This is a genomic window from Corynebacterium sp. MSK004, assembly GCF_030232515.1.
Taxonomy (GTDB): Bacteria; Actinomycetota; Actinomycetes; order Mycobacteriales; family Mycobacteriaceae; genus Corynebacterium; species Corynebacterium hesseae.
The window spans coordinates 57,045-113,970 of the sequence record NZ_JASPKB010000003.1 but is presented as its reverse complement, the minus strand read 5'-3'; the positions used below and the strand labels follow the sequence as shown (position 1 = coordinate 113,970).

Sequence of the window (56,926 nt, the reverse complement as noted above, 5' to 3'; positions counted from 1 at the left end):
CCAGTTAGAGCTGTTTCTTTATCTGCGCCACGATGTCGGCCTTGGAACGCAGGCCGACGAACTCGTCGACCTTCTCACCATTCTTGAAAATCAGCACGGATGGGATCGACATGATCTGGAACATGGCACCCAGGGTGCGCTCCTCGTCCACGTTGACCTTGACCACGGAGACGTCATCATCGAGTTCTTCGGCGACCTCTTCGAGAATCGGGGACAACTTCTTGCACGGCCCACACCATTCAGCCCAGAAGTCCACGACGACGGGCTTGCCTGCCTCCACGACGTCCGCGCGGAAGGAATCAGTAGTGACGTTCTTAATGTTGCTCATGTGACTACTAACGGTTATCGGCGAGGAAATGTTCCGCATCAATGGCCGCGCGGCAGCCGGAGCCAGCCGCGGTGATGGCCTGCTGGTAGTGGTCATCCACCAAGTCACCGCAGGCAAAGACACCAGGCAGCGAGGTCTTGGTCGAAGGCTGTTCCACTACGACGTAGCCAGCCTCATTGGTGGCCACCTGGCCCTCGAGGAAGCCGGAGCGCGGGTCATGGCCAATCGCCACAAACATGGCGGTGACATCGAGTTCGCTGGTTTCGCCGGTTAGGGAGTTCTTGACCTCCAGGCCGCCAACCTTGCCGTCCTTATCCAGGACGCGCTCAACGGTGGTATTGGTCAGCCACTTGATCTGTGGGTTCTCCTTGGCGCGCTCCAGCATGATCTTGGAGGCGCGGAAGTTCTCGGAGCGGTGGATGATCGTTACGGTTTCGGCGAACTTGGTGAGGAAGGTGGCCTCCTCCATGGCGGAATCGCCGCCGCCGACGACGGCGATGTTGTGGCCCTTGAAGAAGAAGCCATCGCAGGTGGCGCAGGCGGACACGCCGCGCCCAGCGAGCTCGGATTCACCCGGAATGCCCAGGTAGCGCGGCGCTGCACCGGTGGCGAGGATGACGGTGCGGGCCTCAAAGACCTCGTCACCGACGTGCAGCTTCTTCACCTCGCCCTCGAGCTCGACGGAATCGACAACCTCCATGCGCAGGTCCGCACCGAAGCGGATGGCCTGGGCGCGCATTTCTTCCATGAGCTCGGGGCCCATGATGCCCTTCTGGAAGCCCGGGTAGTTCTCCACCTCGGTGGTGTTCATGAGTTCGCCGCCGTATTCAAAGCCCTCGAAGACGATGGGATTGAGCTCGGCACGTGCTGCGTAGAGTGCTGCGGTGTAGCCGGCGGGGCCGGAGCCGACGATGGCGACATCGTGGATGGTCACAAAAAACTCCCTTGAGACGACAATTCTTGGACAGAATCTGATTCATGTTCGCGCACATCGCGCGAAAGATAGTGTGATTCTACTCGGCCTCAGTCTATCGCCGCACGCAGCACTTGCCGAGCCCGGGCTCGCCGCGACTTCACCGTGCCTGGCGCAACGCCCTGCACTTTGGCCACCGCATCGATGGGATAGCCAGCAACATCGGTCAGGTACAACGCTTCTCGCTGGTCCTGGCGCAACGTCTCCATCGCTTGGGCCACCGTGATGCGTTCCGCCAAGTTCTCACTGGGATTGTGCGCGAGTGCGTAGTTGCGGTCATCCTCAATGATCTCTGCATCGAGGGAGGCGTTCTCTCGGTTCGAGCGGTGGTTGAGGAAGTCATAGCCGGAGTTCATCACCAGCCTGTGCAGCCATGTGCTCAGCGTGGCATCGTGCCGGTAGGAGGCCATGTTGCAGCTGGCCTTGAGCAGTGCCTCCTGCACGATGTCCTGCGCATCATCATCGTTGCGCGTGTAGCGCCGCGCCATGGCCGTCAGGCGCGCACGGTGCTTCTCGACGATTGCCGAAAAGGCCTTAGTATCTCCGCCAATGAAGGCGTCGACGAGTTCACGATCGGTCGGCTGAGCTGACAAGAAGAATCCCCCCGGAAACTTGAGCAATGACACATGGGTCAACACAGTCCCTTGGCCGAAGCCGATGGTGTGTGATTGTCCCCCGTTAATGTGTCTGCGAGTTTACGGGAAGATTCTTCTGTCCGCTACGCGCCGCGTCTACTGCGCCGCACGCACGCGTTGCGCACGACGCAGCGCATCCTGGCATTCCAGCAGCACGCGGCGCAGCGCCCGAGGGCGCTCGCTGCTCAGGAACTCGCTGGTGGCGGCGTCGGCCATCGCGAGATCCGGGTAGAGCCCGCGCACGAGGCGGTTAGCAATCTCGATGGGGTGCTCCTCCCAGAGCTTCGCCAGAGAGTCGAAATACTCCTGGGCAAAGGCCTCGGTGAGGTGGGCCGAGCGCGGGGCGTTAAACGCCGCGAGTAGGGAATCCACTTCCGCGTTGGAGTACTTGCCCGGCGTGCGCACGAGGTCGAAGACCTCTCGCTTGAGCTCGGCCGACGGGAAGGCGTGGGAGGCGCCCAGGTAGGCGGCGGCACCGGTGAGCGTGTTGTCGCGCTCCTTCTCAGCCTTCAGCTCCTCGGCGCTGACGGCATCGCAGGCGGCCAGCGCGCGGAGGATGGCCCAGCGGATGTCCGGGTCGAGGGCGAGGCCGTCGAGGGAGCCGTCGTACAGCGCGCGCAGGCGCTGCGTGCCGGATTCCTCCGGCGTGGCCGCGAGTGCCTGGATGGCGGCGCGTGCGACGGTGAGCTGGGCGTCGGAGCCAGCAGGGGCGGCCTGCAGCACCTCCCAGAGGCGCTCAGCGTAGTCGGCGCGGATCTCCTCGCGAACATCCTCGCTCACGAAGTGGTCGATGGCATAGCGGGCATTGGCAAAGGCTGTGGTCAGAAGCGTGGGGTTGGACTCCGCCGGGGCGTGGTTGAGCACCGTGTCCAGGTAAGAGCGTACCGGCCACTCGCCATCGCGGGTGAGATTCCACAGGGAAGTCCAGATGACCGCGCGGGAAAGCTCATCCGGAACTTCAGACAGGCGCGTGCGGATGGTGTCCAGGGAGGTCTCGTCGAAGCGGACCTTGGCGTAGGTGTGGTCGGCGTCGTTAAGCAGCAGCAACGCAGGTGCCTGAAGTCCCGATGCCTCATCGAGGATGGTGCGCTCGCCCTCCAGATCGACGTCGAGGGTGGCGTACTTGTTCAGGGAGTCATCGAAGAGTGCCACGTTGAGGCGGTGCGGGCGCGTGGTGTCCTCGGCCTCCACCGCGATGGCGAGCTCGTGGATCTTATCGCCGTCCGTGTGCAGCTCCGGGGTGAGCGTATCCGGGCCCCACGTGCGAAGCCAAGATGTGGACCAGGCGTCCAGGTCGCGGTCGGTGTGCTTCTTCAGGGCCTTGAGGAGGTCGTCGAAGGTGGCGGCAGCAAAGGCGTGCTTCTGGAAGTAGTCGCGCGCGCCGGCGTAGAAGTTCTCCCGGCCCACGTAGTGCACCAGCTGCTTGAGCACCGCCGCACCCTTGGCATACGTAATGCCGTCGAAGTTCTGGCGCGCGGCATCCACGTCCGGGATCTCGGCCTTGATCGGGTGCGTGGTGGGCAGCTGATCCTGCAGGTACGCCCAGTTCTTGCGCTGGCCGGCGAAGTTGACCCACGCCTCGGTGTATTCGGTGGCGTGCACCGAGGAATCCGCGCCCATGAACTCCGCGAAGGACTCCTTGAGCCACAGGTCATCCCACCACTGTGGGGTGACTAGGTCACCGAACCACATGTGCGACATCTCGTGCAGGATGGTATTCGTGCGGCCGGCATGCTGCGCGCGGGTGGCGGCGGAACGGAAGAGGTAGTGCTCCGTAAAGGTCACGAGGCCGGGGTTCTCCATGGCGCCCAGGTTGTATTCCGGAACGAAGATGGAATCATACTTGCCCCACGGGTACGGGTAGCCATAGTTGCTGTGGAAGAAGTCCATGCCTTGTGCTGTGACCTGCAGGATTTCATCATCCAGATACTCCGCCATGGAGGCGCGGGCAAAGGCGCGCAGCTCCACTTCCAAGGAGCCATCGGGTGCGGTCCAGGTGCTGTGCTTCTCGACGTACGGCCCCGCCGCAAACGCCGTCAGATACGTCGACAGCAGAGGGGTCGGCGCGAAGTGCGCTACTTCCCCGCTATCCGTCTTCTCGCGGCCGACCTCCGGCTGGTTGCTGAGCAGCTGCCAGCCCTGCGGGCCGGTGAGGTGCACTTCGTAGCTTGCCTTGAGATCCGGCTGGTCAAAGCAGGGGAAGATGCGGCGGGCATCGGATGGCTCGAGGTGTGAGTAGAGGTACGTAGTGTCATCGGCCTGGTCGTGCATGCGGTGCAGGCCCTGGCCGGTGCGGGAGTAATAGGAGGAGCCGGTGATCTCCACGGTGAGTTCCTCCCCCACTGGAAGGTTGCTCAGGTAGACCCGTCCACCGTCGAAGGTGTTCTCCACCTCCTTGCCGTTGACGCGCACTGCGTGCACGGCCTTGCCCAAGTAATCCACGAAGGTCTCAGGCTCGGCGGTGGTGAAGCTAATGCGCGAGGTGACCTCGTAGGAGTCGGCGTCGGTTGGCGCGCTCGTGACGTCGAGGTGCAGCTCGTAGGTGCTCAAACGCAGCGCGGCGCTGCGGGCGGTGGCTTCTGCATGAGTGAGGTTTGCGGTAGTCATGCGCTACATCTTAAACGTCGCTGCGGTGCGTATCACAGGGCGGTCAAGATAGAACCCACCGCGTGTTGGGCCCGCGCTGTGGGCCATCAGGATCGATGCGCGCTTGGCCTATAGTCCGCAGGTGGCGCAGTATTCCCGTGACAGTTGCCCGGTCTACTCCCAGTTCTTCGGCGACTTCACGCGTAGTCAGTGCAGCTCCTTCTTTGAGTTGAGCCAGGATCCAGTCCTGAACGGAGGTCGCTGCGATGTGTCCTTCTATGTGAAGCCCCATCAGCGATCGGGCCTTGGTGGTAAGTATCCACTCTCGCGCTTCCCGTAGTTGTTCTACGAAACCGAGGCTCTCATACCACCGAAGGGTATCCGCAGCCTGATCTTCGCTGACTTGCATGAGTTGGGCAGCAGTGTGGCACAGCAGGATCTGGTTGTCCATAAGGTGACGGGCAATGATGAGACCATTGACGCTGTCGAAAGGCTCAGCGCCGAAAGCACCTTTGAGTTCGGTCAAGGCCTTAACAAACGCGGTGTCAACGCGGCCAGAGGACAAAATAACTTCGACGAAGGATTCCTCGGCGCGAAGTTCCGGAATATGGCGACCACTCGACAGCATCGATGCCCACATGCGGTCGAATCCACGGGAGGATTCCTCTGCTAACCCCAGCATCCTTAACGCCGTCATAAGGCGGGGATTTCGGGGAATTGATTGTGTTGTGAGAACTCGATTGCGTTGTACACCTGTGGGAAGACCACCGGGTGACCATACAGAGAAGGCTATGGGAGATTGGTCGATGACTACTGCAGCCGATGCGTCCCAGTCGCGATGGGCTAAGGCGTTGGAGACGAGTTCGTCGACAGCGGTGTCTGGGAAAGCCTTGATCGATACTTCTTGACCTGTGGCAAGTGCGATGCGCTCCACTTCTTGCTGGGCATTGACTCGAATTAGCTCTTTCAACCGCAAGTATGCGGTGATGAGGGGTGCAGAGATTTCCGTTGTTCTCGGCTCACCACCAGGGACAAGACGGAGGAGGTGCCGAACTGTAACCTGCTGGGATACCGGAGGCATGAAGAGGATTTCGGCCGCGTATGTGGGGTTTTGTGAGCCATCCAGCAGCCCTAGTTCTCCCAAAAGTTCGCGGGTCGTCGCGGGAACAGGCTCCTGGGAACCGGACATCGCTCTAGCTTGAGCTAGTAGGTGCCGCGCCTGATCGACGGCCGTCATATCGAGTTCCTCAAGTCCTCGCCGGGAGGGGTGAGCGGTGTAATCCGGGTTAGCGCGTTCAAAAAAGAGTGCGCGGCGTTGGTGCTCGGTGAGGGGTACGCAGCGAGTACCAACCCGCTTGCTTGCCTGTCCCTTCGGGCGCTGATACAGCGTGATACCACGGGGAACTCGCAAGACGATGAGCCGGGCTCCGCACCACTCCAGCTCCTCTGCTTCGACGTGGATGTTGGGCTGTGTTCCTTCGAAGATTTTTCTTATGAGCCAGTCCAGTTCCCTCTGGGTGCCTGTAAATGCCTCTGGTCCTGATTTCTTGTCTGCGACTCCAAGCACGATGAAAGCGTTCCCGTTATCGGCATTGGAAAAGCACACGGCTTCATCGATGAGGAATTCAACAAGGGTTGCGTCTGGATTGCGATTTCCTGGGTGGACTGCAGGGTCCTCTTTGAAATCGAGAATCTCGGATTCCAGGCTATCGGCGGTTGCGCCGGTTTCAATCGAGCGCAGTGCCTGGATGATGAAGTCGAGTTCGTCCTCTCTCATGGCCTGTAGTATAGCGGAGTTGTTTCAAACAACTCCGCAACAACTAATAAACAACTATTGACTAATATGACAGCCTCTGACGCAGATTTGTTCTTAAAAGTGCAAGCCACAGCGTTGCGCGAGTTGTTGAGGGGTTGTTTTAGAGTTGTTTATTACTCGGTTGTGGTGCCTTTAATTGTTAAAAAGTTGTTGCCCGCAGTACCGAAATGGGCACTACGGGCAACAACTAAAAACTACTTCTCAAGGTGAGGTATCGCGCTTGATGGCTTACTGCTTGATGGCAGAGATCTCGAGCTCGATCTTGATCTCCTCGGAGACGAGCACGCCGCCGGTCTTCAGCGGAGCGTTGAAGTCGATGCCGAAGTCGGTGCGGTTAATGGAGGTCTTAGCCTCGAAGCCAAGGCGGGTGTTGCCGAAGGGATCCTCGGCCACGCCGGTCTCTTCTACCTTGAAATCGACGGACTTGGTGGTGCCCTTGATGGTGAGGTCACCGGTGACGGTGCCCTCACCCTTGTCGTTAACGTCGAACTTGGTCGCGGTGAAGGTCATCTCTGGGAACTTCTCAACATCGAAGAAGTCCTCATTCTTCACGTGTGCATCGCGGTCGGCGTTCTTGGTATCGATGGATGCCGTCTTTACCGTGGCGGTGGCGGCGGAGTCAGTAATGTTCTCCCCTACGGTCAGGGTGCCTTCGAACTCGTTGAAATTGCCGCGCACCTTGGTGATCATGGCGTGGCGAGCTACAAAGCCGATAGTGGTGTGTGCCGGGTCCAGTGCGTACGTTCCTGCGGTGATAGTCATGGTTTCCTCGTTTCTTCTAGGTTTCTCTAGGTTGTTGATGTGACAACAATAATTATACGCTCCTTCACTCAGCTGTCAAGGGAAGAAATCGCAAGAACACTAAAGCCCCAGACCTGCTACCCGAAACCTGCAGGTGGGCGTCGTCATGCGCGTGGTGTGTCTGAGTCAGCGAGCAGTTTCGGGATCGAGGTCTGGGGAAATGCGTGAGGTGTTGGGTTAGTTGGTCGGGATGCCCACCAGGGTGGCCTCCTTCAGTGTCACGGAGCCGGATTTGGGCATGTCGGTGAAGACGATGAGGGCGCCGTCGAAGGCCACGGGCTTCTCCTTGAGCTCGATGTCTTGGCGCGCGTTGGTTAGCGTGCCGTGTGCGAGCTCGGTGAGCTTGCCGGAGTCAGGATCCGTGGGGTCAAAATCCTTGGTATTAACGCCATAGACTTCGTACTTGGCGCCGGTGGACTTGCTCTGCTGAAGCGGAAGCGCTCGGAGTTGCGTGGGCTTGTCAATGCTGAGCAGGAGTCCAGTGTCTGCCTTCTTCGTGGACCATGAACCTGATACTTCCTTGCCCTCCGGAACGGAGGTGGTCTTGACGTCCTTCAGGAGCACCGGCGGCACGTTGGGGAATGAGGTTTCAGTCGTCGATTCGCTCTTCGTCACCACTGGGGAAGTCTTTTCATTACCCACATGGGACAGGATCCACACGCTGAGCGCGGCCATCGCCACGACGAAGAGGGTGGCCAGCGCGCCTAGGACGATGATGCCGGAGCCAGAATAGCCGCGGCCGCCGAAGCCCGGTGCGGGGCTCGGGTCCTCCTTGCGCGGGGTCTCCTCGACTGGAATCTGGAGGGTCTCCTCGCCGTCGTCGCCATCGCCGGCGAAGGCCGCCAAGCGGTTGGCGATGTCCTCGAGATCGGAGTCTTGGCCCTCCTCGGCGTCGGCAGCAATCTCCTGTAGCACCTCCGGTGCCGGACTGGTGGATTCCACGAGGAGCGAGATGGCGGAGGCCAGCGCCGAGCGGTCAGTCTCCTCATCGTTGCTGTGCAACACCGCGGGGAAGGCCAGGGTGGCAATGCCCTCAGTGGAAATGCGGATGCGGTTGCGGTTCTCAATTCCCAGCACGAGGCCCGCCGCATGGGCGGCAGCCGTGGTGCGCACCAGCGGGACCAAGGCGTGGGCGACGGCGCGCGGATCGAGGTCTTCATCCTCCGACACCGTCTTCAGGGAGGTGCCCTCCACCCAGTCCGCCACGACGAGGCAGCCCTGGCGGTAAGACAGGATGTCGATGTTCTCCGCCATGGCATTCAGTTCCATCTCAGCCAGGCGGCGCGTGGCGCGGGAGACCTCCGCGGAGCGGCGGGCGGCTACCGCCGGGGTGGCCGGTGCCATCGGAGCCTCGCCCGTGGTGTCCACGAATGTCAGCGATACAAGGCGGCCGGTGGCCTGCTCGCGCGCCTTCCAGAAGCGGGTACCCGCGGCGGAGCCGTAGTCCTTGAGGAGGCGGAAGCGGCCATCGGAGACCGGGGCGCCCGGCACCAGGCGTGGACCGCGGACGATACCGGCAGACATCGGCGGCGGTACCGGCGAGGAGTTGAAGGCATCCACGCTGAAGATCGGCTGGATCTCCAGCTGCTCTGGGGCCTCGACCTCGATGGCCTCGGCATGCTCGATCTTGATGATGCGGGACATGCCGGGGATGCGCTGCAGCTGGCGGCCAAGGTTGATGACTTCCGGCAAGCCCGAGCGCGAAAGCACGATGCCGGTGACAGCCACGAAGATGAGGCCCGCCACGGCAAGCTTCAGCAGGTACACGAACGGCGGCACTTGCTCCGGGAGCACGAGGTTGATGACGTAATTGATGACGAAGGCCACCACGAGGCCCACGAGGGAGGCCAGCACTGACCAGATAGTCGTCGCGATAACCGCGCGACCGCCCAGGCTGCCCAGCTTTCGCTTGAGCAGGAAGCCGCCGATCACCGCGCCGGCCACGAAGCCGAAGCCATTGGCAGTGCCCAGAAGGACGACCACGCGGTCGGGGGAATCCGCCACGTGTGGGGCAAGCAGGGAGAGCACCGACTTGGTGAGCGTGATGCCGGCGATGATAAACGTCGGCGTCCACGCTTCTTCGCGGGCGTAGAAGACGCGCAGGTGCAGCAGCACGAGGGCGTATGGGATGAGGGTAAAGGCAGAGAAGCTCAGCGTGAGGCCGAGTACCTCGGCCGCCTTGGCGTTGAAGGCGCCGTATTGGAAAAGGCCGCGGGCGATCGGGATGCCGAATCCCGTCATGAAGATGACGATGGGAATCAGGGCGATAAACGTCAGCTTCGTGCCCAGCGTGAGATCCCGGACCACGGCCTTGACGTCACCGTCCGCGGCGTTGCGGGACAAGCGCGGCATAATTGCGGTGAGCAGCGTGACGCCAATGACGCCATAGGGTACCTGCAGGAGAAGCCATGCCTGCTGGTAGATAAACGGCGCTTCTTTGTCCGCATGGGCCGCCACGCGGGAAGTGATGACGTAACCCAGCTGGGAAACCGCCACGTAGGCCACGATGGCCATGGCCATGCCGCCGAACTGCTTGAGGCGGTCATCTAGGCCCCACAGCGGCTTGAGGTTAATGCCCGCCTTCTTGAGATAAGGGAAAAGGATGAGGCATTGCACCACCACACCGGCCGTGGTGCCTAGGGCTAGGAGCAGCACGTGCCGGTCCGTGATCGGCGAAGGCGCATCGGGATGCAAGCTGCCCGGCAGCAGCTGGTAGGCCACGAGCACCGTAATCGAGATGATGTTATTGACCACCGGTGCCCACGCGCCTGGCCCAAAGATGCTCTTGGTGTTGAGCACCGCTTGGAAGAGCGCGAAAAGCCCGTAGAAGAAGATCTGCGGCAGCAGCAAGTAGGCAAAGGAGGTGGCCTGCACGGCATTGACCTCGCCGTCCTCCGGCAACATCATGCGCGTTAACTGCGGGGCAAAGATGCAGGAAAGCACCGTGATCGTGGCCAGCAGGGAGAAGGCCAGCGTGAAGAGGCGCCGGACAAAGTCCTCGCCACGGTCAGCGTCTTCCTTTTCCGCGCGCACCAACACGGGCACGACGAGCGAAGTCAGCACCGCGCCCAGCACGATCTCCGTGATGAGGTTGGGCAGCTGGTTCGCCGTGGTGAAGGCGGAGGAAATAGCCGGGCCGAGCGACGAGCCGATGAGCACGTTGCGGATGAATCCCGTGATGCGGGAAATCATCGTCGCAATGGCCATGGAGCCGGTTGCGCGAACGACGGCGCCGTCGGAGTTCTTTTCGCCGGAGGGCTCACTCGAGGCAGCGGCTGCCTTGCCCTTCAGTCCCGAGCGGTCCTCGAGTTCGTCGTCGACAGCAACGACGCCACTCGGCGCGCGCTTTTCCGGTACCGGCGCCGGCGGCGAAGGCGTGACAATGCGTCGGCGGGCACCAGACTTAGGTTCATGTGTCATTGAGAAAACTATCCGTGAGACTTCTTTTTCTTCCGCTTACCCAGACGGAACAGGGCAGCTAGGATGAGGGCGAGCGCGGCGATTGCGCCGACTCCATAGACGCTAACGATACCGGCACGCGTCTGCACCGTGATATCGATTGGATCCGATATGAGGTGCTCAGATGGTGTTGCAAGCCATAGGCGCAACGACATCTGGTCAACGTTGCTGGGCAGGTCAGCGGTCATGGACACGGTAATAGATCCCTTGGCTGGGATGTGAATCAAGTCCTGCGTGTTCAACGTGGCGCCGTCGGGGGCGTCGTAGGCTAGGTGGGCGTCGACAGGCAGCGGCAGGCCGTTCTCCGCCACGATGAGCAGCGGTGATGACTCCGAAACGCGGGTAAAGACGTTGCCCGGCGGGATGAGCGCCACGGAGGCGCGAAGCTCGCGGAGCATATCCGCGTTTTTCTCCAGCCGGGCGCGGCTCTGCTCCACCGAGGATGGAAAACCGTGGAGGCTGGAGCGGTCGGTAGCGCTGAGCGCCGTGAGGAGATCGCGGCGCAGGGGTGCCGTGAAGTTATAGCGCGTCATGGCGATACCGGGATCATTGACCATGATGGACATCAGCTCATCGGTATAGCGCGCCTGCTGCGTCACCTGTGTGATCTCGGCGTCGTGGAAGGCTGCGGGATCTGGGTAGGGACTTCCGGGGTTGCCGCTGCCGGGCTCGATGGGCAGCGCGGCAACGGGACGGGGCTCGAGGCGCCCGGAATTGAGCAGGCGCTGCGCTGCTTCCATCACCGCGCGCGCGGCGGCGGGGTCCTGGAAGTTCGGCAGCTTGGCCACGGTCTCCTCTTGCGCGGACGCCACGCTTATCGACGCCCCCGCCGTCAACGCCCTCGCCTGCTCCGAATCCATCGAAAAGTCGTAGCGCAGCTCCGGGTTGGAGTACCCAGTGGTCTGCGGCTTGGAACCGGTCTGGGCCAACAGTGCTCCGAGGGAGGCATCAAAGGTGGCGGCCTTGCCGGCCCACTCGGAATTATCCGCCACCAGCAGCGGGACGGGCATCGCGTGCTCGCTTGTCCCTGAGGCCGGTGCGGTCAGTGGCGTGCTGAGCGGGGCGCCGAGGACGCGCTCGATGGTGTCAGCGCCCTGCTCGACGGCCTCGTGGGTGAGCCACTCGTTTCCTACCTGGGCCACGGCATCGGTGTCTGCGTTAGCCCACGGCATGAGCATGCGGCAGTCCACCTTCTTCAGTTTCTCCAGCCACGCGGCGGCGTCTTGGGCGCCCGCGCCCGGCTTGCCGCGATCGGAATCGGCGCTGCTAAACCAGGAATCGCGCAGGCGCGTGGGGTGTTTGGCAGTAGAGGGGCGGGTCTCGTTGACGGTGTAGCCGGCGGACATGCGGTCAGCGGCGTCGACAAGCGCGGGGTCCAGGGCCACGCAGCCTGAACCGTGCAGATCATGCTGCAGGTAGGCGTCGAGCAGCTGATCGAGGCGCCCGCCCGGTGAGAGCTGTTCAGCGAGCTGCTCGCTTTCTAAGATGAGCTCCTCGCCGCCGGTATCTCCCGGCACGACGTCGACCTGGGCGGTCACGGGATAGATCAGTGAGAACTCGTGTTTGCTGTCGTCTTCTGCGTCGGGCGTCGGATCCTGATTTTCGCCCCTGAAATCCAGGATTGTCCGCTCTTCCGCAAAGCTCGTGGCCTGACCGTCGCGGGTGCCGGTGAGCGTAAATAGCAGTGGGTAGGCGCCGGGATCGGTGATGGCCAGCGTGGAGTCATCTCCCAACGCGGTGGGGACCTCCACGGTTACGTCGCGGCTCTCCCCCGGCTCCACTGCTCCTGCGCCGAGCGAAGTCCCATAATAAGGAAAGGATCCCGCAGCGAGCTCTTGGCGGGCCTCCGTCGTGGAGTTCACAGCATTGCTGCGCCGGGAGGTTATCTGCAAGTCATCAACGGCGCTATCCGTCGGGTTGTGGATGCGCAGCTGGACTTTAAGCGTCTCCCCTACTCGCGCCTCCGTCGCGCTGAGCAAGCTGAGTTCGAGCTCATCGGGGCCGCGGGAGCCGAGCCAATAGTGGGAGTCGTTGCTCTCGGCGTCGGGAGTTTGTGCCTGGGCCACGGGGACGGCGCAGCCCACCGCCAGCGCCGTGATGGCAACCGCTGCGCGCCAACTCACCGCGGAGTCGCCTTTCCTGCGGCAGCTTCCTTTCGCGCGAGATCAGGGAGGAGGTCGTGGGCGATGCGGGCCAGCTTGCGCTCGTCCGCATAGGCAAGGTGCTCGATGAGCTCGGAGACCGGGATCCAGGAGACCTCGGTGACCTCCGGGTCCTCGTCATTCATGATGCCGTCCACGAAACGCAGCAGGTGGTGGTGCACGGTCTTGTGAATGCGCACGCCATCGGAGACGAACCAATAATCAATCATGCCCAGGTCCGCGAAGACCTTGCCGTGGATTCCGGTTTCCTCCCATACTTCGCGCTCGGCGGTGAGTTCCTTGGCCTCGCCGTTTTCCACATGGCCCTTCGGCATGGACCACAGCAGGCGCCCGCGGCGGTCCAACCTGCCGATGAGTGCCACATAGATCTGGGACAGGTCCACGTTGCCGTCTTCGTCGACGGCCTCCGCCAATCCGGACACGACGAGTCCGCCTGCGGACGTCTCATCCCGCGTGGTCATGCGGTTGGTGGACGTGCGCTGGGGGCGTCCCGTGCGGTGGTTCCGGTGGCCCGCGCCCCGCCGGCGGCGGCGCTTGGACCCTGGCGTGTTCTTAGTCATCCCTGCTAATCGTAGTAGACTTCGATCCGTGAATTTTCAGGACACTCAGCTAATCGGCGTTCTTGCTCGCGCGGACGCCACCGTCGCCCAGCTCAGTGGCCTCCTCAGTGGCCTGGTGGAACGCTTCGCGCTTCACGACGCCCCCCTCTACCTCGTCGGCGGCTCCGTCCGCGATGCCCTGCTCGGCCGCCTGGGCAATGATCTCGACTTCACCACCCCGGCCCGGCCCGACGTGGTGTATTCGATTCTGGAGGAGTGGGCGGAAACCGTGTGGGATACCGGCATCGACTTCGGTACTGTCTCGGCGGCTTATAAGGGCCAGCAGATTGAGATCACCACCTTCCGCTCTGATAGCTACGACGGCGATTCCCGCAACCCCGAGGTGGTCTACGGCGACACGCTCGAGGGCGATCTCGTGCGCCGCGATTTCAAGGTCAACGCCATGGCCATCGAGCTGCGCCCGGACGGTACCCGCGAATTCCACGATCCGATGGGCGGACTCGATGACCTGGCGAATCGCATCCTCGATACCCCGGATGCGCCGGAGATTTCCTTCCACGATGATCCTCTTCGCATGCTCCGCGCTGCGCGATTCGCGGCGCAGTTGGAGTTTGACGTCGCCCAGCGCGTGCGCGATGCCATGAAGGACATGGCCGCTGAAATCCAGCGCATCACCGTGGAGCGCGTGCAGGTGGAGCTCAACAAGCTCATCTGCGGTGTCGCGCCGTGGAAGGGTATTGACCTGCTTGTTGATTCCGGGATTGCTGATTATGTTTTTCCGGAGATCCCGGCTTTGCGCATGGCTCCCGACGAGCACGCGCAGCACAAGGACGTGTACGCGCACTCGCTGACTGTACTTCGGCAGGCCATGGAGCAGGAGGAAGACGGTCCCGATCTCATTCTTCGGTGGGCTGCCCTGCTCCATGACATTGGCAAGCCGGATACCCGCGACACCACCGACGGCAAGGTCAGCTTCCACCACCACGAGGTTGTTGGTGCGAAGCTCACCCGCAAGCGCCTGCGCAAGCTGAAATTCCCCAAGGCCACGACCGAAGATATCGGCCAGCTGGTCTACCTGCACATGCGTTTCCACGGTTTCGGCGATGGCCAGTGGACCGATTCCGCCGTGCGCCGCTATGTCACCGATGCCGGCGATCTTCTCCCGCGCCTGCACAAACTTGTGCGCGCCGATTGCACCACCCGCAATGAGCGCAAGGCCCGCCGCCTCCAGCGCACCTACGATCAGCTGGAGGAACGCATCGCGGATATCGCGGCCAAGGAAGACCTCGCTCGCGTACGCCCTGATCTCGACGGCAACGAGATCATGGAGATCCTCGGCCTTGAACCCGGCCCGGAGGTAGGCAAGGCCTGGTCTTACCTCAAGGAGCTGCGCCTCGAAGAAGGCCCCTTGGAGCGCGAAGTTGCTATTGCGAAGCTGCGCGAGTGGTGGAATTCTAGATAGGGATGTACGCAGACAGACTTTTCAACGCCCTCGAGCGCAATGATCCCGCCCCTGGCCAGCTCCTCGTGGCGGCTCCCGACGTCCTCGCGCCCCAGTACAATCGCTCCGTCATCCTCATCACCGAGCAACATGCCGGGCGTACGTATGGCGTGGATCTGACTAAGCGCTCCGAGGTCGCGGTCTTCAACGTCATGCCGGAGTGGCTGCCCGTGGTGGCTAAGCCGCAGGCCCTTTACATCGGCGGCCCGCACGACCAGCAGGCGGCCATCGGCGTGGCGCTGACCAAACAGGGCGTCGACATCGAGAAACAGCCTTCGTTGAGCCGCCTCGCCCCACGTGTGGCACTCGTCGATCTGCGCGTGGGTCCCGATGCCGTCACCGAACTGGTGGAAGGTATGCGCTTTTTCGCTGGTCATTTCGAGTGGGGACCGGGCGAACTCGATGAGGAAATTGATCGCGGTGAGTGGTACGTGGCCCCTGCGCTGCCCCAGGACGTGGTCTCCTCCGGATCGACAGATACGTGGTCAGACGTCATGCGCCGCCAAGCCATGCCCCTGCCGATGTTTGCTACTTTCCCGCGTTATATCGATGAAGATAATTAGAGTTCCTCTCCGCCCTCTGCGCTAACATCTCTGCCATGCGTGCGGAGATCATCAAGGCAATACGGACCTGCATGCCCATCGCCGTGGGGGTGGTGCCGCTGGGCCTCGCCTTCGGCGTGCTCATGGTCCAGACCGGTTTCGACTGGTGGTGGACCCCCATCTTTTCCATCGTTATTTACGCTGGTTCGATGGAGTTCCTCGCCATTTCCATGGTGACCGGCGGCGTGACGCCCGCCGTTGCCGCGGTGACGGGTTTCATGGTGAACTTCCGCCACATCTTCTACGGGTTAACCTTTCCGCGCGATGAGATTCGGAATCGTTTCGGCCGCGCCTATTCCACGTACGCGCTGACCGACGAATCCTATGCCGTCCTTTCTGCCTTCCCCCGTGTTTCGCGCCCGAGTGGTGCATTTGTCTTCACCGTGCAGCTTTTCTGCCAGGTGCTGTGGGTTGTCTCGGGCATCATTGGTGCGCTGGCAGGCCAGGCTATTCCGCCCTCGGTGAAGGGTCTGGATTTCGCCCTCGTTGCCTTGTTCATTGTCCTAGCGATTGATTCCTTCCAGAACAACATGGATTACTCGCTTCCGCTGTCTGCTGCGGTCCTGGGTGTCCTCGCGGGCTGTCTGTTTCCAGGGCAGCTACTCATGGTGGCGCTGAGCGCCTACTTCCTGCTCCTGGTGGTGCGCTACCTTTCCCCTCGTGCCGACAGCGCGATGATTCTACGCAGGGAGTCCTAATGCCAGCTGGAGTAACCCTGGGCAGCATCCTCGCCGTGCTTATCCCCGTCGGGGTGGTGACGGTTGTTTTGCGCTGGCTTCCCTTCGTCTTTGTGAAGGCCCTGAAGGATAGCCAATTCATCAGCATGCTGGGCTTCACTATGCCCGTGGGCGTGATGACGGTCCTGGTGGTTTACACCTTGTTTAGTCAGACCCAAGACACGGGAAGCTTTGTGGCTCCCCTTGTAGGTGCCGCGGCTACTGCCCTGTTGCACCTGTGGCGCCGCAACTCCGGCTTGTCCATCTTCGGAGGCACCGCCGTGTACATGCTGTTGGTGAACGTGGTGCTTTAAAAGTCCCCGTAGAGGGCGATGGCCTCTGTCCACAAGGAGTGGAACTGGAAGGCGTCGATAAGCTCGGCATTGATGTCGGGGAATGCGTCGTAGGTGTCGGGGTGTGGAACCACGCGCTGTGGGACCTCGGCATTGCCCACTGAGGTCTCCGGTGTCGCAGCGCCGACGATGGAGTCATTCGGAGCGAGGGCGATCATGCGCAGCATGGAGCAGGCCTCAGCGTTGATTTCCTCAAGCTCCGCGATGTGTGTGGCGGTGCCGACCTCCGGGATGGTCATGGTGGTGCGAACATAAAGCTTTTTCATGTGCTCTCACTCTACCCGGGCGTAGCGTGCCGCCATAGACGCGCAGATCATCAATTGGACCTGGTGGTAAATCATGAGGGGAAGGATGAGCAGCCCCAATGAGGTGCCGCCGGAGGCAAAAATCACCGAGGCCATGGGTAATCCGGTGGCCAGGGATTTCTTTGACCCGCAGAACTGAATAGCAATGGTGTCTTCTCTGTTGAACCCCAGCTTCTGGCTGACCGCCTTGGTGAGCCAGAGCATGAAGAAGACGAATGCTGTTGAGAAGACAATCTGAAACAGAATCTGCCATACGCTAATCGACGCCCAGATCCCGTCCACCATTCCCTTAGAAAAGGCCGCATAGACGACCATCGCGATGGAGCCTCGGTCCACCACTTTCGTGGCTTTGCTTGCCGCGAGTTTGCCCACCCATTTTCTGGTGAGCTGGCCGAGCACGAAAGGTAGGAGCAGAAGAACAGAAATCTCAAAGAAAACAGAGCTATCGATGTGAATCCCTTCGCCGGCCCCCATGAGTGCCATGACGAGCAATGGCGTAAGCAGAACTCCAGCGAGGTTTGACGCAGACGCAGAGACGATTGCTCCGGGAACATTTCCGCGGGCGATTGAGGTAAAGGCTACCGACGATTGCACTGTTGACGGTACAAGCGTGAGGTAGAGAATTCCCAAGTAAAGATCGTTTGGGATGAACGCGGTGAGCGGGCGCAGTGCGAGGCCGATGACTGGGTAGACCACAAAGGTGAACGCCAGAATGGTCAGGTGGAGCTTCCAGTGTTTGATCCCGTTGATGGCTTCGCGCGTTGAGAGTCGGGCGCCGTAGAGAAAGAAGAGAAGAGCGATCGCTATATTCGTGAGGACATCGAAGCTGTCCGCAAAGCTTCCCCGCGCGGGAAAAACAATAGCGATTGCGACGGCGCACAGGATGAGGACGATGAGGGGGTCGAGTCTTTTTAGGCGCTCAATCATAGAAGAGAGTCTAGACGCCCCTCACGGTTTCACGTGAAACATCTTTTCAAACCCCCTGAGTCGCCAGGGATATCCATTAGGCGGAGACGTTTTTGACTGTTCCCCCGTTGTTTTCCACTCCGTACTCAGTGAGCGGTTTAGGGCTGGGGCCGCCGGTGACTTCGCCGCTGCTGAGGTCAAAGCTTGAGTAGTGACTCGTGCACGTGGCGGTCAAGCCTTCAATCTTCGTGATGAGGGAACCCTGGTGCGGGCAGGTCTGCGAATATGCTTTGAACTCTCCCTCGGTAGGTTGAGCGAAGATCACCTTGTCTACAATGATGGCGGAGCCAACGGGGATTTCCGTCGCTGCGACTTCCGCGGAAGGCTCCTTGCCACAGGCGGCGAGGTAGGCCCCAGCAAAGGTAGTCGCAGTACCGAGCAGGAAAAGGCGGCGTGAACACGTAGTCATGTGGATTACTCTATCTGATTCAGCGGCAGTGTAGGGAGAGGACAATGTGCTGTTAGCTAAGTTTGCCGTCCCACACGGGAAGCTCCTCTTCCCTGCTGCCGCTGAAATCGTAGGCACCGTATGATGTGCCGACATCGCTATAGATCGTCCCAGCTTCGTTGTGTGCTCCGCGACGTTCTCCGGCGAGTGCATACGTGGCCCCCGCGCCGAGGATGCTGAGGCTGAGCGCTGTTGCAGCGACGAGCCGTAGCGCTTTAGTTTTGGTGCTCGTGGTCATGAACACGATCGTGCGCCGCCCGACTCCTGTTGTCACGTCACACTGCCGTGTTCCCACGTAATTGATGTTTAGCTCTCAGCGCTCGCACAGGATAAAGAAAGGTGGCCACACCAATCATCGGGTCTACCCGGTGTTGAGTTGGCCACCTAAAATATAGTTTGTGATGAAATCATATGGAGATTCTGTCTGCCCAGAATACGTCACTGTGCTGAAAAAGTCGCTCTAGTCTCGGCCCGTCTTGTCGGCGTGTTGTGCTGCGGCACGGATCGCGGAGACGTCGACAGCCGGCGCCTCTCCCCCGCAGCCGCCGTCGCCACAGTTGCAGGAATCGCCGCAACCATCGTCGTCTTTATGGGCTTGGTCCCACAGGTAGGCCGCGCGGGCACCCATGTTGGAGCCGATGGAGAGCGCGAGGACAGCTACGACGGCTGTGAGTGCGGGGATTAGCCACATCCAACCTTCGGCGCGAAGCGCGATAACGCCACCGAAAACGAGAGCGATGCCTCCTAGGAACCAGAAGGGGCCCGCAATAGCGTGGGCGTTGTCCCATGCCTCCCGGGTTTTGCGGATCTCCGCGAGGCGCAATCCAACAACACTGTTGCCGGGGAGTTTACGGAGTGTGGCAAGGCCGCCGACGATGATGAGGACCGCGGCAAGGACGAGGAAGATGATTCCGACTACGAGCATGCGTCTAAGTCTATCCCGCTTCCTAGCTAGCGAGAAAGCTGGTTCAATTTATTCGTTTCGTGCTGTAATATACATTTCGTGTCGCTTGGTAGATAAATAAGCGTTTATCGCCGGGCGAGAAACTCGTAGTGGTATCAACCATAGAAAAGACTCAATCATGACATTCAAGAGTGTTCTCAATTCTCTGCTGTTCAAGATTATCGTAGCGATAGTCTTGGGCATCATAGTTAGCCAATTCGCGCCGGAATGGTTCGGCAGGGCCTTCGCAACATACAACGGACTGTTCTCGAACTTCCTTGGCTTCTTCATCCCCATTCTCATTCTTGCTCTCGTGGCACCGGCAATCGCGGGCCTCGGTCGCGGTGCCGGCAAGTGGCTGGGTATTACTGCCGGAATTGCGTATGGTTCCACTATCGTGGCAGGCCTCGTTGCCTACGGTTTGACCCAGGTCCTGTACCCCACGTTGCTTGGTGGGCAGACGCTCAACACTGATGTGGCTGACATCGATGCCGGAGCGCTCGAGCCCTACTTCACCGTTGAGATGCCGGCTCCATTCGAAGTTATGACGGCGCTGCTGTTGTCCTTCTGCGTTGGCGTGGCGATGACTACTGTGAAGTCCGATAATCTTTACGCGATTACCAAGGAATTTGAGAACGTCGTCATCAAGGTGATCTGGGGCTTTGTGATCCCCCTCCTGCCGTTCTATATCTTTGGCATGTTCCTCTCCTTGGGTATGAATGGCAATATCGGGACGGTCCTCGTTGCCTTCGCCAAGGTTCTTTTGCTTGCGGTCCTCATGACGCTGGTTTACCTCGTGCTTCAATACATCATCGCCGGCGCAATTGCGGGTAAGAATCCATTCCGCGCATTGAAGAACATGGCACCGGCCTACTTCACCGCGTTGGGTACTTCCTCTTCGGCGGCGACGATTCCGGTGACGTTGGACGCCACGTTGAAGAACGGCATTTCCAAGCCCGTTGCTGGCTTCGTTATCCCCCTCTGTGCGACCATCCACCTTTCTGGTTCGATGATCAAGCTGACGTTGTACGCCTTCGCGATTGTGTACATGGCTGATGGTATGGAAGCAGATTTGGGTAAGGCCTTGGGCTTCATTCTTCTCCTTGGAATCATGATGATCGCGGCCCCCGGTGTTCCGGGCGGTGCCGTGATGGTTGCCGTTGGTCTGTTGCAATCCAATATGGGCTTTGATGATTCGATGGTGGCACTGATGATTGCCGCTTACATCGCTATCGATTCCGTGGGTACGGCCGCGAACGTTACTGGCGACGGCGCTATCGCCATGATTGTTGACCGTTTCGCTCGTAATAAAATTGATGGGTTGGAGGCCGAGGCCGACGCCTCTGCTGCCGACGAGGAGCTCAGCAAAGCTTAGGTTTCAAGCTTAGGTTTCACGTGAAACCCTGAGAGCTTCCCCCCTCCCCTAGCTTGCGTTCCATTTCTGCTCTATACGTCTAGACCAATCAATTGGAAGGTTGGCTGCGGGAGGGGGATTTTTGTATGCCTGGTTGCCGACGTCGCGGGCCGCTCGGTCGTGCAAGGTGTTGCCAAATTACTTCCCTAAAACCGAAGTGGCTCTTGTGGGACGAACTTAGAACATGTATTCTAAAGGTGGGAGTGGGGGAAGCAATTATCCGGTTAGTTTAGGGATGCAGCTCCCCATGGGAATCACAACAAATTCTTCAACCTCGGTACCTACTGCGTATTTTTCTCACTCAAACCCGCATGATCCAGAATGTATGGCGGGGCAACTCATGCGAAGAATAGAGTATGAGTTTTGGTCACGTGTCCAGCCGCCGCTCGACGCAGATTCAGACACTGCATTTATGGCCCTTGGCAAAAAGACGGGAAAGTCTCCGGCACATGTGGCGCGGAATGTCATGGGGCTTATTCGTCTCAGTGAATTGCCGAAGGTGAAGGCGATGCAAGACTCTGAATACCTACTCGATATGCAAGCCTTGGTTGCTATTGATCAAGTAATGGCAAAGCTGGGCAACCCTATTCAGTCAGTTATCTCAGAGATCGATAGTCAATTGGCGGCGTGGCTAACACCGACTAAACCCAACCAGGTCTTTCCCAGCGCAGAAAAGATTCGGCGCAAGGTACGCGACATCGCTAAGGTCTTGGATGATTCGATCGCGTTCCGGGATAAGCGGAAGAAGAACCGGTATTCACTCCTCACCCGGGGAGAACGTGCCTCGATCGAGTTAGAGGTCGATAGCAACGTCGGCGTCGTAATCCACGAGACAATCAAGCTGGCCGCAAAGGAGCATGACGTCTCAATGGCGGATGCCTTAGTTCTCCTCATTACGGGCAAGATTCAGCCGGAGGCTGGAAAAGTCGTTGTGCATGAATTCAAAGCCACTGACGTGGAGGGAGCGCCGGTCTATGTTCAGGGACACGGCTGGACCGGTGAAGGAGTCCCAGCGTCGAGGACTATGACGAGAGACTTTAGTGAAGCACCAGAACCTTGTGAAGGCTACCAGCCATCAGATGTGACGCGAAAGTATGTCGAAGGGCGCGACGGGACCTGTCGGGCGCCTGGCTGTAATCGACCGGCGTGGACATGCCAACTGGACCACAGGATTAACTACGCCGACGGTGGCCCTACGCACCCATCTAACCTGGTTGCCCTTTGCCAGCACCACCACAACATGAAAACTGACGGACGGGCTTTCTATATCCTGGACCCAGTTACTGGTGATGTCGTCTGGTTGTTCGAGGACGGCACCTGGGCGGTGACTGAAGCAACCGGTCCTCTGGCCCCGGCGTCTAAGGTGTGGGCACGAACCGTCGCGGAAGATGTCATTGCTCACCGGCGGAAGATGCACGAAGAGGCCAAAGCCTTGAAGGTTGAGCTTGATGGCGGAGAGTTGGTCGAAGTCTTCGACAGGACGGACCCGGCGGATCGCTACTCGAACGCATCCGATGATATCCCCTTCTGAGGGCCAAGAGACTATCGCTGCTGGGGATTAGGGAATTAAGGAGGCTTTGGAAGGCATAGAAGGCGGCATTATTAGTGACTGCTGGCTACAACGACGGTAGCCGATGGGCTTGTGCATATGGAACACGCGCTGTTTCACGTGAAACGACCCCTTCCATCGTGATGCGTGGTGGCGCACGACGTGATGGAAGAGGCCGTGGCGGGTCAGGATTGTTCGGGAAAGCGCTTAGCCAACGGCACGCTTGGTAGCAGCCTTCATCTTGGATACGAAGTCGGTGACTGCAGAGGCGAGTCCTTCGGTGGGCTTGTTGTTCTCGTCGAGGTGAGCGTCGACAATCTTCGTTAAAGCAGATCCGGTGATGGCCCCAGCTGCGCCAGCGGAGATGGCATCGGCGACATGCTGAGGGGTTGAGATTCCGAAGCCAAGGAGAATCGGTGCCCCGCCGAAGCGTTTCACGTTGTTCACTACATCAACGAGCCCGCGGGTTTCCGATTCCTTCTCGGTGCCGGTGACGCCGTCGCGAGAGATTGCGTAAATGTAGCCCCTCGAGTATTGAGCCACGCCCTGGAGGGTCTGCTCCGAGGCTTGTGCCGGGGCGATGAAGATCGGGTCAATGCCGGCCTTGTCGGCGGCGGCGACGAAAGGTGCGCCTTCGCGGACGGGGACGTCGGGAAGCAAGATGCTATCAGCACCCGCTTCTTGAAACTCGGAGTAGAAGGTCTCCAACCCACGAGTGAAGGGAACATTGCCATAGATGAGCATGCCAATCGGAAGGTCTGGGAATTCGGCTCGAATCTGGCGGATTTGGGCGATGGCGGAATCAACCGTTGCCCCTCCTTCGAGCGCGCGGATGTGCGAGGCCTGAATGGTGGGACCGTCGGCACCAGGGTCCGAAAAGGGGACGCCGAGCTCGAGTGCGTCGGCCCCGCCGGCGACGGCCGCGCGAACGATGTCGAGGGCAGTGTCTGGGTCGGGATCGCTCAACATGATGAAGGGAACGAAGGCCCCTTCATTGCGGGCGGCGAGGTTGGAGAAGAGTTTCTCGTATCGGCTCATTACTTGTCCTCCGTGATCTTGAATTCGGGGTGCGCGTCGAGGGTGCGGCGGACGTGGTCGATGTCTTTGTCGCCGCGCCCGGAAAGGGAAACGAGAATGGTGATGTCCTCATCTTTGCGCTTAAGCGCATAGGCCAGGGCGTGTGAGGATTCAAGGGCGGGAATGATGCCTTCGCGGCGGCTGAGGATTTGGAACGCTTCAAGTGCCTCCGCGTCGGTGATGCCGACATAGGTGGCGCGGCCCGTCTGCGCCAGGTGAGCATGCTGTGGACCGACGCCGGGGTAATCGAGGCCGGCGGAGATGGAATAGGACTCCTCTACTTGACCGTCGGCATTGCGCATGAGGTAGGAGCGGGCGCCGTGGAGGATGCCAATGGTGCCATTGTTGATCGTGGCACCGTGGTGTCCGGAATCGAGGCCCTCTCCCCCAGGCTCGGCGCCGACGAGCTCGACCGACTCCTCGTCGATGAAATCCGCGAACATGCCGATGGCATTGGAGCCGCCGCCGACGCAGGCGACGACCACGTCGGGAAGCCCGCCCGTGCGCTCAAGCATTTGGGCCTTGGCTTCCTCGGAAATCACCCTGTGGAACTCGCGGACAATCGTGGGGAAAGGATGGGGGCCGGCAGCGGTGCCGAGCAGGTAGTGGGATTCGTGGAACGTTGCGGTCCAATCGCGCAGCGCCTCATTAACGGCATCTTTGAGGGTGCCAGATCCGGAGTCCACGGGAATGACCTTCGCGCCCATGAGCTCCATGCGGTAGACATTGGGCTGTTGCCTCTCGACGTCTTTAGCGCCCATGTAGATGACGCACTCAAGATCGAGCAGCGCGCAGGCAAGCGCAGTCGCGGTCCCGTGCTGGCCCGCGCCGGTCTCAGCGATAATGCGGGTCTTTCCCATGCGCTTGGCCAAGAGCGCTTGGCCAATCACCTGGTTGGTCTTGTGGGCGCCGCCGTGGACGAGGTCCTCCCTCTTGAGGAAAATACGTGCCTTTCCACCGAGCTTGGTTGCTTCGGTGAGAGGGGTGGGACGTCCAAGGTAGTCACGAAGATAGCTGGACAGTTCTTTGCGGAAGGCGGGATCGTTTTGCGCATCGACGAAGGCCTTCTCGAGTTGGTCGAGTGCGGGAATGAGAGACTCGGGAACAAATTGTCCGCCGAACTCGCCGAAATACGCGGGAAGGAGGGTTTCCCTGGCGTCCTGTGGGTTAGTCATGGTGTTCCTTTGGGTAGGGTTTGGGCTATGGGCTAATACGTAAAGTGACGAATGGTGTTGAAGGCCGTAGCGATGAGCGCGGTGTCCTTCCTGCCGTTAATTTCGACGCCGGAGTTGATGTCCAGTCCGGCTGTGCCGACGCGAAGCGCATCGCGAAGGTTCTCGGGTTTAAGGCCACCCGCGAGAAGTGCCTTATCTTTGACGTTGTCGGGAATTGTTGACCAATCGAAGGAGCTACCCGTGCCGCCGGCGCCAGCATCGAGGATGAGCATGTCGGAGGCGTCGGCAAGCGCAGAGGCGAGCACCGGGCCGTGTGGCGCCGTCATATCGATGGCGCGCCATATCTGCCGGTCCCCCGCTACAGCGCGGACGGACTCAATGAGTTGGAGCTCGGCCTCCGTGCTCCCCTGGTAAGGGGCATGGATCTGTAGGGCGGCAATGCCGTCGAAAGCGAGCTCTTCCCAGCCAGTGGTGCGGCGAGAGACCGCGACGTAGCTGAGATCGGGTTCGTGGGCGATGATGTCGAGCGCGGTTTCACGTGAAACACTGCGCGGCGATGCCTCTTCGAAGATGAGTCCTCCGTAGACTGCGCCGGCGGCGCGGGCGGCCTGAGCTGCAGACCACGCCGTAAGTCCGCAGACCTTATTGTGACCATAAACAAGCTCGCGTGCCGCACGATCGATATCAGGCGTACCCGTGAGTTGGGAGCCAACAAGGAATGCGTTGGCATGAGACCCAAGGCGGCGCACAGTCTGGTTGCTGCGGATACCGGATTCCGAAACCACAACTTTCCCGGACGGCACAGAGTGCGAGAGACGCTCGGACCGGGTGAGATCGATGCTGAGGTCGTGGAGGTTGCGGTTGTTAATGCCAATGACGTCCACGCCAAAGGCGGTGGCGCGGTCGACCTCGTCCTCAGTGATCGCCTCAGTGAGAACGTCGAGCCCAAGGGAATCTGCTAGATGTTTGAGCTCTGCATAAGTCTCATCATCGACGATGGACATCATGAGCAAAATGGCGTCGGCGCCAAAGTAACGCGCGGCATACACCTGGATCGGATCGATAATGAAGTCCTTGCACAAGATCGGCAGGTGCGTGGACAGCGCCACGGTCTGCAAATGGTCGTAGTCACCGCCGAAACGGTCCGGTTCGCAGAGGACAGAGATGGCCGAGGCATAGCGCGAATACACGCGGGCGATGGCTCCCGGTTCATAATGCTCACGGATGAGGCCGAGCGACGGGGACGCGGACTTGCATTCCATGATGAAACGGTTGGTCCCGTTGAGCGCGTCGTAGAAGGAACGCTCAGAGCGCGGGAGAGTCGTGAGGTCCACGTGGGCGAGGCGCTCACGGATGGCTGGTAGGTGCGTGCGGCGCTTGGCGACGATCCCCTCAAGCACGGTCGGCAGAGCCATAGTTCGCCTCCTCGTGCTTCTTCAGCCATGCGGCCACGGTGCCGTCCTGGATGAGTTGGTTGGCGTGCGCGACGCCGTCTTGGATGGTGTCGGTTGTGCCGTTGAGATAGAACATGGCGCCGGCGGTGGCGACGATCGCGTCGTGATGGGCCGGCTTGCCCGTACCGGCAAAAACCGCCCGGAGGGCCTTCGCGTTTTCTTCCCCGTTGCCGCCGGCAAGGTCGGTCAACTCGTGGCGGGAAATGCCGAGGTCTTCGGGGGTGAGCTCGTAGTGGCTAATGGTGCCGTCGCGAAGCTCCCAGACCTGGGTGGTGCCGTGAACGGCAATCTCATCGGTGCCAGCACCGTGGACCACGAGCGCGCGGGTGCGGCCGAGGTCCTTGAAGACCTCAGCGATGAGCTGGCCTTGCTCGGGGTTGGCTATGCCCATGATTTGGAACTCCGGGCGGCCGGGGCTCAGGAGCGGGCCCATGGTGTTGAAGAGAGTGGAGACGCCGAGGCCCTTGCGCACCGGTTGCACGTGGGCGACGGCCGGGTTGTAGGCCGGCGCAAAGAGGAAGGTGAAATTGGATGCCTCGAGCTGGCGGACTGCGCGGTCTGGGTCGAGATCAAGCGGGATGCCGAGGGCTTCCAGGACGTCGGCTGAGCCAGACTTGGAGGAGACAGAGCGGTTGCCGTGCTTGACCATCTTGACTCCGCCCGCGGAGGCGACGAGGGAAGCGCCGGTCGTGACGTTGATGGTGTTAGCGCCATCGCCGCCGGTTCCTGCGGTGTCCATGAGCCCCTTGCCGGTGACAGGGAATGGCCGGCCGGCCTTGATGAAAGCGCGTGCCGCGCCGGCGACATCAGCGAAGGTCTCTCCGCGGGTGCGGATGTGGGTCAGGAGAGCGGCGATATGGATATCGTCATACTCCCCTACCGTCAGTGGGGTGAAGACCTCGATGGCTTGCTCCAGGGTCGGCTCCTGGATGTCGAGGAAGGCTTGCAATGTCGTCAATGCCTTATTATCAGTCATTACTTGGATCCTTCAATGGTGGGGTAAACAGAAAGTTGATTAATACACCGCTCGATCATGATCGGTCCCGTCGGCGTGAGGAGTGATTCTGGGTGGAACTGGAGGCCGAGAGCCATGCCGTCGAGTGTTTCCGCCGCCATGGTGACGGGGCCAATGGCGGTCTCGGTCTCGGCGAGGCTGCGCATCTGGGCGGGAACGTTCGCGCAGCCTAAGGAGTGGTAACGCGCAACGGGGATGAGGCGGCCAACATAGTTCGGGCTATCGGGCTCGGAGTCGGTGGTGAGACCCTGAAAGAGAGGGTGGCTGGCGCCGGCGTCGGTCAGCGTTATGGGTACGGATGAGCCGTGGACCGGGCCGCAGGGCTCGACGGTGCCGCCGAAGTGATCAAGGAGCGCCTGGAAGCCCAGGCAGATGCCGAGGATGGGGATGCGGCCGAGGGAGGCGTCGATAAGCTGCATCATCGATCCGGCGTCGCGGGGATGACCCGGGCCGGGCGAGAGGATGATGATATCGGGCTGGGCGGCGAGGACTTCCTCCACGGGCACGGTGTTGCGGAAGACGGTGGTGTTATAGCCGGCGAGGGCGTCGACGAGGTTGTAGACGAAGGAATCGTGGTTATCGATGAGGAGGACGTGCGGATTCATCGGATGACCTCCAGAGATGCGTTGTGTGCCTGGGCGATGGCGCTGAGCACCGCGTAGGCCTTGTGGACCGTTTCATCGGCCTCGGATTGGGGGACGGAATCGCGCACGACGCCCGCGCCGGCCTGGACGACTGCCGTGCCATCCTTGACGTAGGCAGAGCGGATGACGATGCAGCTATCCATCGAGCCATCGCCGCGCAGGTAGCCGATTGCGCCGCCGAAGGAGCCGCGGCGTGTTCCTTCGGTCTCGCGGATGAGCTCCATGGCGCGTAGCTTCGGCGCACCGGTGAGTGTGCCCATATTCATGCAGGCTCGGTAGGCGTCGAGGGCGTCGAAATCCTCGTGCAGCGTGGCGACGACCCGGGAAACCAGGTGCATGACGCGCGAGTAGCGGTCCACCTGGAGCAGGTCGGCGACCTTTCTGGTGCCGGGGACGGCGACGCGAGCGAGGTCGTTGCGGGCCAGGTCCACCAGCATGATGTGCTCCGAGACCTCTTTGGAATCGGTGCGCATCTCGAGCTCATTGCGGATATCCAGCTCGTGGGTCGCACCGCGCGGACGGGTGCCGGCAACCGGGTAGAGCTGCACCTGCCGGTCAGAGGCCGTGTACTTCAGGTTGGATTCGGGGGAAGCGCCGAAAAGCTCGTGCTCGGTACCGCGCAGGTAGAACATATACGGCGAGGGGTTGGTCTCTCGCAGCGTGCGGTAGGCGGCAAAGGCATCCGGGCAGTCGAGGCTGAACGCGCGGGAGGGCACGACCTGATAGATATCGCCTGCATGTACGTTGTCTTGGAGGCGCTCGACGTGGCGGCGGAAAGCAGCGTCATCGATGCTGGCGCGTGCGCTGATGGTCTCGCGCGGTGCGGGGGCTTCTGGGGTGATGGGCTCGGTGGCAGCGGCACGGTCGAGCTCCGCTTCGAGCGCGCGCTTGTCGACGCCCCACCCCTCAATATTTGCTCTCTTGGTGAGGTGGTCCACCGTGAGGACGTGCTCGGCGACGAGAAATTCATAATCCGGATACACGTTTGGGCCGTCCGGCACCGGTGGCAGTTCCTCGAACGTGGCGACGTAGTCGAAGGCGAATCCGCCACCAAGGAACGGGAGGGACTCGCCGGAGTAGAGCTGGCTGAACTGCAACGTGCGCAGAATATCGGCGGTGGAGGTGGCGCGGAGGCGGGCGCGCTCGTCGTGCTCGGTGGGGAGAGCGAAGCGGAAGGTGACGCTGCCTTCTGAGCTGTGGATGATCCGTGATTGGAAGTCCGCGCGGAGTTCGTCGATAAGAAGGTGACCCGATGGTGTCAACGCGGTGGCGGTGGCCTCCTGGCCCCGGCACACCACCTTGAGTGCGGCCTTGGTGATGGCGATGCACGTGAGGTTTTTCTTGGACTCGATGTCCGCGGACTCTAAGAGCAGGGAGTTCTGTGGGGTGGCGAGGGCATAAAAGAGTGCGCTGGCGTCGGATGTGTACCTGACCTCGCGTGTGGCTGTGTACGGCATATTCTGTCTTTCTTTAACGGTTTTGTGTGCTGCCGCGAGCTTCGCAAGAGAGCAAAACGCCGAAAAGCCCGCAGCTGCGGGCCTTAAATATGGGAGAACAACGAGGCCCGCGGGTTACGCGCGCCACCACCAAAGGTTAACTGTGTTCTTCATATCACTGACTCTAACACCGATACCTTCCGCCGTACAGATAATGCACTGGCGGGTACCCCCGTGGTGAGCGGATGGACGAGCTGAAGGGACCGATGCGTGAGTGTTTCACGTGAAACCTAGGTGCTGTACTTGGCGGTCCCAACCCCCTGTGTCCATGAGGGCGGTTTCGGCAAGGCGGCAAAAAGGGCCCGGCACGATGCCGGGCCCTGACACGTGTGAAGCTACGTGAGCTTGAGAGCGGAACTACTTGAGCTTGATGAGCGCGGAGGAGAAGTAGTCCTCGACCGCTGATGGATCATCGAGTGGGAGGACGGCGCCGACGTACTGGTCCGGGCGAACGATGACGACGGCTCCGTCACGGGAAATGCCGCGGCCTTCAAAGATGTCCTTGTCCCCGGGGAGTGCGTTGAAGACGTTCTCCCAATTCGGAACATTGAACTTGCCGTTGCGGGGGCGGAAGAGAAGAGGGGCGTCGAGAATCTCGTAGTCGTGGTGGTTCGTCTGCTGGTAGATGGCCTTCACATCGAAGTAGGTATTCTCGTCAGCCCCTTCGGGGGTGAACTTGGCCAGGATGGGCCCGACCTTCTCGGCCCACTGGCTCAGCGTGGAGTCCTCGCCGGCCTTGGGGGCATCGGCAAAGGCGTAGATGCGGTAGCGGCCATCCGCGGTGTGCTGGTGGCCCAGGTGCTGAGGGTAGGCGTCGCAGCGGCGCAGGACCTCAAAGGACTTGAAGCGCTTGCCCACCGGGAAGCCGGTAGCAAGGTCTTGTTGCTGGGTAGTGCCGACGATCAGGTTTTCCTCATACTGCGTCATCATGCCGGCGGCGAACTCCTCCGCGGCAACGTAGTACTTCTCCACTGCCTCCGGATCATCGAGCTCCTCTGTCGGGGTGGCCATGAGGGTCGACCACTCGCGGTCGAAGTTGATGAGGTTCTGGGCGGCCGGCTGGCGCTCACCGTGGTACGTGTTGAGAAGCTCCTTCGGCGCGCGGCCGTCGAGGACGTGGCCGAGCTTCCATCCAATGTTGAAGCCATCCTGCATGGAGACGTTCATGCCCTGTCCCGCCTTTGCCGAGTGGGTATGGCAGGCGTCGCCGGTGAGGAAGACGCGTGGGTCGTCGTCGTTATCGTCGAAGGCGTCGACAAGGCGGTGGCCCACTTCATAAACGGAATGCCACGCCACCATCTTGACGTCGACGAAATAGGGGGCGTAAATCTCGTTCGCCTTCTCGATGATCTTCTCAATCGGCGTGTTGCGGACCTTGTGGTTGTCATCCTCTGGCACCACGCCGAGATCGACGTACACGCGGCAGAGGTAGCCGCCCTCGCGCGGGATGTGGAGGATAGAGCCGGCCTGGGAGTGGATGGCGCACTTGGTGCGCCAGTCCGGGAAATCGGTGTCAACGACAACGTCCATGACACCCCACGCGTGGTTAGCCTGGTCGCCCTTGAGCGAGCGGCCGATGGACTTGCGGACGCGTGACTTAGCGCCATCGCAACCGACGACGTACTTAGCGCGAACGTCGCGCGGGTTGCCGTCGACATCCTCGAGGTGCACCGTCACCGGGTACTCGCCCTCCCCTACCTCTAGGGAAACAAAATTCCAGCCATAGTCCGGGGTGATGCGGCCGGGCGCGCGGTGTGCATAGCGGGCGAAGTAGTCCAACACACGGGCCTGGTTGACAATGAGGTGCGGGAATTCGGAGATTCCTTGTTCGTCATCAACAGGACAGGCACCGCGGACAATCTTGGAGCGATCATTCGGATCCGGGTTCCAGAAGGCCATCTCCGTGATTTCATAGGCCTCTTCCGTGATTTCCTTAGCAAAGCCAAAGGCCTGGAAGGTCTCTACGGAACGGGACTGGATGCCGTCGGCCTGGCCGAGCTCGAGGCGATGCGGGCGACGCTCAATGATGCGCGTATTGACGCTGGGAAACATCGCGAGCTGTGCCGCGGCGATCATGCCTGCGGGCCCGGAGCCCACAATGAGAACGTCCATTTCATCTGGAAGTTCAGAAGCGCGATCGACGCCGTACCCGGCGGGCTCGTGTACGCGGGGGTCTTCCGAAACGTAGCCATTGTGGTGGAACTGCACTGTGGACTCCTTAGTCAGCGGTTGTAATGAACGAGAACGATGGGGTGGTGGGGGTAGCTGCCACTCCCCTACTGCCATGTGAGCTTTGCTCTTGAGGGTGGTGACTCAGTTCAAGGCGTCTCTGAGATGTGAGCTGGGTCTTAGAAGGGAATCATATATGATACGCCCGCCTCGCACAATGGCCCTTGCGAAACTGTGAGGACTCATGTGGAGGGGCGTCGTCTAGCGCGGGCTGAAGATGAAGTGTCCTCGGGATTGCTCGGCCTCGTGTTCCGCGCCGAGCGCGATTCCCTTGCGCTCACGCAGGATGAAGGTGCAGATGAAGCCGACGATCGAAGCAGATACGAGGTAGCCCGACACCGCAAAAGTGGTACCAGTTGCCTCGACGAGCGAAGCGGCAATCATGGGGGCGAAGGCGCCGCCCAGGACCGAGCCGAGGGCATAGGTGATGGATACACCCGTGGCGCGAATCGAGGCGGGGAATAGTTCTGCGTACATCGCGGATTGCGCGCCGTAGGTCAGGCCCAGGCCCACGGTGAGGAAGAGGAGTGCGCCGTAGAGAAGCCCGAGGCTTCCGGTATTGACCAGTGGGAAGAGGGCGGCAGCGCCGATGCCCTGCAAGATGAATCCCAGGAGGTAGGTATTTCGGCGGCCGATGTAGTCCGAGATGAAACCGGCGAACAAAGTGGTCAAGGCCCACGAGAAGGCAGACACGGTCACGGCGTTGAGGACATCACCGCGGTCGAGTGCGACGGGGCCCTCCGGGTCGGTGGCGTAGCGCTGGATGTAGCCGCCCGTAGTCATGTATCCGACGGTGCCGTTGCCTGCGAAGACGAGCGCGGCGACCAGGACGAGCGGGGTGAACTTCTTAAACAGCGTGCCAATGGGGTTGGTGGCTTCTTCCTCTTCGCGTTCCGCGATCTCCGCGAACACCGGGGATTCGTCGACGCCCATGCGGATGAGGTAGCCCACCAAGACGAGGACGAAGGAGAGGAGGAAGGGAACGCGCCAGCCCCAGTCCATGAAGGCGTCGCCAGGCGCGATGGTGTTCATGATGGACAGCACGCCGGAGGAGAGCAGCAGGCCGGCGGGCACGCCGATCTGGGGGCCTGCGCCGTAGAGGCCGCGCTTGTCAGTCGGGGCGTGTTCCACCGCCATGAGCACCGCGGAGCCCCATTCGCCACCAGCAGAGATGCCTTGGATGATGCGCAAGGTGATGAGGAGAATCGGCGCCCAGATGCCGGCGGCTTCATAGGTTGGCAGAACACCAATCAGGGTGGTCGCGCCGCCCATGGCGATGAGCGTGACCATGAGGACCACGCGGCGTCCGAAGCGGTCGGCAAAGTGCCCGGCCAGGAAGGCGCCGACCGGGCGGAATAGGAAGGACAAGCCAACGGTCAGGAAGGAGATGATGGTGGCCAGCCCACCTTCGAGCGGGCCGAACATGAGGTGGTTGAACACGAGTCCGGCCACCGCTGCATAGAGGAAGTAGTCGTACCACTCGATAGCGGTACCGATGGTCGTCGCGGCGACGACACGGCGGCGTTCGGCCGTCGAAATTGTCGGCGTGACAGTTGTGTGCGACATAGTGAGATTCCTTTCGGCATGGGGTGTGCCATATACGGAAAAGCGTGTGAGTTGAACCACTTGCGGTGGTGCTAGGGATAATATACGATTTGGGCAAGGATTTGTTCACAATTAAGGATTCTTCATGGCTGTACCTGAGTTCTTGCCGGTTAAACCGGGCAAAATGATCGCTGTCCATGTGGCCTTTGAGTCCCGCGCGGCACAGCGCGGTCGCTGGCCCAAGACCCCGAGTTACTTCCTCAAGGCGACGAGCACGCTGGCTGAGTCGGACGGGGTAGTCGAGCGCCCCGAAGGAACCGAACTGTTGGCCTTCGAAGGCGAAATCGCACTCATCATCGGCACTCCGGCCCGCAACGTATCCCTCGAGGATGCGTGGAAGCACGTTGCCTACGTGACCGCCTCGAACGACATTGGCCTGTATGACTACAAGGTTCAGGACAAGGGCTCCAATACCCGTTCCAAGTCGCGCGATGGGTACACCCCCATTGGGCCGGAGCTTATCGACGCCCAGGGGATCGACCCCAAGGGCCTGCGCCTGCGCACGTGGGTCAATGGCGAGGTTGTTCAGGAGGGAACCTCGTCCGATGAAGACCTCATTTTCCCTCTCGCCCAGTTTGTTGCCGACCTTTCTCAGCACATGACACTGGAGACCGGTGACATCATCCTCACCGGCACCCCTGCAGGATCTTCCGTCATCGAGCCTGGTGACGTCGTAGAGGTTGAGGTCGACGTTCCAGGAGGCGTGAGCTCCGGCAAGCTGAAGACCACCGTGAAGGAAGTCCCCGCCTCCTTCGATCCGCAGCTGGGCAATCTGCCCTACGTTGACGATAAGCAGCGCGAGGATGCCTACGGTGACCGCGAATCTGCTGGCCTTCCCCCCAAGGATGAGGGCGGCCTCGACCCGGAGCTTAAGGCTGCTCTGGAGAAGGCCCCGACCGCCGGCCTATCCGCTCAGCTGCGCAAGCGCGGAATCAACCAATCCGTGATCGAAGGCGTGTACCCGCAAGCCAAGGGAACCAAGATGGTGGGCGTCGCCCGCACCTTGCGCTTCGTGGCTGGCCGTGAGGATCTGTTCAAGTCTCACGGGGGCGGCCTCAACGAGCAGAAGAAGGTCTTCGACACGGTCAAGGAGGGTGAGGTCATCGTCATCGAGGCTCGCCAGGAATCCGGTTCCGGAACGCTCGGTGACATTCTGGCGCTGCGCGCCAAGGTGCGCGGTGCTGCCGGCGTCGTGACCGATGGCGGCGTGCGCGACTACGAGGCCGTCAAGGAGATTGGCCTTCCCGTCTTCACCCAGGGCGCGCACCCCTGCGTTCTCGGACGCAAACACGTTCCGTGGGATAGCGACATCGCCGTCTCCTGCGGTAACGCCACCGTCCTTCCCGGTGACATCATCGTCGGCGACGATGACGGCGTCGTGGTGATTCCCCGCGACATCGCAGCCGAGGTTGCCGAGGCCGCTCTGGCCAAGGAGCACGAGGATGAGTGGGTTGCTACCCAGGTGGAGACGGGCGCCAGCTTGGATGGCCTCTTCCCGCCGACCGGAGCGAACAAGGAAGCCTACATCGCGTTCCGTGATGGAAAGGCGGGTGGTCAATGACGGAACCCGCGGCACCAGCTGGGGAGAGCAAGTCCCAGAAAGCCTATAACTGGATAAGTGAAAAGATTCGTACTCGCGAGTATGAACCTGGCTACCGTCTTGTGCTGGCAGCAATCGCGGATGATCTGGGCATCAGCGTGGTCCCCGTCCGCGAAGCTATTCGCCAGCTTGAGGCGGAAGGAATGGTCACCTACGAGCGCAACGTCGGTGCCAGCGTTACCACGTATAACCGCGAGGCCTATTACGAATCCATGGACATCGTTGCCACCGTGGAGGCCAACGCCACGGCGCAATCCGCTCCGCATCTTGGCCCAGAGGATATTGCCCAGGCGCGGGAGATTAATCAGCGCATGCGGGAGCTTGATATCCACCACGATCCAGAGGTATTTACCCAGCTCAACAAAGAATTCCATAGCGTTCTCTTTTCCAAGTGCCCGAACGAGAGGCTGAAGAACTTGGTGGTGGACCAATGGAAGCAATTGGAATACCACCGGGTCTCCACCTTTCGGTACGTGCCCGAGAGAGCCCAAGAGTCCACACGAGAACACGAGCAATTGCTCAGCCTCATCGAGGCTGGCGCGGAACCCACCTACATAGAAAAGGTGGCCAGGCAACACAGACTGACCACCCTCAGCACCTATCGCAAGAAAAACGATTAAGGAGTGTAAACCACCCATGGCTACGAACAACGATGCAGCTAAGCCCACCGATCTCCCCGAGAAGATTCTTCACTACATCAACGGCGAGTTTGTCCCGTCGGTAGATGGTGATGAATTCGAGGTCCTGGATCCGGTCACGAACAAGCCCTACATCAAGGCAGCTTCCGGCAAGCCGGAAGACATTGACAAGGCTGTCGCTGCTGCGAAGGAGGCCTTCGAGAACGGCCCATGGTCCAAGGCACTGCCGCGTGAGCGCGCCCGTGTGCTCAACAAAATTGCGGATATCGTCGAGAGCCGCGCGGACAAGCTTGCCGCGTGGGAATCCTTCGACTCCGGCCTACCCATCACCCAGGCCAACGGCCAGGCTAAGCGTGCAGCGGAGAACTTCCGCTTCTTTGCTGACCTAATCGTCGCCCAGGCTGACGACGCCTACAAGGTACCGGGCCGCCAGATCAACTACGTCAACCGCAAGCCGATTGGCGTGGCGGGCCTGATTACCCCGTGGAACACTCCGTTCATGCTGGAGTCCTGGAAGCTCGCCCCGGCCATCGCCACCGGTAACTCCGTCGTCCTGAAGCCTGCTGAGTTCACTCCCCTCTCTGCACAGCTGTGGGCGGGCATCTTCGAGGAGGCCGGCCTGCCGAAGGGTGTCTTCAACCTGGTCAACGGCTTCGGTGAGGAAGGCTATGCAGGCGACCCGCTGGTTAAGCACCCGGATGTTCCTCTGATTTCCTTCACCGGCGAGTCTCGCACCGGCCAGATCATTTTCGGCAACGCAGCTCCTCACCTCAAGGGCCTGTCGATGGAGCTGGGCGGCAAGTCCCCCGCCATCGTCTTCAGTGATGCCGACCTCGAAACCGCGATCGATGCCTGCATCTTCGGCGTCTTTTCCCTCAACGGTGAGCGTTGCACCGCTGGCTCCCGCATCCTGGTTCAGCGCGATATCTACGATGAGTTTGTGGAGCGCTACGCCGCCCAGGCTAAGCGCGTGAAGGTGGGCCTGCCCTCCGATCCGACCACCGAGGTCGGTGCCCTGGTACACCCGGAGCACTACGAGAAGGTCACCTCCTACATCGAGATCGGCAAGCAGGAGGCCACCCTGGCCGCCGGCGGTGAGCGCCCGGAAGGTTTCGAGGAAGGCAACTTTGTCCAGCCGACCGTCTTCGTTGACGTCAAGCCGGATGCACGAATCTTCCAGGAAGAGATTTTCGGCCCCGTCGTTGCTATCACCCCGTTCGATACCGACGAAGAAGCACTCGAGCTGGCAAATAACACGAAGTACGGCCTTGCCGCCTATGTCTGGACCTCGGATCTGAAGCGCGCCCACAACTTTGCCCAGAACGTTGAGGCCGGCATGGTGTGGCTCAACTCGAACAACGTCCGTGACCTGCGCACCCCGTTCGGTGGTGTCAAGGCCTCCGGCCTGGGCCACGAGGGCGGCTACCGTTCGATCGACTTCTACACCGATCAGCAGGCCGTCCACATCAACCTGGACAAGGTACACAACCCGGTCTTTGGCAAGCAGGACTAAGACGTCCACTCTCTTCTCCCCCACCACTACTTCTATCTAAGGAGCCATCATGGCTGACATTCAGGCCCCCGACATTCTGCGTTGTGCCTACATGGAGATCATCGTTACCGATCTCGCTGCATCCCGAAAGTTCTACGTTGACACCCTCGGTCTTGTCGTCACCGAGGAGAACGAGAACGAAATCTACCTCCGCACTTACGAGGAGTTCATCCACCACAACCTCGTGCTGCGTCAGGGCCCTGTCGCTGCCGTCGCTGCGTTCTCCTTCCGCGTCCGTTCCCCGGAAGACCTGGACCTCGCGGAGGAATTCTACAAGGCGCGCGGCTGTGAGGTGCGCCGCAACAAGGATGGCTTTGTCAAGGGCATCGGTGATTCCGTCCGCGTCCAGGACCCGCTGGGCTTCCCGTACGAGTTCTTCTACGAGGTAGAGCACGTCGAGCGTCTTGCCTGGGCATACGACGCCCACATCCCTGGTGCGCTGGTACGCCTCGACCACTTCAACCAGATCACCCCGGACGTTCCTTCCGCTGTGAAGTACATGGAGGAGCTCGGCTTCCGCACCACCGAGGACATCCGCGATGAGGAGGGAACTGTTTACGCCGCATGGATGCGCCGTAAGCCGACGGTGCACGACACCGCCATGACCGGTGGCGATGGCCCGCGTATGCACCACATCGCGTTTGCTACCCACGAGAAGCACAACATCATCGCGATTTGTGACAAGTTGGGTGCGCTGCGCGAGTCCGACCGTATTGAGCGCGGCCCGGGCCGCCACGGTGTTTCCAATGCGTACTACCTGTACCTGCGCGACCCGGACGGCCACCGCGTAGAGATCTACACCCAGGACTACTACACCGGCGACCCGGATAACCCGGTCGTGACCTGGGATGTCCACGATAACCAGCGCCGCGACTGGTGGGGAACCCCGGTTGTTCCTTCTTGGTACCGCGATGGCTCCACCGTCCTCGACTTGGACGGCAACCCGGTGCCGCTGGTTGCCCGTGAGGATGAGTCCGAGCTGGAGGCCACCATTGGCGCGGATGGCTTCTCCTACACCCGCAAGGAAGATGCGGAGGAGATGCCGGAGTGGAAGCAAGGCGAGTACAAGCTGGGACACCAGCTCTAAAACGACCTAAGTACTCAGGTTGATGAACGTGGCCCCGTGGCGTCGAGAAGCAAGCGCACATATCGCGGGGCCGCGTTGTCGTTTCACGTGAAACCTTCAGGTTCAACAAACCTGTTAAACAGAACAAACACGTTCTACAACACCTTAAGGAGCGAAGTACATGCTGGATGAGAAACAGCACATCGCTATCGCAGATGAACTGGCGCAAGCCGAAAAGGACCGCTCGATGGTCCCACTGCTGACTGCCCGTTTCCCGGAGATGAGCATCGAGGATTCCTATGCGGTGCAGCGCGAATGGGTACGCCGCGGTGAGGAAAGTGGGCGCCGCCTCGTGGGCCGCAAAATTGGCCTGACCTCAAAGGTCATGCAGGAGGCCACGGGAATCACCGAACCCGATTACGGTGCGATTTTTGAGGACCAAGTTTACGAGAACGGCTCCACCATCGAGCACGCACAGTTCTCTAACGTCCGCATCGAGGTCGAGCTGGCCTTCGTGCTCAAGGAAGAGCTGAAGGGGCCAAATTGCAGCATTTTCGACGTGCTGCGCGCGACGGAGTACGTCGTCCCGGCGCTGGAGATCCTCTCCTCCCGCATCGAGATGGAGGGCCGCACGATCGTCGACACGATTTCGGATAATGCGGCGCTCGGCGCCATGGTTTATGGCGGCAATCCGGTAGACCCTGCGGAAGTCGATCTGCGCTGGGTGTCCGCACTGCTCTACCGCAACGAGTCCATCGAAGATACGGGTGTGGCGGCGGCTGTGCTGAACCACCCGGCAATGGGCGTGGCTTGGCTTGCCAACAAGCTTCACGCGCACGGCGATAACCTTGCCGCCGGCGACATTATTCTGGCCGGTTCCTTCACCAAGCCCATGTGGGTTGAACCGGGCGATACCGTCCATGCAGACTATGGAAAGTTGGGGTCCATCACATGCCGATTCCAGTAAAGTTGCCGCCTACCTTTGCAGACGTCCTAGAAAAGGCCGAGCAACCGCTCGTTGGTGCCTGGATCTGTTCCGGCTCGGAGGCCGCGGCGGAGATCATCGCCTCGGCTGGTTTTAGCTGGACGCTGATCGACGGTGAGCATTCTCCTTATGGCCTGGAGACCGTCCTCTCCTTGCTGCGCGCCACCGATGCCTATGGCCTGACGCGCGTGGTTCGCGTGCCGGTGAACAACACGGCGCTGATTAAGCAGTACCTCGACCTGGGCGCACAAAACCTCATGGTGCCCATGATTGATACCGCCGAGGAAGCCGAGGCGGCCGTAGCGGCCATGCACTACCCTCCCCGCGGCGTGCGCGGCGTGGGCTCGGCGCTGGCCCGCTCCTCACGCTGGAACGGCGTGGAGAACTACCTCACCAACGCTTCGGACACGGTGAGCCTCACGGTGCAGATCGAGTCTGCGACCGCAGTGGAGAACGTGGAAGACATCGTGGCCGTCGAAGGCGTGGACAATATCTTCGTCGGGCCTTCGGACCTAGCGGCCTCGATGGGGCTCCTGGGCCAGCAGACCCATCCGGATGTACTCGAGGCGGTCAATCACACATTTGAAGCAGTCCGCGCTTCCGGAAAGAAGGTAGGCGTCAACGCTTTCAATCTAGAGCAGGCCCAGAAATATTTAGAATCTGGAGCATCATTTGCCCTGGTTGGGGCTGATGTTCAACTTCTTTCAGGAGCGGCGCGCCAACTGGCAGACAAATTCCATTTGGGAGGGTAAAAAAGAACCATGAGTGAAAACAACAAGGTCAATATTGACGAGCTGCTGGCCAAGGTTCCGACCGGCTTGCTGATTAACGGTGAGTGGGTGGACGCCTCCGATGGCGCCACCTTCGATGTAGAAAACCCGGCAACCGGTGAGGTTATTGCCACCCTTGCGTCCGCTACTTCTGAGGACGCGAAGAAGGCTATGGATGCCGCTTGCGCCGTGCAGGATGAGTGGGCACGCACGTCTACGCGTGAGCGCTCCAACCTGCTGCGCCGCGCCTTTGACCTGGTGCAGGAGCGCAAGGATGAGTTCGCTGCGCTGATGACCCTGGAGATGGGCAAGCCGCTGGCGGAGTCCTATGGTGAGGTCACCTACGGCGCTGAGTACCTGCGCTGGTTTAGTGAGGAAGCTGTACGCAACTACGGCCGCACCTTGCCGGCGCCGGAGGGCACTCTGCGCATGATTACCCGCCGCAAGCCAGTGGGCCCGTGCCTGCTTATTACCCCGTGGAACTTCCCGCTGGCTATGGCTACTCGCAAGATTGCCCCGGCCATCGCCGCTGGTTGCACCATGGTGGTGAAGCCGGCCAAGCTGACGCCGCTGACCACCCAGTACTTCGCACAGACCATGATTGATGCCGGCGTTCCGGCAGGTGTGGTGAACGTGGTCTCCGGTAAGTCGGCCTCTGCCATCTCCGAGCCGATCATGGCGGATTCCCGCCTGCGCAAGATTTCCTTTACTGGCTCTACCCCGGTGGGCAAAACCCTGCTTAAGGCAGCCGCCGACAACGTCCTGCGCACCTCGATGGAGCTGGGCGGCAACGCTCCGTTCATCGTCTTTGAGGACGCCGACATCGACCAGGCCGTTGAGGGCGCAATGGGCGCCAAGATGCGCAACATTGGTGAAGCCTGCACCGCGGCTAACCGATTCATCGTCCACGAGTCCGTCGCTGACGAGTTTGCGGAGAAGTTCGCCAAGCGCATCGGTGAGCTCAAGGTGGGCAACGGCCTCGATGAGGGCGTTACCTGCGGTCCGCTTGTGGAGAAGAAGGCACTGGATAACATCACCGCGCTTGTCGACGACGCCGTGGCCAAGGGCGCCAAGGTCCTCATCGGTGGCAAGCCGGGCGAAGGCAAGGGCTACTTCTACTCCCCTACCGTTCTCACGAACGTCTCCCGTGATGCCCGCGTGGCCCAGGAGGAGATCTTCGGACCGATCGCTCCGATTCTGACCTTCTCCGATGAGAAGGAAGCCATCGCGCTTGCGAATGACACGGAGTACGGTCTGGCCTCCTACGTGTTCACCGAGGATTCCAACCGTATGTGGCGCGTTGGCGACGGCCTCGAGTTCGGCCTCATGGGCTTCAACGCTGGCGTCATCTCCAACGCCGCTGCCCCATTCGGTGGCGTGAAGCAGTCCGGAATGGGCCGCGAGGGCGGCGCCGAGGGCTTGGACGAGTACACCTCGCTGCAGTACATCGCTATGCGTGACCCGTACGCGAATGCATAACTAGTGCATTAATTTCGCCGCTGACAATGCTGGCATCTCCTAGGTGGGAGGTGTCAGCATTATTGTTTTCTGCATAGTATTCGTAACCCTGTTGTGTGACAGCACTCATAGTCAAATCGTGATCACGCACAAACAACTTTTTCAGTGTGCACTGGGACACAATTACTGGCTATACACCGAAAGACACCGGGTTCGTCCGGTGGATTCTCGGGCCGACATAGCTAGTAAGGAGGAGTTGGCGTGGACACATCGACACAGGCACCAGTGCTACCCGCTCGAAATGTACAGCCCGGGCACCGGGCTCCCACCGAACTTAAGGGCGGCCTGGGCGCCGGGCGCCTAGGGACAACGTCGCTAGTCTTTATGATTATCGCGGCGTCGGCACCTCTCACTGTGCTTGCGGGAGGAGTGCCGACCAACTTCGCAGTATCTGGATTGTTGGGTGTTCCCTGGGGATACCTCGTCCTTGGAATTATTCTTGTCTTTTTCGCCGTTGGTTACGGGATTATGAGTTCAAAGATTCAGAACTCTGGAGCGTTCTATGCCTACGTGTCAGAAGGACTAGGAAACCGCCAAGGAATCGCAGCCGCGATTCTGGCGTTGGTTTCTTACAATATGATGCAGGTTGGGCTGTATGGCATTTTCGGGTTCTCTCTGGCCAATCTGATCAACGGGTGGTTTGGAACAAGTATCTCGTGGTGGGTTGCCGCCTTGGCTGGTTGGCTCTTGGTGGCCGTCATGGGTGTCAGCAATGTTGATTTTTCTGCCAAAGTCCTAGGTATATTGGTAGCCCTCGAGTTCGTTGTTGTTGCCGCAGTCTCAGTTCTTTCTCTTGGCGTTGCCCCAGAGGGTATTACTGCGGAGACGGTACGCCCGAGCCAATTCTTTACCGATGGTATAGGCGTTCTCCTTGCCTTTGGAATTGCAGCCTTTATGGGGTTTGAGTCGGGTGCAATTTACTCGGAAGAAGCGCGTGATCCAGAGCGGACTGTCCCGAAAGCTACCTATATCGCCGTGGGAACGATTGCCCTATTTTACGCCTTTTCGGCGTGGGCATTTGCTCAAGGAGTGGGGCCGTCCGTCGTCATCGATAAGGCAACTGAGCTTGGTCCCGATCTGGTCTTCGTGTGGTTGGGCGACTATTCAGCGCTTGCTGCCAACATAGCGAACTGCTTGTTTGTAACTTCGCTTATTGCTGCCCTCGTCGCATTCCATAATGCCGCAGCGCGGTACTTCTTCTCCCTTGGGCGCTCACGCGTCCTTCCCGAGAAGTTCGCGGTGTCATCGTCCAAAGGAGCACCTATAGCTGGGTCGCTCACTCAGACTTCCATTGCTTTCCTAGTAGTCGGTGGCTTTGCAATTGCGGGAAATGGCAGCGACATGGGCGAACTATTCCCAGTCCTCACGCTTTTTACGTGGCTGACCAACGCCGCGGCGTTCGGCCTGGTCTTCCTGCTCGCAGTGGTGAGTGTGTCCATCATGGTATGGCTCAACAAGCAGGAAAAAGGCTACAACCTCTTCACGCGGATCATTGCACCGCTTGTATCAGCTTGCGGACTCGTGGCTGTCTTCGCATTGGTGCTGATGAATTTCCCGCTCATGATTGGCGACACCGGTTCGGATGCCCTCGTGTGGGTGATGCCCGGAATCATTATCGCCTCCGGAATTCTGGGCCTGATTTGGGGCGAATGTCTCAAACGCAGGAAGCCGAATATCTACGCAAGTCTTCAAGACAATCTTGATCGAATCTAAATCTTCAGAAAGGTAATCATGGAAAAGAAGCATGTAATCGTCGTTGGTGCGGGATTCGCAGGTCTAACGGCAGCGCGCGAGTTGCAAACCGCGGGAATTGAGTATCACATCGTAGAGGCTCGTGACCGCATTGGTGGCCGTGCTTGGACTGACGATAGGCTCGGACGCCCGCTGGAGATTGGCGCAACCTGGGTGCACTGGCATCAGCCGCATGTCTGGTCCGAAATCACTCGTTATGGTCAGGATATTATCGCTTCGCCCGTTGTAGATACCGCATATTGGTATGCCGGTGGTGAGCTGAAGTCCGGAACGGAAGCAGAAATGGATGCCAAACTGGCGCGGCCGATGGAGAAGATCTTCGAGAAATCTCGCGAATTCTTCCCAGAACCGCACAAGCCGCTGCTTGTGCTGGATGAGAAATTCGGTGCATCTCAAGAATTGAAGGATGCTTTCCTGGCTGCAGATCAGGCTGGAGTTCTCGATGCGTTGGAGGACGGTGACTTTACCCAGGAAGAAAAGGATCTGTGCAATGCGTATTGGTCGGCTGGATACATCGGGTACCCAGAGCAGGGGTCCTCTTTGATGGCCAAGCAGTGGGCAGCCTTGTGTGATCACCGTCTTTCATTGGTGGATGAGCAAACGCTGCGATTTAAACTTGTCAATGGCATGCGGGGTATCTACGGCAACATCGCAAAGGATCTAACCGGAGAAATCCGTTTGAATACTGCGGTGACTGCGATTGAGCACGGAGAAGATTCGGCCACCGTTACGTATGCGGACGGTACCTCCGAGACGGCGGATGCTGTGATTGTTACGGTTCCGGTTGGTGCTTTGGGGAACATTAAATTCACCCCGGGTCTGCCTGAAGGCTCGCAGAAGACTATCGAGCAGAAGTGGAATTCGACTGGTTTCAAGGCTTGGATCAAGATCAAGGGCCACCACAACATCTTCGGTTACGCGCCCCAGCCTGCAGTCGTATCCGTGCTTCGTTCTGAATACTTCGAAGACGATGACACGACTATCTGTGTTGTCTTTGGCTCCGATCACGAGAAGATCGATTTGGAGAGCATTGAGGATGCTCAAAAGGTTGTCGACCAGTGGCGCCCAGATCTCGAGGTTGTTGGTGTCACCGGTCATGACTGGGTAGCAGATGAGTACTCAGGCCAGGCCTGGGCTACGTTGCGTCGAGGTCAGTTCACCGAGGGCTGGCACCACTTCCGCAGCTCGACTTCCTCGTTGCACTTCGCTGGAGCAGATTGGGCTTCCGGTTGGCGTGGAGTGGTTGTCGATGGAGCCATCGAAACCGGAATCTCTACCGCTCGCGAGGTTATCAACAAGCTGCGTGGTTAACCGCTAGCCGCCGCGCGGTACGCACTCGGTGACTTGTGGTACTCCGCTTTAAAGATGCGCGAGAGGTGCGAGGGATCGTGCAGGCCATAGCGGGCGCTGATGTGGCTGATTGATTCCTCGGAGTACCGCGGGTCCACGAGGTCTCTGCGGATATGTTCTAGACGTCGGGTTCTGATGTAGTGACTCACGGAGAGTCCCTGTTCGGAGAACTTGGCGTGGAGGTGGCGCACGGACACAAAGAGTGCTTGGGCGATGGTGCTGGGGCCTAAGTCGGGGTCGCCCAAGTTCTTCTCGATGTAGGCGGTGGCTTGGTTGAACAGGAGCGTGCCTGCAGAGGGTTCTCCGGCTACGTCGGAGGAGAGAACCGACACCAACATGGTGAGCGCGGAGCGGACCAAGGCCGTGGCGTGCGGGCCCTTGAGCAGATCGAGGTTCTTCGCGAGCTGCTCAAAGAGGGGAACCGCCACCGCGCCCAGGCCATGCGAGCGTGAGATGGGGTTCGCGGTGAGGCGTTGGATCTGTGCGGGTGAAATATCGAGGAAGCTCTGCGGGAAATGCACAATGAGTGTGTTTTGCTCCTCCGGATAGCGCAGAGTGTAAGGCCGTTGGGTGACATACAGCGCTAGGTCGCCAGGGTGTAGCTCACAGGTTCGCCCGTCCTGGCTCATGGTTGAGGATCCAGTGATTTGCAGGCTGAGCTTGCAAAAGGGGGCCTCGCTGGCGGCTATCTTGAAGCGATTCACGGTGTGCGGGGAGGTGCACATATCGAAGAGGGATATGTCCCCCACTTTCGTTGACCGCAGCGTGGCGTGAAAGGAAGAGGGGTCCTCAGTGTCCACGTCGAGTTGTCCAAAAGACTCGGATGACGCGGTGCGCCATGACGCGATATCGAAGTACTCAACAGCGGCAGTAGACATAAGTGGCATCATATCGTGAGAACTGGCACATTTTTGGACAAATTGTGTGCACTCAGAGTCAATAGAGTCGGTGTGGTGCAGGTAACATCCTAGGTAAAAGTTTCTTTGGGCTTTGTTCGCGGGGCCCTCGACTGCTTTACAAGGAGATCTCATGACTCAGTTCCCCACCTACGCTGATCTGCTCGACGCCATCACGGATGAAAACGGCCGCGACATCCTCAATCCCGCCACCGGTGAGGTTGTTGGCCGCGCCCCAGAGAACACCGTTGAGGACCTCAACGTCGCAGTTGAGACCGCACGCGCAGCACAGAAGGACTTTGCCAAGCTTAGCGACGCTGAGCGTTGCGAGCTGCTCACCAAGGCAGCCGCCGCCATTGATGCCCATGCCGAGGCGCTCGTGGAGTTGCTCTCCCGTGAGCAGGGCAAGCCACTCAACGGCCCGAACGCCCGCTTCGAGGTCGGTGCCTGCTCTGGTTGGCTGAATGCTACCGCCTCCTTCGAGCACCCCAACTACACTGCCGTCGATGATGACATCACCGCCACCGTCAACTACCGCCCGCTCGGCGTCGTCGGTGCTATTGGTCCGTGGAATTGGCCGATGATGATCACCATCTGGCAGATTGCGCCGGCGCTGCGTATGGGCAACGCGGTCGTCGTCAAGCCCTCTGAGTACACCCCGCTCTCCGTATTGGGCCTGCTCAAGGTCGTGAACTCCGTGCTGCCGGAGGGTGTGCTTCAGGTCGTTAGCGGCGCCGGTGAGGTTGGCGCGGCGCTGACTACCCACGAGGGCGTCGACAAGATCATGTTCACCGGTTCCACCGCCACCGGCAAGAAGATCGTGGAGGCCAGCGCGGACAACCTCACCCGCCTCACGCTGGAGCTCGGCGGCAATGACGCCGGTATCGTGCTGGATGATGCTGACCCGAAGGAGATCGCCGGCGACCTCTTCTGGGGTGCCTTCATCAACACCGGCCAGACCTGTGCGGCGATGAAGCGTGTGTACGTGCCGGAGGCGCTGTACGACGCCGTTTGCGAAGCCCTCGTCGAGGTGGCCAAGGCTTCCCCGATGGGCGTGGGCCTGGAGGAAGAGAACGTGCTCGGCCCGCTGCAGAACAAACAGCAGTTCGACATCGTGGACAAGCTCGTCACCGCCGCCAAGGATTCCGGCGCCCGCGTGCTGCTGGGTGGAGACCCGGACTACGACGCGCCGGGCTACTTCTACCCCACCACCCTGGTGGCGGACATCGACCCGGATAACGCGTTGGTCGTCGAGGAGCAGTTCGGCCCGGCACTGCCGATTGTGAAGTACACAGACCTGGATTGGGCCATCGAGCAGGCCAACAAGCTTGACGTGGGCTTGGGCTCTTCCGTGTGGTCCTCCAACCGCGAGCGTGCACTGGACGTTGCTGCGCAGCTGGAGGCTGGCACCACCTGGATCAACAGCCACGGTGCTGTGGATCCGCGCGTGCCGTTCGGCGGCATCAAGTCCTCCGGCTACGGTGTGGAGTTCGGTACCGAGGGCCTCAAGGGCCTGGCCTACCCGCAGATCATCAACGGCTAAAACCGCTGTGGCGCTGCTATTCTTAGCGCCATGAGCACCGCCAAAGTCCCGGAGATCGAGTACGCAGCCTTCGACGCCATGAAGGAGGTTGCGTCCTCGCTGAAAGCTGCCTACCTCACTCGGGCCGCTGAAGCAGGCAACGATGTTGAATCACAATGGTGGATTCGTCAGAATTGGCTGGTAGAGGACATAGTCAGTGGTGTTGATTCAACCGACATTGAAGCCATCCGCGCCGCTGCGGCTCTCTTTGCGCAGCGGCTTGAAGCCCTCTCCTCCGAGCACAAAGCGGCATAGCCTATGCTTTCCGCCGCTGACTTCCCCGTTGATCCGCAGGTCATGGAGCAACGGCTAAAGACTCTGCAAACTAGCTATTTTGGTCGGTCGAATGCTCATGGTCCGGCTGTTCCAGAGGTCATTTATGTGGCGGGGCAGCCAGCGTCAGGCAAATCAACGGCTATTGAATCTGTAAAGAATGGTCACGCGGTCCTTGATTCCGATGAGGTTCGGAAGCTGCACCCCGCCCTCGACGAGATCATGGAGCGCGACCCCCTGCGCATGGACGTGCTCACCAATGGACCGGTGCCCTATTGGATGTCCTCGCTGATTGAATATGGTCGGCAGCACGGGCACTCCCTCATCATTGAGAACACGCTGTCCAACCCGGAATTCATCGCGGGTGAGATAGCCAAGTTTCGGTCTGCGGGTTTCCGCGTGAAGGTCGTGGGCTTGGCGGTGGCGCAGGAGGTCTCAAGGCTGGGCGTCGTCCAGCGCTACCTGGAGGCGCAGCGTGTGAGCCGCTACCCGCGCTGGACCAATGAGGTTTCCCATACGTCGGGCTTTAAAGCCATCGTCCCAGGGCTTCAAGCGATTGCCCCGCTTGTCGACGACCTCGAGATCCGCACCCGCGACGGCCGTACCTTGAGCGGCATCGAGGATATTGAAGCCGAGCGCGCAACCTGGTTCGACTCCCCCGCTGTTCGGGCCGACTGGCTGGCCCGTTTCGACAGCTGTGACTTGAGTGGGCTTGAAGCTGAGAAGCTCACGCAAAACCTCGTGGCTGATGCAGAGCTTATCCGCAAGCTTTAAGGCTGTGCCCGTGGAACTGCGCGCCCGGTAGGCGGTGAGAGCTTCGTGTCAAAGCGGCTGCTGGCGAGCTGGCGGTCTGCGAGGTCTAGCAGGCTGAGGATGTCGTCTGCGTGGAGTTTAGATTCAACGTGTGATCGACCGCCGATTATCGGGCACGCTGGACTTCAGTTCATCTGTGGTCGAGCGGCCCAGGCGTTGACATTGCATTGCTGCTCGGTGTGGTCGCCCGCAGCCCGAGCGAGTGTCTCGCTCCGGCTGCGATCGCTGTGATGCCGGTCCATGACTGGACATCGCACTGGCCTCTGCTGTCGTCGCTGACGGCGACGACGGTGCCGTCTTCGTGTAAGCCGACGGTGTGTAGGTAGCCGGCAAAGACCCCGGACACGTGTGTCCACCGGGCGACGTCGGTCTGCCCTCGCTGATTGTTGCCAGTTGCGAGGGCTGTGCCGTCGCGTCGAACTGCGATTGTGTGCCAGTCGCCGCATCCGATCTCAGTTGACCATGATCTCGCTGTAGATTGTCCTACGTGGGGGGCATGTGGTGGAGTAAAGATTTTCGACCTGACATCTGGCCGCAAGACAGGAAGGAGCCCGGGACCGGGAGTACGATGCCTAATGATCCTCTCAACCTCGACAAGGCCGGCGAGTGGGCTGGCGTGTGGTGGCTGCCGGAAGCCCCTAGCGAGAAGGTCCCGGGTGTCCTACGGTACGACCCGGAAGATGGTCTCTCTCTGTCGCTGATCGGCACCTTCGAGGATCGGATCTTGACGACGGACTCGTCTGGATGGACTGCTGTTCACGAAGGAACCCGCACCTGGGAAGTCATGCACGGTGTGGCCGAGCTCAGGGAGATCACACTGCTTGGCTGTGTTCCTAGGAGCACCAGAAGGACCATGGGTGCGCGAGTGGCGAGCCCTGATAAGCAGACCGTGACCGCGACGGTCGCCATCATCGGCGCGCATGTCAGCGGTGACGCGGATCCGGCGTTCGCTGGGGCAGAAGTCTCAGTCGAGGATCTGAGTCTCTGGGCGGCGTCTTCTGTGTTCGAAGGATCCCTCGGGGCTCCCGACGGCAAGATCGATGGGACCGGGCGTATCTCGGTGAAGCCGGTCGAGGCGCAATCGGTCGTGGTCGACGACACTGAGTATCGCCTTCAGCACACGCACACGCTTCCATTCTTCGATCAGCGCAAGGGAGGAAGCGTCGGACGTATGCGGGACACGGTGTCCATCTGCGTCGTGCCAGCCGAACCATTCTCTCTGAGTGTTGCTCTGCAGGAGGCGAGCCTGGTGCAGGACCTGATCTCCCTGGCGACGCATCGCGCGGCCGGAGTGATCTGGCTCCGACTGGAAGTTGCCGGGACCGAGTCGCACTTCCCTGATGGCTGCCCGCTGCCGCGCCGACGTGCCGATGTGCTCTACTCACCGGCCGCGCTTGGAAAACACGACGCGAAAGTCGTCGATCACCACCGAATGTTCTTCACCTGCGGCTCGATCCCATTTGAGGAGGTCATGCCCCGATGGTGCGAGGCCCATGGCCGCCTGGAGGCAGCGACAAACATGATCTTGGGCTTGCGCTACGCACCGGCCCGTTTTGTTGAGAACAATCTTCTGACGGCAGTCGGTGCTGCCGAGGTGTTGCACCGCAACCTCCGCATCGACGAGAAACCGTTCCCCAACGCGGAGTTCAGGGCGATGCGAGAGGCGATGCTGGCGCAGGTTCCCGATGAGCACCGAAACAGGTTCAAGGGGGCGATCCGCAACGACCCGACCCTCCGTGATCGGCTCCATGCCCTCGCCGCGCGACCCGATCAGGAAGCGATTGCACTGCTCTTACCGGATGTCGACCATTGGGCGAAGTGGACGACGCGCGCCCGCAATGACCTCGCGCACGAGGGCAGAACGCCCAACCATTCCATCGAGGAGCTGATCGCCGTCGTCGAGGTGACGACCGCGGTCGTAATCCTCAACGTCTTGCACGAGCTCGGGTTGCCGGCGGAGCGGCAGCGAGAGATCGTGCGGGAGCACCCGCAACTGAGGGCTACGTTCCGTACCGCTGCCGAATGGCTGGTTCCCTCACCAAACCCTTAGGTGCACTGCGATAGCCGCTACTTCGGAACCTCCGTGACGCTGCTGCCCGGTCGTTTAGTGCGAGACGCGTGTAAGCCTGCTCTATCGCTCGTTCGTTGAGTGCGTCATGGCGGGCGGGCGAGACGACCGGCTGTAAGTGGTGGCAGCGCGTCAGTGCCGCCTGGTGCGGCGGTGAGACGGGAGAATGTCGTCGGCCCTTAAGAACGCGGTGGAGTTCCGCTTCAATGTCAAAGCTCCATGTCGACGTGCTGCCGGGCCCGTTTCCCCCGGAAGCATGTCTGAGACCGTCATGACGCCTGAGACGCTTGCCCTACGCGGGATTCTCGTTGCGCGTCTTGACTAGTTCCAGGTGCTCATCGATCGGTACGGCGCGACCAACCCGAAGTTGTTCGGGTCCGTCGCGCGCGGCACCGCGTCTGCAGGATCGGACATCGACATCCTCGTCGGGATGGACCCTGCGGAGGGACGTCTCCTGATGCGTGCGTCTGGTCTGCTCGAGGAGAGTCGCGCTCTGTTCGGGCGCGATGGCATCGACGTGTTTCCTGCCCAGTTGCTCAGGCACCCGGTATCCGCTTCGACGCTCGCCGAGGCGGTGCCGCTGTGAGTCGCAGTCCGGCGAAGCCGTGAACCATCTTCCCGATGAGATCACCGGCGCGCATCCTGAGATCGTCTGGCCTCAGATTCGGGATTTCCGCAACATCCTGGTGCACCAGTATTTCGGCGTCGACATCGACGTGGTCCGCGATGTCGTCGATACTCATCTGCCTCCTCTTGCCTAGGCGCTGCGGTGCCACATCTCTGCTGACTGACGGCGCGGCTCCAAAGGTTATTCGGCTACGGAACGTGGTCGAGTTTAAGTTCAATGTTAGCTAAGGGCCTTATTAAAAGCGTTTGGCAACACGCGCTCCTATTTACCTTCGTATCTCGCGAGACGCTGACGTGGATGGCCTCACCATCGACCGGCAGCGTCAGGACTGTGAAGCCATTGCAAAGCAGCGTGGCTTGGACGTTGGACATAGGACATAACTACGTCGATCAGTCCATTTCCGCGTCAAAGAAGAATGTGGCTCGCCCCGACTACGACGCCATGGTGGCATCCTTTGAACGCGGCGAAATCGACGCGATCATCTGCTGGGACCTCGAACTACCCGCCCCACGTCGGTGGGTAGTCCGATCAGTCGGACAAAACTACTCCCGCACCACAGCGTAATAAGGGGTGCACCTTAAAAACATCCGGAGGTGGGGGTAACTCCCCCTCGTTGCCCAGAGACAAAATACGCCAGTGGCGTCTGTACGACGAGCCGAAGGTAGGACAAATTCCAATCCAGAGAGGTCTTGCACTGTTGCGGTGCGGTTGTCTTCTTTCTCACCGTATTGGACCCTGCGAAATTAATTGGATACGATAGGCCCATGTTGATTTCAGGTTCCGTTTTCATGCGGCCGCTCACCAGCCGCTAAGGCGGTTTTCTCCCTCCCGCAGGTTAGAAACCGCTCCGGTCCTTTAGCCGGGCGGCTATTTGTCATGCCCGGCTCCGTTTCAACTCCAAGGAGCACACCTGATGTCTGCATACGGATACGGCCGTCACGAGCATGGCCAAAATTTTCTCACAGACCACAAGATCATCAACTCCATCGTCGATCTTGTGAAACAAACCTCCGGCCCCATCATTGAGATCGGGCCAGGAAGCGGTGCCCTCACTCACCCGATGGCCCACTTGGGGAGGGCGATAACGGCAGTTGAGGTAGACGCAAAACTAGCTGCCAAACTCACAAAAAAGACCGCCTCGGCGGCGGTCGAAGTGGTCCATGATGATTTCCTTAACTTCCGGTTACCCGCCACTCCCTGCGTCATTGTGGGAAACATTCCCTTTCACCTCACCACTGCCATTCTTCGAAAGTTGTTGCATGCGCCGGCATGGACTGACGCTGTACTCCTCATGCAGTGGGAAGTCGCTCGCCGCCGGGCCGGGGTAGGTGCAAGCACGATGATGACGGCTCAGTGGTCCCCATGGTTCACGTTTCACCTTGGTTCCCGAGTACCAAGGTCTGCTTTCCGGCCACAGCCAAACGTTGACGGGGGGATCTTAGTGATCCGCCGGGTGGGTGACCCGAAGATTCCGATAGAGCAGCGCAAAGCCTTTCAGGCGATGGTGCACACCGTTTTCACTGCCCGGGGACGCGGGATAGGGGAAATTCTCCGAAGGGCAGGGTTGTTTTCATCACGTTCAGAGACACAATCATGGTTGCGCTCGCGAGGAATCGACCCCGCGACCCTACCTCCCAGATTGCACACCAGCGACTGGATCGATCTCTTCCAGGTGACTGGTTCCTCTCTACCTCACCATCGGCCCATTTCACCATCGGGAAGTAGTCAACGACCTCCTCAACGGAAAAATCGAGGCCGGCGGCGGTAATCCCCCCACCACCAAAACCGAAATCCACCAGTAGTAGTGAACGACCCATGTTCGTCTACCGTGAGCCGCGTTATGGCAGTGACGTGTTCTCGTCGGGCACAGTCATAGTTCCCGGCGTTGCCAGCGACAGGGTTCTACACCCAGCAGCGGGACCGATCAAAATCACCCGCACGGGGAACGACCCTGCTGGTGGTTTCGATTTTGATGAAAGCGAGGAGACATAGCCCCTCGCCAACTCCCCGTAGCTGGCGAACAGTAGCTCCTGGCGCTGGCGCTCGTTGGTGAGTTTGCGTGCCACATCGAAAGCCTTATCGACTTCCCGGTCCAAGTTGTTGTGAGCCTTGAGCAGAATTGGGTCCATCGATAACGGGTTGTAGTGCTCCGCGAGTGACCGCTGGGGGTGCCGCTCGCGTGCCCGCAGCACCAACTGTCCAGCGTCGATGATTCGCTGCTGCGCCTTCTCATCTAGTTCACACAGAGCTGGTCCGCAGTTGTAGCTCCCGATGTACTCCGAAAAACGGAAAAAATAAATAGTGGGGATACATCAACCTTCCACTTTCCATTCTTCCGGCTCAGAGTATTGAGGGGTCTGGGACCGGGTCCGTAAACCCTTTATGTTTTTCGCGCACAGCGGTTTTTAGCGACGCACCCTATAGGTTTTCCGCAGAACTTATATGTGTTTCTGTGCACCCCATATGTTGTCTGTTTTAGCGGTATTTCGTTGTTAATTCCGCACGCGCGCATCAAATGGTTATTTATCGACGACACTCCGTCGAGTTCAAGTTCAACGTGTAACGCGAGGCGTTAATGACGTTTCGCGTTATTGGGGGTAGGTTGAAGAGCGCTGTCTCTAACTCGGGTTTTCGTTCGGCCTCGGTCCATTCCGCTACCTCGTGTGAAGAATCTGCAAGCGGTATCGAACCGTTGAACTATTAGGTTCCCCCACAGTTCCCGTGCCTGCACGCATCGAGAAGGACCAGGTGGTGAACTCGAATGACTCGCCTGGTCCAACGTGTGTGCGCTCGGCGCGTGGTTTAACCCTTATAAGACTTGCCGGTCACAGCCTCAGCGTTTCGCTCGTGCAGCCCGCAGGCCGTTCAAGATCACGATGACTTCGGCGACTTCGTGTACCAACACGACGGCGGCCAAGCCCAGTACACCGCTGATCGCCAGTGGCATCAACACGATGATGATGGCTAGAGACAGCACGATGTTTTGGTTGATGATCCTGCTGCCTCGGCGGGCGTGCTGCAGCGCCTGCGGGATCAGCCGGAGGTCGTGGCCGGTGAAGGCGACGTCAGCGGACTCGATCGCGGCGTCAGAGCCGGTCGCTCCCATCGCGATGCCCACCGTCGCGCCCGCGAGTGCCGGCGCGTCGTTGATGCCGTCACCAATCATCGCCGTCGGTGTCTTGGATGAGAGTTCGGCGACGATGCTCGCCTTGTCCTCCGGTCGCAGCTCGGCGCGTACGTCGTCGATTCCGGCGATTTCAGCCAGCGCCCGGGCGGTGCGAGTGTTGTCGCCGGTGAGCATGCTCACTTCCACGTCGTGGGCGTGCAGGGTCTGCACGGCTTCGGGCACTTCGGGCCGCAGCTCGTCGCGGACCCCGATCGCCCCGGCGAGGGCGTCATCGACGGTGACCAGGACGCAGGTCTGGCCTTCGGACTCCATGCGCTCAACATCGGCCTTCAGTGGCCCGGCGTCGATCCACCGGGGGCTGCCCACCAGCACCCGTCGACCTTCGACGGTGCCGCTGATGCCATGCCCGGCTTCCTCGCTGATGTCCAGGGCAGCGGGCGCTTCGGGCCCCGCCGCCGCGATCGCCGCGGCGAGGGGGTGCGTTGATTGCTGCTCAACTGCCGCGGCGAAAGCAAGCACCTGCGCCCGATTGAATCCGTCTGCCGGGACCACGCCGGTAACCTCGGGCTGGTTGCGGGTGAGGGTTCCGGTCTTGTCCACCGCCAGGTGACGGATGCCGCCGAGCCGCTCGAACGCCGCGCCGGACTTGATGACCACGCCAAACTGGCTGGCCGCGCCGATCGCGGCCACGACCGTCAGCGGCACGGAGATTGCCAGCGCGCACGGCGACGCTGCGACCAGGACCACAAGTGCACGGGTGATCCACGTCTCGGGGTCGCCGAGCAGCGAGCCGATCACGCCGACCAGCACAGCCAGGATCATTACCCCGGGCACGAGGGGTTGGGCAATCCGGTCGGCGATCCGGGCGCGGTCGCCCTTTTCCGCCTGCGCCTGCTCGACCAGGTCCACGAGTGTGGTCAGCGAGTTGTCCGTTCCAGCTGCGGTCGTCTCGACCTCCAGCACACCGGCGGAGTTGATCGCTCCCGCGGGTACCTCGTCGCCGGGCGCAACCTCCTCCGGAATGGATTCTCCGGTGATCGCTGAGGTGTCAAGGCTGGAGCGTCCGGACCGAATGATGCCGTCCGAGCCGATCCGCTCCCCGGGGCGTACGACCATTAGCTCGCCAACCTCAAGGTCCTTCGCAGCGACCTCGGCCGTCGTACCGTCGCGCAGCACGGTCGCGGTTTGCGGTACCAGCTTCAACAGTGCCCGCAGTCCGCCTTGGGCCCGGTCCATCGCCTTGTCTTCAAGCGCCTCGGCGATCGAGTACAGGAACGCCAGTGCCGCGGCCTCTCCGACGAAACCAAGGATCACCGCGCCAACCGCGCTGATCGTCATCAGCAAACCAATGCCGAGCTTGTGCTTCGTGACAAGGTTCCGGATCGCTCCAGGTGCGAACGTGTATGCGCCCAGCAGCAGGCCGACCCAGAACAGTACTGTCGCAGGCGTCTCCAAGTCGGACCAGTCCAGCGCCAGACCTATGCCGAGGGCTACGCCGGAGAAGATCGGTAGCAGCAGCTCGGGGTCCTTCCACCATGGCCGATCGAGCTCTTCAATCTCCGTGGCTGGTTCGTGTTCGCATCCACATGCCGAGCTCATGCGTCCGCTCCTTTCACGCCGCATCCGGGCACCGAGCACTCAGGGTCGATGCACGAGGCGTTTTCATCGACAGCCAACGTCGCGTTCACCAGCGCGTCGAGCGCTGCCGCGAGGTGCGGATCGGCGATTTCGTAGCGAGTCTTGCGGCCCTCCGGCTCGGCGACGACGATGCCGCAATCGCGTAGGCAGGACAGGTGGTTCGAGACGTTCGAGCGAGTCAGATCCAACCTTTGCGAAATCTCGGCCGGGTAGCCCGGACCGTCGAGTAGGGTCATCAGGATTCGGGAACGCGTCGGATCAGCCATGGCCCGGCCGAGCCGGTTCATAACGTCGAGGCGTGAAGCAATAGTCAGCATGTGCTGAACAGTACAACGTGTGCTGAACTATTCAAAATGCACTGAACTGACGGTTACGCGAAGGTCCTGCGACCTGCAGGAATTAGTCGATGGGATAGCAGATGACTGGTCCTTTGTGGTTCGGCTGCCACCCAACGCGGGAGCGACGTGCGCGGCGAGGTTCTCCAGAATCTTCACGTTGACGTCCACGCCATCCCGCACAACCTTTACGTGTTTCCATGCGCCCATATGTTCTCTGTGTGCTGACGTAATTACAGTTTTCTGATTGTTGCAGGCTAACGAGAAAGTAACTTTGCAACTACATACCGTGGAGTTCAAATTTAACGCGTAGCGTTATTGACGCTTCGCGTTATGGGGGATAAGGTGAAGCATGATCCAGTCGTTCGCTGACAAGGACACTGAGCGTCTGTGGAATCGAGAGCGGATTCCCCCGGGAAACCGGCTCGAGGCGTTGAAAGGTGATCGGCGGGGCCAGAGGAGGTTGAGATCGTTGACTACCACTGACAAGCTCCCTCCGGTTCACCCCGGTGAGATCCTCATGAAGGACTTCCTCAAAGGAATGGGGATCACCCAGCACAAGCTCGCCGTCTCCATCGGCGTTCCGCCCCGCCGGATCAACGAAATTGTTCACGGTAAGCGCGCTGTAACCGCTGACACGGCCCTTCGTCTAGCGAAGTTTTTCGAGATGAGCCCCCAGTTCTGGCTCGGGTTACAGGCTCAATATGACTTGGACGTGGCGGAAGACAAGATCCTCTCGGAAATCGAGTGGATTCAACCGGTCCAAGCTGTCTCAGCGTAGCGGTTACCCAAACCAGGTCCGTCAGCGTGAGGATATGCATGCGGATGGTTCGAACTAGGGAATTTGGGGCCGCCGTCGCGTGGACTTGAGTTCCGAGCGCCGCTTTTTCGCTTCGAGACGGCGTCGCACCGAGCTCCGCGTCGGCTTGGTCCTGCGCCGCGGGGGAGGAGGCGGAGCGAGCGCCTCGCGCAAGAGGGCGGCCATGCGTTCGCGTGCCTCGGCGCGGTTGCGTACCTGCAATCGCTGGGTCGATGCGGTAACGGTAAGGACGGTGCCGTCTAGGCGGTGCTCGTGGTTGTGGAGGACGCGGCGACGCTGGGCGTCGGAAAGCGATGAGCACGTAGCGATATCGACGGAAAGCTGCACTTTGCTGTCCGTAGTATTGACGCCTTGGCCGCCTGGTCCCGACGACTTCGCGAACCGCTCCGTCAGGTCGGCGGCGACGATGACCAGACCCCCGGGGATCCCTGGGCCAGGCGCGATGGTCAGGTCGTTCATACCGCCCAGCTTAGTTAGAGTTGTTTCCGGATCAGACCCGCCGTGCGAGATCAGGGTAGTGTACGACCACGCCGTCACCGTCGACCTCCAACTCGACGTCGACTCCCCGTGTTCCGCTTTTGTATCGGACAGTTTCAGCATCGACGGAGCTGTAGTACTGGTCTGATGCGATCACCTGGAGGGACGGTATATCAATCCAAGCCATGATCAGCTGCGTTTTCGGGACCTGAGTCTCAAGCAGCGT

General features: G+C 60.4%; 52 protein-coding genes and 1 pseudogene (1 of these 53 running past the window's edge). 24 read left to right on the top strand and 29 right to left on the bottom strand.

Annotated elements, in window-relative coordinates; all coding sequences use genetic code 11:
• Positions 1-4: 4 nt before the first annotated feature.
• From trxA to QP999_RS04585, 9 genes and pseudogenes are all read right to left on the bottom strand, one after another.
• Positions 5-328 carry a thioredoxin gene (gene trxA, locus QP999_RS04625; RefSeq protein ID WP_070521914.1) on the bottom strand — a complete coding sequence of 108 codons (324 nt, stop codon included), beginning with the start codon at positions 326-328 and terminating at the stop codon, positions 5-7.
• A gap of 7 nt (positions 329-335) precedes the next feature.
• On the bottom strand, positions 336-1,262 hold the full coding sequence (trxB, locus tag QP999_RS04620) for a thioredoxin-disulfide reductase (RefSeq protein WP_284847785.1): 927 nt from the start codon (positions 1,260-1,262) through the stop codon (positions 336-338).
• An 89-nt stretch (positions 1,263-1,351) separates the two neighbouring features.
• Complete coding sequence (locus QP999_RS04615) at positions 1,352-1,894, bottom strand: RNA polymerase sigma factor (protein WP_070521975.1); 543 nt, start codon at positions 1,892-1,894, stop codon at positions 1,352-1,354.
• Positions 1,895-2,032: 138 nt separating this feature from the next.
• A complete protein-coding gene (gene pepN, locus QP999_RS04610) occupies positions 2,033-4,543 on the bottom strand; it encodes an aminopeptidase N (RefSeq protein WP_284847784.1) in 2,511 nt (836 codons plus the stop codon).
• A gap of 43 nt (positions 4,544-4,586) precedes the next feature.
• Positions 4,587-6,299, bottom strand: a complete 1,713-nt coding sequence (locus tag QP999_RS04605; RefSeq protein WP_269948675.1) for an ATP-binding protein — start codon at positions 6,297-6,299, stop codon at positions 4,587-4,589.
• Between the two features lie 267 nt (positions 6,300-6,566).
• Positions 6,567-7,100, bottom strand: a complete 534-nt coding sequence (locus QP999_RS04600) for a YceI family protein (RefSeq protein ID WP_284847783.1) — start codon at positions 7,098-7,100, stop codon at positions 6,567-6,569.
• Positions 7,101-7,316: 216 nt separating this feature from the next.
• Positions 7,317-10,559, bottom strand: a complete 3,243-nt coding sequence (gene murJ / locus QP999_RS04595; RefSeq protein WP_284847782.1) for a murein biosynthesis integral membrane protein MurJ — start codon at positions 10,557-10,559, stop codon at positions 7,317-7,319.
• Between the two features lie 8 nt (positions 10,560-10,567).
• On the bottom strand, positions 10,568-12,721 hold the full coding sequence (locus tag QP999_RS04590) for a hypothetical protein (protein ID WP_284847781.1): 2,154 nt from the start codon (positions 12,719-12,721) through the stop codon (positions 10,568-10,570).
• A pseudogene (locus QP999_RS04585) lies at positions 12,718-13,302 on the bottom strand (NUDIX hydrolase); the annotation flags it as partial. The pseudogene QP999_RS04585 and the gene QP999_RS04590, both read right to left, overlap by 4 nt.
• Positions 13,303-13,348: 46 nt before the next feature.
• Between QP999_RS04585 and QP999_RS04580 the strand changes: the two are divergent.
• From QP999_RS04580 to QP999_RS04565, 4 genes are read left to right on the top strand one after another with little or no spacing between them, the layout of a single operon-like run.
• Entirely contained in the window at positions 13,349-14,782 is a 1,434-nt protein-coding gene (locus tag QP999_RS04580) for a CCA tRNA nucleotidyltransferase (RefSeq protein ID WP_070565634.1), read from the top strand.
• A gap of 2 nt (positions 14,783-14,784) precedes the next feature.
• On the top strand, positions 14,785-15,384 hold the full coding sequence (locus tag QP999_RS04575; protein ID WP_144676097.1) for a YqgE/AlgH family protein: 600 nt from the start codon (positions 14,785-14,787) through the stop codon (positions 15,382-15,384).
• Between the two features lie 35 nt (positions 15,385-15,419).
• Complete coding sequence (locus QP999_RS04570; protein WP_144676099.1) at positions 15,420-16,121, top strand: AzlC family ABC transporter permease; 702 nt, start codon at positions 15,420-15,422, stop codon at positions 16,119-16,121.
• Complete coding sequence (locus QP999_RS04565; RefSeq protein WP_070624094.1) at positions 16,121-16,453, top strand: branched-chain amino acid transporter permease; 333 nt, start codon at positions 16,121-16,123, stop codon at positions 16,451-16,453. Before QP999_RS04570 ends, QP999_RS04565 begins: the two co-directional genes overlap by 1 nt.
• On the opposite strand, the gene QP999_RS04560 is transcribed toward QP999_RS04565, so the two are convergent.
• The 5 genes from QP999_RS04560 to QP999_RS04540 all read right to left on the bottom strand — a co-directional run bounded on the left by QP999_RS04560 (position 16,450) and on the right by QP999_RS04540 (position 19,136).
• Positions 16,450-16,758: a hypothetical protein gene (locus tag QP999_RS04560; RefSeq protein WP_070521880.1), complete on the bottom strand. Its 309-nt coding sequence runs from the start codon at positions 16,756-16,758 to the stop codon at positions 16,450-16,452. The two genes, QP999_RS04565 and QP999_RS04560, sit on opposite strands and share 4 nt — an antisense overlap.
• A 6-nt stretch (positions 16,759-16,764) precedes the next feature.
• Positions 16,765-17,724 (bottom strand): bile acid:sodium symporter family protein, encoded by a 960-nt coding sequence (locus QP999_RS04555; RefSeq protein ID WP_070565642.1) that lies wholly within the window; start codon positions 17,722-17,724, stop codon positions 16,765-16,767.
• A gap of 76 nt (positions 17,725-17,800) precedes the next feature.
• Positions 17,801-18,172, bottom strand: coding sequence for a Rieske (2Fe-2S) protein (locus tag QP999_RS04550; protein ID WP_070521874.1), 372 nt, complete (start codon positions 18,170-18,172; stop codon positions 17,801-17,803).
• Positions 18,173-18,224: 52 nt separating this feature from the next.
• Positions 18,225-18,449: a hypothetical protein gene (locus tag QP999_RS04545; RefSeq protein ID WP_070596438.1), complete on the bottom strand. Its 225-nt coding sequence runs from the start codon at positions 18,447-18,449 to the stop codon at positions 18,225-18,227.
• A gap of 222 nt (positions 18,450-18,671) precedes the next feature.
• On the bottom strand, positions 18,672-19,136 hold the full coding sequence (locus tag QP999_RS04540; protein WP_284847780.1) for an SdpI family protein: 465 nt from the start codon (positions 19,134-19,136) through the stop codon (positions 18,672-18,674).
• A gap of 157 nt (positions 19,137-19,293) precedes the next feature.
• On the opposite strand from QP999_RS04540, the gene QP999_RS04535 reads away from it, so the two are divergent.
• Complete coding sequence (locus tag QP999_RS04535) at positions 19,294-20,529, top strand: dicarboxylate/amino acid:cation symporter (RefSeq protein WP_284847779.1); 1,236 nt, start codon at positions 19,294-19,296, stop codon at positions 20,527-20,529.
• 547 nt (positions 20,530-21,076) lie between these two features.
• Positions 21,077-22,099: an HNH endonuclease signature motif containing protein gene (locus QP999_RS04530; protein WP_083303818.1), complete on the top strand. Its 1,023-nt coding sequence runs from the start codon at positions 21,077-21,079 to the stop codon at positions 22,097-22,099.
• Positions 22,100-22,324: 225 nt separating this feature from the next.
• Here the strand turns inward: QP999_RS04530 and trpA are convergent, their stop codons facing one another.
• The 8 genes from trpA to QP999_RS04490 form a co-directional block, all read right to left on the bottom strand.
• Entirely contained in the window at positions 22,325-23,155 is an 831-nt protein-coding gene (gene trpA, locus QP999_RS04525; RefSeq protein ID WP_284847778.1) for a tryptophan synthase subunit alpha, read from the bottom strand.
• The gene (trpB, locus tag QP999_RS04520) at positions 23,155-24,369 is read right to left on the bottom strand and encodes a tryptophan synthase subunit beta (RefSeq protein ID WP_284847777.1); all 1,215 of its coding nucleotides are present in this window, start codon (positions 24,367-24,369) and stop codon (positions 23,155-23,157) included. The genes trpA and trpB overlap by 1 nt, the downstream gene beginning before the upstream one ends.
• Before the next feature lie 32 nt (positions 24,370-24,401).
• Positions 24,402-25,784, bottom strand: a complete 1,383-nt coding sequence (trpCF, locus tag QP999_RS04515) for a bifunctional indole-3-glycerol-phosphate synthase TrpC/phosphoribosylanthranilate isomerase TrpF (RefSeq protein ID WP_269948666.1) — start codon at positions 25,782-25,784, stop codon at positions 24,402-24,404.
• On the bottom strand, positions 25,762-26,799 hold the full coding sequence (trpD, locus tag QP999_RS04510) for an anthranilate phosphoribosyltransferase (RefSeq protein ID WP_144676107.1): 1,038 nt from the start codon (positions 26,797-26,799) through the stop codon (positions 25,762-25,764). Before trpD ends, trpCF begins: the two co-directional genes overlap by 23 nt.
• Entirely contained in the window at positions 26,799-27,443 is a 645-nt protein-coding gene (locus tag QP999_RS04505) for an anthranilate synthase component II (RefSeq protein ID WP_284847776.1), read from the bottom strand. Before QP999_RS04505 ends, trpD begins: the two co-directional genes overlap by 1 nt.
• Positions 27,440-28,939, bottom strand: coding sequence for an anthranilate synthase component 1 (locus tag QP999_RS04500; RefSeq protein WP_284847775.1), 1,500 nt, complete (start codon positions 28,937-28,939; stop codon positions 27,440-27,442). Before QP999_RS04500 ends, QP999_RS04505 begins: the two co-directional genes overlap by 4 nt.
• A 396-nt stretch (positions 28,940-29,335) precedes the next feature.
• Entirely contained in the window at positions 29,336-31,186 is a 1,851-nt protein-coding gene (locus QP999_RS04495; RefSeq protein WP_284847774.1) for an FAD-binding monooxygenase, read from the bottom strand.
• A gap of 222 nt (positions 31,187-31,408) precedes the next feature.
• Positions 31,409-32,773, bottom strand: a complete 1,365-nt coding sequence (locus QP999_RS04490; RefSeq protein WP_284847773.1) for an MFS transporter — start codon at positions 32,771-32,773, stop codon at positions 31,409-31,411.
• A gap of 124 nt (positions 32,774-32,897) precedes the next feature.
• Here QP999_RS04490 and QP999_RS04485 point away from each other — a divergent pair, with 124 nt between their 5' ends.
• The 9 genes from QP999_RS04485 (at position 32,898) to QP999_RS04445 (ending at position 44,004) form a co-directional block, all read left to right on the top strand.
• Positions 32,898-34,373 carry a fumarylacetoacetate hydrolase family protein gene (locus QP999_RS04485; RefSeq protein ID WP_250224449.1) on the top strand — a complete coding sequence of 492 codons (1,476 nt, stop codon included), beginning with the start codon at positions 32,898-32,900 and terminating at the stop codon, positions 34,371-34,373.
• Positions 34,370-35,032: a GntR family transcriptional regulator gene (locus tag QP999_RS04480; protein ID WP_070565662.1), complete on the top strand. Its 663-nt coding sequence runs from the start codon at positions 34,370-34,372 to the stop codon at positions 35,030-35,032. Before QP999_RS04485 ends, QP999_RS04480 begins: the two co-directional genes overlap by 4 nt.
• Positions 35,033-35,048: 16 nt before the next feature.
• Positions 35,049-36,563, top strand: a complete 1,515-nt coding sequence (gene hpaE, locus QP999_RS04475; RefSeq protein ID WP_284847772.1) for a 5-carboxymethyl-2-hydroxymuconate semialdehyde dehydrogenase — start codon at positions 35,049-35,051, stop codon at positions 36,561-36,563.
• Positions 36,564-36,612: 49 nt separating this feature from the next.
• The gene (gene hpaD, locus QP999_RS04470) at positions 36,613-37,689 is read left to right on the top strand and encodes a 3,4-dihydroxyphenylacetate 2,3-dioxygenase (RefSeq protein ID WP_070521828.1); all 1,077 of its coding nucleotides are present in this window, start codon (positions 36,613-36,615) and stop codon (positions 37,687-37,689) included.
• Between the two features lie 160 nt (positions 37,690-37,849).
• On the top strand, positions 37,850-38,635 hold the full coding sequence (gene hpaH / locus QP999_RS04465; RefSeq protein WP_284847771.1) for a 2-oxo-hept-4-ene-1,7-dioate hydratase: 786 nt from the start codon (positions 37,850-37,852) through the stop codon (positions 38,633-38,635).
• The gene (locus QP999_RS04460) at positions 38,620-39,405 is read left to right on the top strand and encodes an HpcH/HpaI aldolase family protein (RefSeq protein WP_284847770.1); all 786 of its coding nucleotides are present in this window, start codon (positions 38,620-38,622) and stop codon (positions 39,403-39,405) included. The genes hpaH and QP999_RS04460 overlap by 16 nt, the downstream gene beginning before the upstream one ends.
• A gap of 9 nt (positions 39,406-39,414) precedes the next feature.
• Complete coding sequence (locus QP999_RS04455) at positions 39,415-40,902, top strand: NAD-dependent succinate-semialdehyde dehydrogenase (protein WP_284847769.1); 1,488 nt, start codon at positions 39,415-39,417, stop codon at positions 40,900-40,902.
• A 363-nt stretch (positions 40,903-41,265) separates the two neighbouring features.
• Positions 41,266-42,654 carry an APC family permease gene (locus QP999_RS04450; protein WP_246823943.1) on the top strand — a complete coding sequence of 463 codons (1,389 nt, stop codon included), beginning with the start codon at positions 41,266-41,268 and terminating at the stop codon, positions 42,652-42,654.
• Positions 42,655-42,672: 18 nt separating this feature from the next.
• The gene (locus QP999_RS04445; RefSeq protein ID WP_284847768.1) at positions 42,673-44,004 is read left to right on the top strand and encodes an NAD(P)/FAD-dependent oxidoreductase; all 1,332 of its coding nucleotides are present in this window, start codon (positions 42,673-42,675) and stop codon (positions 44,002-44,004) included.
• Here QP999_RS04445 and QP999_RS04440 read toward each other — a convergent pair.
• Positions 44,001-44,921, bottom strand: a complete 921-nt coding sequence (locus tag QP999_RS04440; RefSeq protein ID WP_070645216.1) for an AraC-like ligand-binding domain-containing protein — start codon at positions 44,919-44,921, stop codon at positions 44,001-44,003. The genes QP999_RS04445 and QP999_RS04440 overlap by 4 nt on opposite strands.
• Positions 44,922-45,072: 151 nt before the next feature.
• Between QP999_RS04440 and QP999_RS04435 the strand changes: the two genes are divergently transcribed.
• Genes QP999_RS04435 through QP999_RS04425 form a run of 3 tightly spaced genes read left to right on the top strand, consistent with a single transcriptional unit; the run spans position 45,073 to position 47,568 of the window.
• Entirely contained in the window at positions 45,073-46,482 is a 1,410-nt protein-coding gene (locus QP999_RS04435) for an aldehyde dehydrogenase family protein (RefSeq protein WP_284847767.1), read from the top strand.
• 30 nt (positions 46,483-46,512) lie between these two features.
• Positions 46,513-46,776: a hypothetical protein gene (locus tag QP999_RS04430; protein WP_070524133.1), complete on the top strand. Its 264-nt coding sequence runs from the start codon at positions 46,513-46,515 to the stop codon at positions 46,774-46,776.
• A gap of 3 nt (positions 46,777-46,779) precedes the next feature.
• Positions 46,780-47,568 (top strand): zeta toxin family protein, encoded by a 789-nt coding sequence (locus QP999_RS04425; protein ID WP_070563600.1) that lies wholly within the window; start codon positions 46,780-46,782, stop codon positions 47,566-47,568.
• A 169-nt stretch (positions 47,569-47,737) separates the two neighbouring features.
• On the opposite strand, the gene QP999_RS04420 is transcribed toward QP999_RS04425, so the two are convergent.
• Positions 47,738-48,145, bottom strand: coding sequence for an RCC1 domain-containing protein (locus tag QP999_RS04420; protein ID WP_232745421.1), 408 nt, complete (start codon positions 48,143-48,145; stop codon positions 47,738-47,740).
• Positions 48,146-48,175: 30 nt separating this feature from the next.
• Between QP999_RS04420 and QP999_RS04415 the strand changes: the two genes are divergently transcribed.
• From QP999_RS04415 to erm, 5 genes are all read left to right on the top strand, one after another.
• Positions 48,176-49,657 carry an ApeA N-terminal domain 1-containing protein gene (locus QP999_RS04415; protein WP_070524865.1) on the top strand — a complete coding sequence of 494 codons (1,482 nt, stop codon included), beginning with the start codon at positions 48,176-48,178 and terminating at the stop codon, positions 49,655-49,657.
• Between the two features lie 349 nt (positions 49,658-50,006).
• Positions 50,007-50,261 carry a nucleotidyltransferase family protein gene (locus tag QP999_RS04410; protein ID WP_232745419.1) on the top strand — a complete coding sequence of 85 codons (255 nt, stop codon included), beginning with the start codon at positions 50,007-50,009 and terminating at the stop codon, positions 50,259-50,261.
• The gene (locus QP999_RS04405) at positions 50,182-50,436 is read left to right on the top strand and encodes a HepT-like ribonuclease domain-containing protein (protein WP_083298937.1); all 255 of its coding nucleotides are present in this window, start codon (positions 50,182-50,184) and stop codon (positions 50,434-50,436) included. Before QP999_RS04410 ends, QP999_RS04405 begins: the two co-directional genes overlap by 80 nt.
• Positions 50,437-50,633: 197 nt before the next feature.
• Complete coding sequence (locus tag QP999_RS04400) at positions 50,634-50,867, top strand: recombinase family protein (protein WP_224784272.1); 234 nt, start codon at positions 50,634-50,636, stop codon at positions 50,865-50,867.
• 349 nt (positions 50,868-51,216) lie between these two features.
• The gene (gene erm / locus QP999_RS04395; RefSeq protein WP_070517629.1) at positions 51,217-52,071 is read left to right on the top strand and encodes a 23S ribosomal RNA methyltransferase Erm; all 855 of its coding nucleotides are present in this window, start codon (positions 51,217-51,219) and stop codon (positions 52,069-52,071) included.
• 70 nt (positions 52,072-52,141) lie between these two features.
• Here erm and QP999_RS13410 read toward each other — a convergent pair whose 3' ends face one another.
• From QP999_RS13410 to cmtR, 3 genes are all read right to left on the bottom strand, one after another.
• Positions 52,142-52,495, bottom strand: coding sequence for a type IIL restriction-modification enzyme MmeI (locus tag QP999_RS13410; RefSeq protein WP_016423158.1), 354 nt, complete (start codon positions 52,493-52,495; stop codon positions 52,142-52,144).
• A 641-nt stretch (positions 52,496-53,136) separates the two neighbouring features.
• Positions 53,137-55,029, bottom strand: a complete 1,893-nt coding sequence (locus tag QP999_RS04390) for a heavy metal translocating P-type ATPase (RefSeq protein ID WP_284847766.1) — start codon at positions 55,027-55,029, stop codon at positions 53,137-53,139.
• Positions 55,026-55,385, bottom strand: coding sequence for a Cd(II)/Pb(II)-sensing metalloregulatory transcriptional regulator CmtR (gene cmtR, locus QP999_RS04385; protein ID WP_284847765.1), 360 nt, complete (start codon positions 55,383-55,385; stop codon positions 55,026-55,028). The genes QP999_RS04390 and cmtR overlap by 4 nt, the downstream gene beginning before the upstream one ends.
• A gap of 490 nt (positions 55,386-55,875) precedes the next feature.
• Here cmtR and QP999_RS04380 point away from each other — a divergent pair, with 490 nt between their 5' ends.
• Complete coding sequence (locus QP999_RS04380; RefSeq protein ID WP_083306840.1) at positions 55,876-56,184, top strand: HigA family addiction module antitoxin; 309 nt, start codon at positions 55,876-55,878, stop codon at positions 56,182-56,184.
• Between the two features lie 54 nt (positions 56,185-56,238).
• On the opposite strand, the gene arfB is transcribed toward QP999_RS04380, so the two are convergent.
• Together arfB and QP999_RS04370 are read right to left on the bottom strand one after the other, a co-directional pair.
• Complete coding sequence (gene arfB / locus QP999_RS04375) at positions 56,239-56,682, bottom strand: alternative ribosome rescue aminoacyl-tRNA hydrolase ArfB (protein WP_010187974.1); 444 nt, start codon at positions 56,680-56,682, stop codon at positions 56,239-56,241.
• A gap of 31 nt (positions 56,683-56,713) precedes the next feature.
• Positions 56,714-56,926, bottom strand: the 3' end of a protein-coding gene (locus QP999_RS04370) for a putative glycolipid-binding domain-containing protein (protein WP_284847764.1). 378 nt of this gene lie beyond the right edge of the window; 213 of the gene's 591 nt are visible here — the last part of the coding sequence; the start codon falls outside the window, past its right edge; it ends in the stop codon at positions 56,714-56,716.

Excerpts from the sequence above, each read along its gene's own strand:
- QP999_RS04570 (WP_144676099.1), top strand. The coding sequence starts at position 15,420 with ATGCGTGCGGAGATCATCAAGGCAATACGGACCTGCATGCCCATCGCC.
- QP999_RS04505 (WP_284847776.1), bottom strand. The coding sequence starts at position 27,443 with ATGAATCCGCACGTCCTCCTCATCGATAACCACGATTCCTTCGTCTAC.
- QP999_RS04600 (WP_284847783.1), bottom strand. The coding sequence starts at position 7,100 with ATGACTATCACCGCAGGAACGTACGCACTGGACCCGGCACACACCACT.
- QP999_RS04425 (WP_070563600.1), top strand. The coding sequence starts at position 46,780 with ATGCTTTCCGCCGCTGACTTCCCCGTTGATCCGCAGGTCATGGAGCAA.
- QP999_RS04480 (WP_070565662.1), top strand. The coding sequence starts at position 34,370 with ATGACGGAACCCGCGGCACCAGCTGGGGAGAGCAAGTCCCAGAAAGCC.
- QP999_RS04530 (WP_083303818.1), top strand. The coding sequence starts at position 21,077 with ATGCAAGACTCTGAATACCTACTCGATATGCAAGCCTTGGTTGCTATT.
- QP999_RS04415 (WP_070524865.1), top strand. The coding sequence starts at position 48,176 with ATGCCTAATGATCCTCTCAACCTCGACAAGGCCGGCGAGTGGGCTGGC.
- QP999_RS04565 (WP_070624094.1), top strand. The coding sequence starts at position 16,121 with ATGCCAGCTGGAGTAACCCTGGGCAGCATCCTCGCCGTGCTTATCCCC.
- trpA (WP_284847778.1), bottom strand. The coding sequence starts at position 23,155 with ATGAGCCGATACGAGAAACTCTTCTCCAACCTCGCCGCCCGCAATGAA.
- QP999_RS04455 (WP_284847769.1), top strand. The coding sequence starts at position 39,415 with ATGAGTGAAAACAACAAGGTCAATATTGACGAGCTGCTGGCCAAGGTT.
- hpaE (WP_284847772.1), top strand. The coding sequence starts at position 35,049 with ATGGCTACGAACAACGATGCAGCTAAGCCCACCGATCTCCCCGAGAAG.
- QP999_RS04445 (WP_284847768.1), top strand. The coding sequence starts at position 42,673 with ATGGAAAAGAAGCATGTAATCGTCGTTGGTGCGGGATTCGCAGGTCTA.
- murJ (WP_284847782.1), bottom strand. The coding sequence starts at position 10,559 with ATGACACATGAACCTAAGTCTGGTGCCCGCCGACGCATTGTCACGCCT.
- erm (WP_070517629.1), top strand. The coding sequence starts at position 51,217 with ATGTCTGCATACGGATACGGCCGTCACGAGCATGGCCAAAATTTTCTC.
- QP999_RS04500 (WP_284847775.1), bottom strand. The coding sequence starts at position 28,939 with ATGCCGTACACAGCCACACGCGAGGTCAGGTACACATCCGACGCCAGC.
- QP999_RS04545 (WP_070596438.1), bottom strand. The coding sequence starts at position 18,449 with ATGACCACGAGCACCAAAACTAAAGCGCTACGGCTCGTCGCTGCAACA.
- trpCF (WP_269948666.1), bottom strand. The coding sequence starts at position 25,784 with ATGGCTCTGCCGACCGTGCTTGAGGGGATCGTCGCCAAGCGCCGCACG.
- hpaH (WP_284847771.1), top strand. The coding sequence starts at position 37,850 with ATGCTGGATGAGAAACAGCACATCGCTATCGCAGATGAACTGGCGCAA.
- QP999_RS04485 (WP_250224449.1), top strand. The coding sequence starts at position 32,898 with ATGGCTGTACCTGAGTTCTTGCCGGTTAAACCGGGCAAAATGATCGCT.
- QP999_RS04450 (WP_246823943.1), top strand. The coding sequence starts at position 41,266 with ATGATTATCGCGGCGTCGGCACCTCTCACTGTGCTTGCGGGAGGAGTG.
- QP999_RS04435 (WP_284847767.1), top strand. The coding sequence starts at position 45,073 with ATGACTCAGTTCCCCACCTACGCTGATCTGCTCGACGCCATCACGGAT.
- QP999_RS04535 (WP_284847779.1), top strand. The coding sequence starts at position 19,294 with ATGACATTCAAGAGTGTTCTCAATTCTCTGCTGTTCAAGATTATCGTA.
- QP999_RS04460 (WP_284847770.1), top strand. The coding sequence starts at position 38,620 with ATGCCGATTCCAGTAAAGTTGCCGCCTACCTTTGCAGACGTCCTAGAA.
- QP999_RS04555 (WP_070565642.1), bottom strand. The coding sequence starts at position 17,724 with ATGATTGAGCGCCTAAAAAGACTCGACCCCCTCATCGTCCTCATCCTG.
- QP999_RS04550 (WP_070521874.1), bottom strand. The coding sequence starts at position 18,172 with ATGACTACGTGTTCACGCCGCCTTTTCCTGCTCGGTACTGCGACTACC.
- hpaD (WP_070521828.1), top strand. The coding sequence starts at position 36,613 with ATGGCTGACATTCAGGCCCCCGACATTCTGCGTTGTGCCTACATGGAG.
- trpD (WP_144676107.1), bottom strand. The coding sequence starts at position 26,799 with ATGACTGATAATAAGGCATTGACGACATTGCAAGCCTTCCTCGACATC.
- QP999_RS04405 (WP_083298937.1), top strand. The coding sequence starts at position 50,182 with ATGGCATCGACGTGTTTCCTGCCCAGTTGCTCAGGCACCCGGTATCCG.
- QP999_RS04440 (WP_070645216.1), bottom strand. The coding sequence starts at position 44,921 with ATGTCTACTGCCGCTGTTGAGTACTTCGATATCGCGTCATGGCGCACC.
- QP999_RS04390 (WP_284847766.1), bottom strand. The coding sequence starts at position 55,029 with ATGAGCTCGGCATGTGGATGCGAACACGAACCAGCCACGGAGATTGAA.
- trpB (WP_284847777.1), bottom strand. The coding sequence starts at position 24,369 with ATGACTAACCCACAGGACGCCAGGGAAACCCTCCTTCCCGCGTATTTC.
- QP999_RS04430 (WP_070524133.1), top strand. The coding sequence starts at position 46,513 with ATGAGCACCGCCAAAGTCCCGGAGATCGAGTACGCAGCCTTCGACGCC.
- arfB (WP_010187974.1), bottom strand. The coding sequence starts at position 56,682 with ATGAACGACCTGACCATCGCGCCTGGCCCAGGGATCCCCGGGGGTCTG.
- pepN (WP_284847784.1), bottom strand. The coding sequence starts at position 4,543 with ATGACTACCGCAAACCTCACTCATGCAGAAGCCACCGCCCGCAGCGCC.
- QP999_RS04540 (WP_284847780.1), bottom strand. The coding sequence starts at position 19,136 with ATGCTCGTAGTCGGAATCATCTTCCTCGTCCTTGCCGCGGTCCTCATC.
- QP999_RS04605 (WP_269948675.1), bottom strand. The coding sequence starts at position 6,299 with ATGAGAGAGGACGAACTCGACTTCATCATCCAGGCACTGCGCTCGATT.
- cmtR (WP_284847765.1), bottom strand. The coding sequence starts at position 55,385 with ATGCTGACTATTGCTTCACGCCTCGACGTTATGAACCGGCTCGGCCGG.
- QP999_RS04575 (WP_144676097.1), top strand. The coding sequence starts at position 14,785 with ATGTACGCAGACAGACTTTTCAACGCCCTCGAGCGCAATGATCCCGCC.
- trxA (WP_070521914.1), bottom strand. The coding sequence starts at position 328 with ATGAGCAACATTAAGAACGTCACTACTGATTCCTTCCGCGCGGACGTC.
- QP999_RS04560 (WP_070521880.1), bottom strand. The coding sequence starts at position 16,758 with ATGAAAAAGCTTTATGTTCGCACCACCATGACCATCCCGGAGGTCGGC.
- QP999_RS04490 (WP_284847773.1), bottom strand. The coding sequence starts at position 32,773 with ATGTCGCACACAACTGTCACGCCGACAATTTCGACGGCCGAACGCCGC.